This is a genomic window from Rhizomicrobium sp., from assembly GCA_037200045.1.
GTDB lineage: Bacteria > Pseudomonadota > Alphaproteobacteria > Micropepsales > Micropepsaceae > Rhizomicrobium.
This window is the reverse complement of sequence record JBBCHM010000002.1, coordinates 799,017-853,687: the sequence shown is the minus strand read 5'-3', so window position 1 is coordinate 853,687 and position 54,671 is coordinate 799,017. Positions and strand designations below refer to the sequence as shown.

Below are 54,671 nucleotides of genomic sequence, written 5' to 3'. Positions count from 1 at the left end.
CGGGACTCGTGATGGTCGCGATCTCGATCAATCTCGCCCGCATCCTGGCCGATCCGGTGCTGCCGGGCCGCGCGGTCGAGACTCTCATCCTGCCGACCGGCGCGCTGGTGGCGTCGAGCTTTGCGCTGGTGCCCGGCCAGCCGCCGCTCGCGCTCGCCATCGAGATCGGCCTGACCGGCGCGGTGATGTGGCTGGTGCCGGTGCGGCTGCAACTCGGCGTCCGCGGCGCGCGGAGCCGGGGCGTCGACCCGCGCAATCTCATCCCCCGCGTCCTCCTGGCGCAGCTTTCGAGCGTGCCGATCGTCGTGTCGGGTGTGCTGCTTTATCTCGGCAGCGATGCCGCGCTCTATTGGATGGTGCCGGGGATCATCGCCGCCCTGATTGCCACGGTGCTGAACGCCTGGGTATTGCTGGTGGAGATTCTGCGTTGAGGACAAGATGCGTCAGCTGATCGCCGGAAACTGGAAGATGAACGGTCTCGCCGCCGCGCTGGGCGAGATCGAGGCTTTGGCCGCCGCGCTGAAAGCCGCTCCGCCGCATTGCGACGTGCTGATCTGCCCGCCGGCGACCCTGGTGGCGCGCGCCGCGGCGCTGGGTTCGGGCATCGCGATCGGCGGCCAGGATTGCCATGCCGAGGCCTCGGGCGCCTTCACCGGCGATATCAGCGCCGAGATGCTGAAGGACGCAGGCGCATCCGCCGTCATCGTCGGCCATTCGGAGCGCCGCCAGTATCACGGCGAGACCGACGCCGCCGTCGCCGCCAAGGCCCGGGCCGCATGGCGGGCAGGCCTCCTCGCCGTGATCTGCATCGGCGAAACCGAAGCGGAGCGCGACGCCGGCCGCGCCACCGACATCTGCAAGTCCCAGCTCGCCGGCAGCGTGCCGGACGGCGCGACGCCGCAAAACACCGCCGTCGCCTATGAGCCGGTCTGGGCCATCGGCACCGGCAAGACCCCGACCACGCCCGACATCGCCCAGATGCACGCCCATATCCGCGCCTGCCTGGGGAAGCCCTTGCGCATTCTCTATGGCGGCTCGGTGAAGCCCTCGAACGCCCGCGAAATCCTGGCGCTGGACGACGTCGGCGGCGCGCTGGTCGGCGGCGCCAGCCTCAAGGCCGCCGATTTCCTTACAATTGTAGCGGCTTCGCGGGACGGCTCTTAACCCGGTTTTCCCACCGTTCCTTAACCCCGCGCGTGGCATTAGTTACCCGTTTGAAACGGATTTGGCGCGTGGGCCGGCTTTCGTACGACACGACGGAAACCCTGATCTACGACCCGGTCGCCGCGAACCGCACCGCGACGCGCACGGCGCTCTATACGCTCGGCTTCCGCCGGATCGAGACCGTCAGCAGCCTCGAAGGGTTCGCCAACGCGATCCGCCGCCGCCCGCCGGATCTGGCGCTGTGCGAATGCCAGGGCCTGGACAGCCAGCTTTGCCACGTCGTCCAGGAGCTGCGCCAGGGCGCCGGCGCCTTCAATCCGTTCATCGTCGTCATCGTCACCGCCTGGGAGAAGTCGGCGGCTCTCGTCTCGCGCGTCGTCGATTCCGGCGCCGACGATCTGTTGCTGCGCCCGTTCTCGACCGCGCTCCTGGGGCAGCGCATCGCCAGCCATGTCGAACGCCGCAAGCGCTTCGTCGTCACCACCGATTACGTCGGCCCGGACCGGCGCAAGGACACGGCGCGGCCCTCGACGGCGGAGCTGTTCGATCCGCCGAACTCGCTGAGGATGAAGGCGAAGGACCGCCTGACGCCGGAAGAGACGGCGCTGCGCCTCGACGCCGAACTGCGGGCCGCGCGCGAAATGCTGAATTCGCAGAAGCTGCGGCGCGACGCCTTCCAGATATCCATCCTGTGGCGGCTGATGCAGGAGCACATTCCCGGCGCCGCCTCCGACAAGTCCGAGCTGGAGAAGATCGCGACCCTGACCAAGGGCATCGCGCGGCGCTGCCGCGACACCGAACTGGAGGCCGCGGTCGACTGGTGCGACTCCGTGTCGGCCGCCGTCGAGGGCCTGCAGGCCGGCGTCGACCGCAACGCCGCGATGCATCTGCTCGGCCATGCCGCGCTCAGCCTCAACCATGTCTTCCATGCCGAGAAGAGCACGACCGACATCCTGACCGAGATCGACGCCACCGTGGCGATCATCCGCGCCCGCACCCGCACGCAGGCCGCCGCGGCCGCGGCGCGGTAGAGACGATCGGCCTTGCCTTCGATTTCCCGTGCGTTTGCGCCGCTTTTCCGCCACGCTGGGCGCGGGGGAAGTCATGTCCGATCCGAATCTGGCAGCTCCGCCGCGATTCAGCCTGCGCGCGCGCCTGATCGGCGCGGCGGCGCTGATGCTGTCCGGCATCGCCATCGGCGTCTATCTCGAATACGGCATCGTCATGGGCCAGTTGGCCGCGCCCTGTCCGCCGGTATGGCCGCGCGTGCCGCCGGTCCTGGGCGACGCCCGGCAGGGGATCGTCGCGCCGCATGTCGTCGATCATCCGCTCGACTATAGCTGGGGCGAACAGCTCGTCGGCATGCATGGCGACGTGTTGGTCGAGGTTTTCGTCGAGCCGGACGGCGGCGTGGGCGCGGCCCGGCTCATCCATTCCAGCGGCTATTGCCCGCTCGATGCCTCGGCGCTCGCCGGCATCGCCCGTTGGCGCTACAGCCCGGCCGCCCGGCATGGCGTGCCCTTCGGCGCCTGGTGGATCACCAATGTCGCCTTCCGCCTGGGCGCGCCGCGCGCGTCCCCGCCGGCCTCCGCCGGTCAGCAGACGATGAACTCCCCGCTCCACCGCTGAAAGAAAGCGCCGGCGCTATGCTGTTGCGTTGATTGGCAATTCGCCCGGGTGCGTTCGCCGCTTCCCTCCGGCCGCTCTTTCGTCTATTGAGCGCCCCTGTAGTCATTTTGGTGGCCTGTCGCTCCGCTATTCGAGGCCGTCTGGGAGAGGTCCCGTGCAAGCTATTCTGATCGCCATCGAGCTCCTGGTCGCCGTGGCGCTGATCGTCACCGTGCTGCTGCAGCGCTCGGAGGGCGGGGCGCTCGGCATGGGCGGCGGCGGCTCGGGCCTGGGCGGCCTGTTCTCGCCGCGCGGCGCCGCCGACACGCTGACCCGCGCCACGACGCTTCTGGGCGCGCTCTTCTTCATCACCTGCCTGGGCCTGAACGTGCTCGCGCTGCATGGCCGCGACGAGAAGTCGTTCCTCGAAGCGCCGGCCGCGCCGCCGCCCGCTTCCAAGCCGCTGTTCCCCGCCGCCCCGGCCAAGCCCGCGCTGCCGACGCCGCATTAAAACACGGTGCGGAGCCGCGCCAGGCGCCGCCTAATGGAACCAGCTTACCGACGCTTCGCCGCGCGGATTGCCGTGCGCCGGATCGTGATCGACCAGGCTCGCGAAATTGGTCAGCGAGCTGCTCCCGTAAGCCGGCCAGAAGCAACCGATGTCCCATTCCGCCTGCGTCGAGCAGCTGCTGGCATTGGCGCAGGTCTGCCCGGCATTGATCCCGCCGATCGAAGCGCGCACCTCGATGCTGGTGATCTTGGTATGCGGAAGCTGCCCCGAACAGGTACCGCCGATATTGGGGCCGAAGGCGTCGGCCACCGAGTGCAGCTTTTGCCAGCGGCAGAAGCCGTTGCTGTATTCGAGCCAGAACGCGTGACTCCAGCAGGCGAAGCGGAAGGGATTGCCGGCATGGGCCGGCGTCACCACCATGCCCAGCGCCGCTTGCGCGAATTTCTCGAATCCGCGGCCCAGCGCGCCCTGCTTGCCGATCCCGCCCTGGTAGAGGCGCGCCACGACGAAGAGGGCTTTCAACTGTCCTTTGGCGTCCCGTAGCAGGCCGTCCGGCGCCAGGCGGAAGCCGGCGTCGCGTAGATCTTCCGGCAGTCCGTTGGGCACGTTCTCGCTATCCACGATGTAAAGGCCCGTGCGCGGGATTTCGCGCATCCTGGTCCACTGCTCGAGCGTGACGAATTTCGCGCCCGGCAATTTCTCGCGCGGGATGCCGGACTCTCGCGCCGGCACCGGCGCGGTGAGCGTACCGCCCACCTTGTAAACCGGCGGTCTGGCCGGGCCGCCGGGCGCGACGGGCTGAGCCGAACTCGGCGCCAACTCCGTGGCAAGCAGTGTCGAGGCAACCAAGTAAAGGCAGAAATTGGCAATATTTCCCGGCTTCATCGAAATGTCCCTCCCATAATTCGGAGTCAACATATCATGAATACAAGTATAGTTAAAGTAACTTGGAGATTGGACTACAATATCCAAATAAAACAAATGTCGAGTCCGCTAAGGACCGCTCTGCCAATACGCGTCGCCAAAGCCGCGCATCGTGCCGCGCTTGGTATTGAGATAGGCGAGCACATCGGTATCCGGCGCCGCCGCGACGCCCTTGCCGGGGCCCGGCTCGCCCAACTCGGCCAGCGTGAAGTCCATCCGCGCGCCATAGGTGCGGTCGATCTGGTTGCGCAGCGTCTGCTCCGCCGCGTACCACGCCCGTTTCATGTCGCCATCGCGGCAGGTGGCGAGTTCGTCGTCGGCCGTGGCGCCCCAGCGCCGCTCGACGCAGGCATAGGGATCGAACGACATCGCGAACAGCCGCCGTCGCGCCTCCTCATAGCCGAAGCCGATGCGCGAGCCGTCGCTGCGCGCATAGTCCACGCGGCAAGCCTCGCTATCGCGCCGGTAGGTCGCGATCAGGTCGCCGACCAGGTCGTTGCCGGCATAGCTCAGATGCTTGTCGCCGGTCTCGTACATCGTGACGAAGCGCTCGACCGTGTCGCGCAATTCCTTGAACGCGGTCTTCAGCCGCGCATCGCGCGACGGCGTGGAATAGACCTCCCAGTCGCCCGTCGTGCCGTAGATGTTGGGCGGCAGCCGCCCCGGCTCGGCGCGGTTCTGCAGCCCGGCCGCCAGCGCCACCTCCACCGCCTGTTCGCGATAGTGCAGGTCGGAACAGTTGGAGAGCACCATGTCGTGCACCTCGGCGAGCGGATCGAACGCCAGCTTGCCGCCCGCCAGCCTGGCGCGGATATAGTCGTAATAGTCCAGCGTCTCGCCATTCAGCACGAAGGTCCCCGACGCCCAGTCGGCATCGGCCGGCCGCGCCCCGGTGCCGAAGAACTGCTCGGTCGAGAAATCCGCGATCTGCGCATTGCGCGCCATCTCGGCATGGCCGCCGGCCAGCGATCCGTCCGCCTGCCGCGTCGCGCCGACCAGCACTTGCGGCCGCCAGTTCTTGAAACCGGCGCCGGCGCCCGGCACGGCGCGGGTGAAGCGCAGATCGTAGAACACATGGGTGACCGAATGGTCGGGATGGGCGTCCATGTAGAACACCCGGCCCTTGGCATCGACCCGGTAGACGATCGCGACATGGCCGTTCGGATCGTAGAGGATCGTTCCGGGCCGGATCGACGCCGGGTCGAGCGCCGGCGAATAGAAATCCGGCGCCACCGGTCCGTCGACCTCGGGATGGATGCGGTAGCTGGCGGTCGATATCGCGTCCTCGATCTGGGCGATGGCCGTCATGGCGCTCAGCGTGCCGCTCGGCACCGTGCGCCGCGACACCACGCGGTTGCCATTCGGACTGTAGCGCTCGTCCGCCGCGGCCCCGATCGGCGCGATTTCGTCCTCATAGGAAAACGGCAGGCCGCGCTTCCACGCATAGTAGAACCGCAGCAGATAGGGCAGGTCGGAGCAGTCGGACGTGAACACCGTTCCCGGCGGATCGCTGGCGCGGAACGGGTTGGCGGGATCGTGCAGGCACGCATCGACGGTCCGGCAATCGGCGGCGCCCAGCGTGGCGATGAAGTCGCGCCAGCCGCGTTCGTCCGCGTCCGACCAGCGGTCGTAGCGCACGACATAGAGCGACGGATCCGCGGCGGCCGCCGCCATGGCGGGCAACCACGTCAAAGCCGCGATGATCGCCGCAAGCCAACGCATCCGCCTCGCATCCCCCCGGAAAACGCGGAGGTTAGTCCGCGCCCGGCGGGAGCCCAAGCCGGTTTGCATCAAAGTTTATCGCTGTTGCGCCGCATTTCGAATCGCCCCGTTGCGCCGCGCCATCGCCCTTCCGCGATGGGGAGATCGGCGTGCCGCCGCGGCACACCCAACGCCCTGTTTCCATGGCAAAATCCCGTGCGTCGAATCGCCGATATTTTCGCTTGAGGGATTCCGCGCGACCTGCTTATGGTGGACTCCCATGGCGCGGTTGATCTTCATCACCGGCGGCGTGGTCTCTTCCTTGGGAAAAGGTCTTGCGTCCGCCGCACTCGGAGCCGTTCTTCAGGCTCGCGGGTACAAAGTCCGTTTGCGGAAACTCGACCCCTATCTCAACGTCGATCCGGGGACCATGTCGCCATTCCAGCACGGCGAAGTCTACGTCACCGACGACGGGGCGGAGACCGACCTCGACCTCGGCCATTACGAGCGCTTCACCGGCGTGTCGGCGTTGAAGTCGGACAACATCACTTCCGGCCGCATTTACCAGCAGGTGATCGAGAAGGAGCGGCGCGGCGGCTATCTCGGCCGCACCGTGCAGGTGATCCCGCACGTCACCGACATGATCAAGGAATTCGTGCTCGACGGCATCGAGGGCCTCGATTTCCTGCTGGTCGAGATCGGTGGCACGGTCGGCGACATCGAGGGCCTGCCGTTCTTCGAGGCGATCCGCCAGCTCCACAACGACCTGCCCGACCGCCAGACCGCGTTCGTGCACCTCACCCTGGTGCCCTATATCGAGGCGGCGGGCGAACTCAAGACCAAGCCGACCCAGCATTCGGTCAAGGAGCTGCGCGCCATCGGCATCCAGCCGGACATCCTGATGTGCCGCGCCAGCCATCCGATCCCGGACGACGAGCGCCGCAAGATCGGCCAGTTCTGCAACGTACCGACGGAGCGCGTCATCCCCGCGCTCGATCTCGACACGATCTATCGCGTGCCCATGGCCTATCACCAGGCCGGGCTCGACACCCAGCTTCTCAAGGTGTTCGGCATCGACGACGCACCGGAGCCGGATCTCGCGCGCTGGCAGCAGGTCGTCGATCGGGTGAAGAACCCGGAAGGCGAGGTGCGCATCGCCATCGTCGGCAAGTACATGCAGGTCAAGGACAGCTACAAATCGCTCAGCGAGGCGCTGGTCCATGGCGGCATCGCCAACAATGTGAAGGTCCATCTCGACTGGATCGACAGCGAGATCTTCGAGCGCCCCGACGCGCCGGCTTTCCTGGAGAACGTCAACGGCATCCTGGTGCCGGGCGGCTTCGGCGAGCGCGGCACCGAAGGCAAGATCCACGCGGTGAAATTCGCCCGCGAGCGCAAGGTGCCGTTCTTCGGCATCTGCTACGGGCTGCACATGGCGGTGATCGAGGCGGCGCGCGACCTCGCGGGCCTGGAAGGCGCCGGCACCACCGAGATCGGCCATCCCAAGCATCCCGTCATCGGGCTGATGACCGAATGGGTGAAGGGCAATCGGAAAGAGACGCGCAGTGCCGACGGCGACATGGGCGGTACGATGCGTCTGGGCGCCTACACGGCGGTGCTGACGCCGGGCAGCCGCGTGTCGGAAGTCTATGGCGGCGCCACCGAGATCAGCGAGCGTCACCGCCACCGCTACGAAGTGAATACAGAATACGCCAAGCTGTTGGGCGAGAAGGGCTTCAAGGTGAGCGGCTGGTCGCCGGACGGGAGGCTTCCCGAAATCATGGAATTTCCGGATCACCCCTGGTTCATCGGCGTGCAATTCCACCCCGAACTGAAGTCCCGCCCCCTCGAACCGCACCCGCTGTTCACCAGCTTCGTGGCGGCGGCGGTGGCGAAGAGTAGGTTGGTGTGATTCTTTGGCAGAGGTAGTCTTTCCCGCGCAATGGCATAGCTTGGGGATTACCAATGCCCATTATGTTCAATTCGCTTTTGGCCGAAGCATCGCTTGAGCTGAGCAATGTCATTCTAATCCGTCATAAAGACGCTCGGGCAACGAAGGGGCGTTCGCCCTATGAATTGTGGCGGGATGACCGTCCGGCGTTCGAAGACTACCAGTCCCATCAGGGATTCGATGGTCGCTCGAGGTTCACGCGCGCTTCGAAGTGGGCATCATTCGTGGGGCTGCCCGACGGTAAGACGATGTTCGTTGGCGTCTATGATGCAAGCTATCAAGGCGTTCTCGATCATGAGCGGGTCAGTCCCCACACTGGCACTCTCGACCCCGCTGGCGGCTATGACATGTATAATCTTCGTGTGGATGAAAAATTTGCCGAATTCGACGGCAGGCTTTTCATCGATTGGGGAGAGGGTATGCGCGCATGGGTTCAGCGGGCCGACAACCAAAACAAGAAGATCACCGAATTGCGATTAAAGTTCGAGGAAGATCCCTTTCCTGGCTTTCTAAACTTTATGGAACCGCTGTCCAAGATTGCGGCGCTGCCTCAGGGTTGGACTTCCGTCCTGAAATCGTCTTGCGGCATTTATCTTCTGACTTGTCCGAAAACCCGAGAGCAATACGTAGGTTCGGTAACCGGAAAAGAGGGGTTCTGGCAGCGGTGGCAGAACTATTCGCGGACCGGCCATGGAGGGAATGTCGCGCTCAGATCGCGCGATCCCAGCGATTATCAAGTATCGATTCTTGAGGTGGCTGGAAGTTCGGCAACGGAAGTCGAAATCCTGGCGATGGAATCGCGCTGGAAGCAGAAATTGCAGAGTCGTGAAATGGGGCTGAACAGAAACTGATCACGCCGCTTTCAGCGCCTTCGCCACCGCCTTCGGTGCATGGTCGATCACCTTGAGATAGGCCCGCGCGGCGCCATCGGGCATGCGCCGGCCTTGCTCCCAATGGCGTAGCGTATCCACACTGAACCCGAACTCCTTGGCAAACTGCGCCTGCGTCATTCCGAGCTTGGCGCGGATTCGGCGTACGTCGATCTCGTGCGGAATGTGAACGCGATACGAGCGGGGATCGGCCTCGCCCTTCGCGATGGCGAGCGCCTGGCGCGCACCGCGCAATATGCTCTTCGAAATCGAACTGCTCATCGCACGCCCTTTCTGTAGCTCTCGACGATCGACTTGGTGATCGTCTTCAGTTCGTTCCTGTCCGCGTCGCTCAAGTCGCTTCGAACGTTTTTCGCGTACATCGTGAAAATAAACAGCGGCAGTTTTTCGCTGTGAAAGAAATAGATCACGCGCCTGCCACGACCTTCCAGGGCCCAGCGCAGCTTTCGCACGCCGCCCGTTCCGGCGATCAAATCGCCGGCCAAGGGATTGCCGGCCAAATAATCCACCAATGCGGCCCGATCCGCCTCGCTCATCAGTTTCCGCGTGGCGGCGATAAATTCGTCGATCTCGACCACCGACACAAGCGGATCGACCATGCTGTTAGACTAGTCCAATGGACTAGCAAAGTCAATTTCGAATAGGTCGGGCGGTTTCGGGCATTTCGCCACCTTTTGAGGCGCCGGACAATCCTGTTTTGGTTGCGTGTATAAATTATTGGAAGTATACTACTACCGAAAAGTAGGAATAATTGTAATGGAAGATGGTATCTCCGGTGCGAAGCTCGCTGAGCGGCTGTTGACCCGGCCGGAAGGCGCGACCATGCGCGAGCTGATCGCGGCTACTGGTGGGCCGCAGTACAATGTCCTGAAGCGACTGGAATCCCGGGGCGCAACGGTGTCCAAGACGCGCGAGGGACGCGAGACGCGTTATCGCGTCGCCAGGTCGGCGCCGGTTTACGAGATGTTGGTCAGCGATAAGGGGCAGGTCACGCTGCCCAAAGGCATGCGCGAGGAACTGCGCGTTTTTGCGGGACAGAAGCTGGAGGCACGCATGGAAGACGGAAGAGCCATTATCGCCCCCAAACGTGGGAGCATCCAGGACTTGTTCGGAATTCTCGGCAAGCCGCCCCGCGGCACGCACTTAACGAATGAGCAGATAAAAGAGGCCATTCGTCAGAGGGCAGTGGAACGCTACGACCGATCACTCGGACGGCGGAAGTGATCGGTCTGGATACCAACGTCCTCATTCGTGCCTTCATCGTTGACGAAGGGGAACAGACGCGCAAAGCCCGCCAGCTGATCGTGCGGGAATGCTCGGCGGAACAGCCGGGTCAAATCGCGTCCATCGTGCTCGCGGAAGCGATATGGGTTCTTGAGAGTGTATACGGATTTGGTCGCGAAGCGATTTCCGCTGCCGTGGCTCGGCTTTTGAGCGTCGACGACATCGGATTCGAGCACGAGCCCGCCATCAGAACGGCGCTGGCAAGTTTTTCCCGCCATCGCGCCGACTTCGCGGATGCGCTGGTGGTCGAAATCAACCGTCGCGCTGGTTGTTCGGCCACGGCGACGTTCGACCGAAAGGCGGCCCGACTGGATGGCTTCAGACTTCTGCGTTGAAGCAGGTCAAACCGTCAGCGATCGCCGCAGCCGCGCCACAGCGATGAGCAGAACGATCGGCACCGCCGCGAACACGCCGCGCGCGACATAAAACGCCTGGTCCATCCCCGTCTCCGAGATCGGACACCCGCGCTCAATCAAAGGCAGCGGCCACGCATTGGCGGCGACGAGCCCGACGAGAATGCCGTTGACGACCGCGCGGACAAGACCGGCTGTCACAAAACTGTCGCGCACTGCCTCGAAAAGAATTCCCCGTATTCGAGGCGTCCGTATGCTCTCCACCCTGACCCAAGGTTCCCCCCTCGCGCTCGTCATCCTGTCCGCCAGCCTCATCCTCGTTCTGGTCTTCGAGTTCTCCAACGGCTTTCACGACACCGCCAACGCGGTGGCGACCGTCATCTATACCAACACGCTGAAGCCGGCCGTCGCGGTCGTCCTGTCCGGCACCATGAATTTCCTCGGCGTGCTGATCGGCGGCATCGCCGTCGCCTATGCGCTGGTCGAGCTCATCCCGCCGGAGGTCCTGTCGCCGCCCGGCGGCGGCATCGCGGCCGGCATGCTGACGGCGCTGTTCGTGTCGGCGCTCCTCTGGAATATCGGCACCTGGTGGTTCGGCATCCCCAATTCCAGCTCCCATGCCCTGATCGGCGGATTGGTGGGCATCGCGGTCGAAACCTCGCTCGCCCATGGCCGCGGCCTGCAGGACGGCGTCGACTGGGCGCAGGTGTGGAGCGTGCTGCTGTCGCTGCTGGTCTCGCCCGTGCTCGGTTTCGTGCTGGCTCTGCTGCTGTACCGCCTCATCGCCTTCCTCATCCGCGACCACCGTCTCTACGAGCCGCCCGTGGGCGACAAGCCGCCCGTCGCCTGGATGCGCGGCCTTTTGATCCTTACCTGCACCGGGGTTTCGCTGGCGCACGGCACCAATGACGGCCAGAAGAGCATCGGTCTCATCATGCTCACCATCATCGGGCTGATGCCGACGGACTACGCCCTGAACCTCGGCATGACCGCCGCCCAGGCGGCACAGGCCGCGCACGAGATGCCCGCCGCGGTCAGCCTCATCCAGCGCTATGGCGACGACCGCAAGACGGCGGGCGCCGCCGCCGCCCGGCATATCGGCGATACCTTCACGCGCTATCCGACCGCCGAGGCGATCCCGGGGCCGCAGCGCCAAGCCATGCGCAACGCCCTCAACCAGGTCCTGGCCGAGATGCGGACGGCGAGCGAAGCGGGGTCGATCTCGTCCGCCGACAAGGCGCGGGCCAAGGCGATCCATGGCGACCTGATGAAGGCCATCGAATACGCGCCCTGGTGGGTCCGCATCATGAGCGCGGTGTGCCTGGGCATCGGCACCATGGTCGGCTATCGCCGCATCGTGACGACCTTCGGCGAGCGCCTCGGCAAGCAGCATCTGGTGCCGGCGCAGGGCGCCGCGGCGGAGCTGGTCGGCGCCGCGCTGATCGGCTTTGCCGGCGTCACCGGCTATCCGGTGAGCACGACGCATGTCATCACCGGCGGCATCGCCGGCACGATGGTGGGATCGGGCGCCGGCGTGCAATCGGCGACGCTCTGGCAGATCGCGACGGCCTGGGTCCTGACGCTCCCCGCGACCGTGGCGATGTCGGCGGGCGTCTTCTACCTGCTCTCCTAGAGGCCGCGTCGGCGCCAAGCGCGTGCCCGCCGGGCCGGAAATCGGCCGGCGGCAAAGTGTGAATTTCGGCCCCGCCGGCGGCTTTGCCTTAACCACTGGTTTACCGCGTCGCTAAAACCGTAGGGTTTCGGAAAGAACAGTCCCGTAAACTGCCGCCATGTTCCAAGCGGTCCACTTCCTTCGACGCGCCCGACGCGCCCTCGGCGCGCTGGCGTTCGGCATCGCCGTCCTGCTGGCGGGCATGGCGCCGGCCGCCGCCGACGCGTCGGCGGCCTATGGCGGCGCGGATTATCGCCTGGGCAGCGGCGACAAGGTCCATGTCACGGTCTACGACCAGGCGGACCTCAGCGGCGATTTCCAGGTCGACGCCACCGGCGTCATCCGCCTGCCGCTGATCGGCCAGATCAAGGCCGGCGGACTCACCGCGCACGAGGTCGAGGGCGGCATCGCCGCGGCGCTGTCGCAAGGCTATCTCAACGATCCCAAGGTCGCGGTCGAGATCACGACCTACCGCCCGTTCTACATCGTCGGCGAAGTGCTCAAGCCCGGCGAATATCCTTTCGCCAACGGCATGACCGCATCGAGCGCGATCGCGCTGGCTGGCGGCTACACGCCCAAGGCGGTGAAAAGCGTGATCTATGTCCGCCATCAGGGCGACAGCGAGGAGCGCCGCCTCGCCGCGACCGACGCCACGGCGGTCGGCCCGGGCGACGTGGTGCGCATCGATTCCACGACGTTCTGGGACGTCCTCGACATCCTCGCGCCGCTCGCCGGCGTCAGCGCGCTGCGCTACACGGTTCCGTAAGCGCGCCGAAAGCTTGTAAACTGCGGCATCGTCGTCCATAGGATCGCCGCATGGCCCAGCCCAATCCCGTCGTCAAAGTCGGCAATGTCGAGGTCGGAAACGCGCGCAAGCTCGCGCTCATTGCCGGTCCCTGCCAGCTCGAGAGTCGCGAACACGCCTTCGAGATGGCGCATGCGCTGAAGGAGATGGCGGCCAAGGCCGGCCTCGGGCTGATCTACAAGACCAGCTTCGACAAGGCCAACCGCACCAGCACGAGCGGCAAGCGCGGCCTGGGGCTCGAGAAATCGCTCCAGGTCTTCGCCGACCTGCGCTCCGAGCTCGGCCTTCCGGTGCTGACCGACATCCACGAACGCGAGCAATGCGCGATCATGGCGCCGGTGGTGGACGTGCTGCAGATTCCGGCCTTCCTCTCGCGCCAGACCGATCTGATCCTGGCCGCCGCCGCGACCGGCAAGGTGGTCAACGTCAAGAAGGGCCAGTTCCTCGCGCCCTGGGACATGAAGAACGCCATCGCCAAGGTGATGGAAGGGGGCAACAACAACGTGCTGGTGACCGAGCGCGGCGTCAGCTTCGGCTACAACACGCTCGTCGTCGACATGACGTCCTTGCCCAAGATGGCGAAGTTCGGTGCCCCCGTCGTGATCGACGCGACGCATGCCGTGCAGCAGCCGGGCGGGCAGGGCGACAAATCCGGCGGCGAGCGCGAGATGGCGCCCTATATCGCGCGCGCCGCCGTGGCCTGCGGCGTCGCGGCCGTCTTCATCGAGACGCACAACGATCCGGACGACGCGGCGCGCCGCGGCATCTCCGACGCCGCGAACATGCTGTGGCTGAAGGACGTGCCGGACCTGCTCGCCGACCTCGTCGAGATCGACCGCATCGCCAAGCGCCCGCGCGTGAATTAGATCGCGCTTACCGCGATCCACGCGTTCACGATGCCCCAGATCGACAGGATCAGCAGGCCCACCGTCCCCACCACCGTGACCACGAAGCCCGTCTCGCGCTTGTCCGGCGCCGTCATGTAGCCCTGCAGGTAGAGGACGCGGCCGATGACCCACACCAGCCCGAACGCCGCCGGCAGCCAGGGCAAAGGCTGAAAATAGGCGGTCGCCAGCCACAAGAGCGGCAGGAACATCACGAACTGTTCGAGCGTGTTGACCTGCACGCGATAGGCGCATTCGAATTTCGGATGGCCGGTGACGGCGGGCGCGGCGACGTTGTACGCGTTGCGCATCCGCGACACGTTCACGCCGGCATAGGCCAGGAACAGGATCGACAGGATGGTGACGGCCGCGCTGAGCAGCTCGGCGTGAGTGACGTGCATGGCGTTTGGCCCCTGAGGCATGTCTCCCGCGCGGGACGCGCGGGAGATCTGGACGCCGAGCCTACAGGATTCGCGCCGGCCTCGTTACTGGCCCTGGCCGGATGTTCCGCCGCCCATGCCGCCCATGCGGGCGGCCATGAAGGCGTCGACCTTGGCCTTGATGTCGGCCTGCTGGGCCGGCGTCAGCGCCGCCCAGCGCTTGTCGAGATCGGCCTTCGTCTTGGCGCGGTCGTCGTCGGACATGGCCATGAACCGCTCGCGCTGCTGCTGGCGATAGGCGTGCTTCTGGTCGTCGGTCATGCCGGCCGTCGCCTTGGCGCCGTCGGCGAACAGCATCATGCGTTCCTCCGGCGTGAACATGCCGTGCATCATGCCGCCATGGCCGCTCATCATCATGCCGCCGCCGGCCGGCGGGGTGGCCGACGGATCGGCGAGGGCGGCGGTCGAGCCGAGCAGGGCGGCGGCAAAGGCAAGCGTGGTAAATCGGGAAACTGACATGGAGGAACTCCGTTGGGGGGCGGCGCTTCAACGCGCCGGACGGCGCTCTCCGTCGCACGCTTGCTGGCGCGCGGTCCATCCCTTAAACGGACCGGACTTCGGTTTTCCAGGACGGGGCAAACATGACAGCGATCATCGACATCACCGGCCGCGAGATTCTCGACAGCCGCGGCAATCCGACCGTGGAGGTCGATGTCAGGCTGGAAGACGGCTCTTTCGGCCGCGCCGCGGTGCCGTCCGGCGCCTCGACCGGCGCGCATGAAGCGGTGGAACTTCGCGACGGCGGCAAGCGCTATGGCGGCAAGGGCGTCGAAAAAGCGGTTGCCGCGGTGAACGGTGAAATTTTCGACACACTCTGCGGCATGGAGGCCGAGGACCAGGTCCGCCTCGACAAGCTGATGTGTACGCTGGATGGAACGCCGAACAAGGCGCGGCTCGGCGCCAATGCGATACTCGGCGTCTCGCTCGCGGTCGCCAAGGCCGCGGCCGAGGCCGCGAACCTGCCGCTCTACCGCTATGTCGGCGGCGCCAAGGCGCAGGTGCTGCCGGTGCCGATGATGAACATCGTCAATGGCGGCGTCCACGCCGACAATCCGATCGACTTCCAGGAATTCATGATCATGCCGGTCGGCGCGCCGAGCTTCCGCGAGGCGCTGCGCATGGGCGCGGAAGTCTTCCACACGCTGAAGAAGGCGCTGCACGACGCCGGCCACAACACCAATGTCGGCGACGAGGGCGGCTTCGCGCCCAACCTCAAGAGCGCCGACGAAGCGCTCAGCTTCATCATGAAATCCATCGAGAAGGCCGGCTATCGCCCCGGCGAGGACATCTACCTCGCGCTCGATCCCGCCTCGACGGAATTCTTCAAGGACGGAAAGTACGTGCTGGAAGGCGAGGGCAAGACGCTCACGCCCGACCAGATGGTCAAGGTCTATGCCGATCTCAGCGCCCGCTATCCCATCGTCTCCATTGAAGACGGCATGGCGGAAGACGATTGGGACGGCTGGGCCGGCATCACCCAGGCGATCGGCAACAAGGTCCAGCTCGTCGGCGACGATCTCTTCGTCACCAACACCAAACGCCTGGTCGAGGGCATCAAGAAGGGCGTCGCCAACGCGATCCTGATCAAGGTCAACCAGATCGGCTCGCTGACCGAAACGCTCGACGCGGTGGAGACCGCGCAGCGCGCCGCCTATCGCGCCGTGATGTCCCACCGCTCCGGCGAGACCGAGGATTCCACCATCGCCGACCTCGCCGTGGCGACGAATTGCGGGCAGATCAAGACCGGCTCGCTGGCGCGTTCGGACCGCCTGGCGAAATACAATCAGCTCCTGCGCATCGAGGAACTGCTCGGCGACCAGGCCGTCTATGCCGGCCGCAGCGTGCTGAAGACGCCGGTCTGACCGCCGCGTGAAATGCCCCTTGCCGCGTGCTAGGCTGCGCCTGGCGGCGGCCGAGTGGCGACCATGATGTCCTCCCTGCAGGAACTGTTCGCGCCGCTCGGGGAGACGGAGTTCCGCGATTTCCTGCGCACGCGCACGCTGTCCTTGCAGCGCGGCACCGACAAGGCGCGGTTCGACGGTCTGCTTGACTGGCCCGCGCTGCTCGACCTCGTCGCAAGCGGTGCCTTGGCACCCGATAGCCTGCGCGTGACGCTGAAGGAGCGCACGGTGGCGCCGGCCTTCTACGCCAAGGATGGCAAGGTCGACGCCGCCAATCTCGCCAAGCTGCTGGACAGCGGCGCCAGCCTGATCGCATCGCGGCTCGACCTGCAGGTGCCGGCGCTCGGCGTCCTGTGCGCGGACATCGCGCGGCGGATCGCGGAGGAAGTCTACGCCGGCGCCATCGCGACGACCGGCACGGGCGGCGCCTTCGCGCTGCACTACGATCCGCAGGATCTCCTCATCCTCCAGGTGGCAGGCAGCAAGCGCTGGCGGATCCATGGCCCGCCGGTGGACTTTCCGGTCGGCGGCATGCCCGAGCAGTCGCCGCCCGCGGGCGCGCCGCTGTTCGACGAGACCCTCGCGCCCGGCGATCTTCTGTTCCTGCCGGCGGGCTATTGGCACCATTGCGAGAACGGGCCGGGCCGCTCGCTCCATATCGGCATCTTCATCGAGCCGCCCAAGGGATGCCACGCCGTCAAGGCGCTCCTGCCGCGCCTGCTCGCCGAAGAAATTTTTCGCGTCCCGCTGACGCGCTTCGCCAATGATGCCGAGCGCGCCGCGCACGAAGCGGCGATGAAGGCGCGGCTGGTCGAGATGATCGACGCGATGTCGCCGGCCGACCTGCCGCGCGAAACCGGGATGGACGGGCCGCGGACCGAATCTTAACGCCCGCGATTGCGCCTTTAACGAAAAACTCCTTGACCCGGCGAATCGGTCCGTGATTCGGTCATACCCATGCGAATCAAGCGCAGCGTCACACGCGCCTTCACCCTGTCCATCCTGCCGGCGGTCAGCTGCGCCGTGGTCGCCTATTTCGGCTACTACGCGGTCTGGGGCGAGCGCGGCATGCTGGCGCTGTCCGACGTGCAGGCCCGGCTCGGCGTCCAGCAGCAACTTCTCTCCCGGGCGCGGGGCGACCGCCTTCGCCTGGAGCATCGCATCGCCCTGATGCGGCCCGGCGCCGCCGACCCCGACCTGGTCGAGGAACTGGCACGCGGACAGCTCATGTTCGGCGCCCCCAACCAGGTTGCGGTCCCGCGCTCGGCGCACTAAGCGCCTGACAAACCGTCACCGCTTGCAATGCGGGGCCGCGCTTGCCAAAACCCATGGGAAACGCCATGCCCCCGCGAGCAGCATGAATCCGCCCAAAATGGCCGCCGAGACCGCTGTCCCGGACGCCGGTCCGGGTTCGAATTCGGCGTCCCTGAAGCAGTTCTACCGCGACATGCTGCTGATCCGGCGGTTCGAGGAGAAGGCCGGCCAGCTCTACGGCATGGGCCTGATCGGCGGCTTCTGCCACCTCTATATCGGCCAGGAAGCGGTCGTGGTCGGCGTCCAGGCGGCGCAGAAGACGGGCGACCAGGTCATCACCGCCTATCGCGACCACGGCCACATGCTGGCCTGCGGCATGGACCCCAGGCACGTCATGGCCGAGCTGACCGGCCGCTCGACCGGCTATTCCAAAGGCAAGGGCGGCTCGATGCACATGTTCTCCGCCGAGAAGAATTTCTTCGGCGGCCACGGCATCGTCGGCGCCCAGGTCCCGCTCGGCACCGGCCTCGCCTTCGCCAACAAGTACCGCAACAACGGCCAGGTCACCGTGACCTATTTCGGCGACGGCGCCGCCAACCAGGGCCAGGTCTACGAATCCTTCAACATGGCCGAGCTGTGGAAGCTGCCCGTCGTCTATGTGATCGAGAACAACCAGTACGCCATGGGCACCAGCGTCGAGCGCTCCAGCGCCGAGACGCATTTCTTCAAGCGCGGCGCCTCGTTCAACATCGAAGGCCGCCAGGTCGACGGCATGGACGTCACGGCGGTGAACGCCGCCGCGGCCGATGCGATCGACTGGTGCCGCTCGGGCAAGGGCCCAATCATCCTGGAGATGAAGACCTACCGCTATCGCGGCCATTCGATGTCCGATCCCGCCAAATACCGTACCCGCGAGGAAGTCACCGAGGTGCGCGAGAAGCGCGATCCGATCGACCATCTCGGCCAGAGGCTGATCGCCGACAAGCTCGCCACCGAGGACGATCTGAAGGCGATCGACAAGGACATCCGCGGGATCGTGAACACCGCCGCCGAATACGCCACCGAAAGCCCCGAGCCCGATCCGTCCGAGCTCTACACGGACGTGCTGGCATGAGCGTTCAAATCCTGATGCCCGCCCTTTCTCCGACCATGGAAGAGGGCAAACTCGCCAAATGGCTCGTCAAGGCGGGCGACACGGTCAAGTCCGGCGACATCCTGGCCGAGATCGAGACCGACAAGGCGACGATGGAGTTCGAGGCCGTCGATGAAGGCAAGATCGGCGAACTCCTCGTCCCCGAAGGCACCGAAGGCGTGAAGGTCAATGCGCCCATCGCCACGCTGCTCGGCGACAACGAGGAAAAATCCGCACCCGCCGCCACCGCGGCGCCCGCCGCGCCGTCCGCGTCCAAGCGCGAGGCCGAAAAGGTGGTGAACGCCACGCCCGCCGCGCCCAAGGTCGAGGCGCCCGCCGCGCTCTCCGATCCCGAAATTCCCGAAGGCACCGAGATGGTGACCATGACGGTGCGCGAGGCCCTGCGCGACGCCATGGCCGAAGAGATGCGCCGCGACGACAGCGTCTTCCTGATGGGCGAGGAGGTCGCGCAATATCAGGGCGCCTACAAGGTCAGCCAGGGCCTCCTGGAGGAATTCGGCGCCCGCCGCGTCATCGACACCCCGATCACCGAGCACGGCTTCACCGGCCTCGGCGTCGGCGCCGCCTTCGCGGGGCTGCGTCCCATCGTCGAGTTCATGACCTGGAATTTCGCCATGCAGGCGATCGACCAGATCGTCAATTCCTCGGCCAAGACGCACTACATGTCCGGCGGCCAGATGCACGCCCCTATTGTATTCCGAGGCCCGAACGGTCCCGCCGCCCGCGTCGGCGCCCAGCACAGCCAGGATTATTCCTCCTGGTACGCCCACGTCCCCGGCATCAAGGTCGTCGCGCCTTACTTCGCCGCCGACGCCAAGGGCCTGCTCAAGGCCGCGATCCGCGATCCCAATCCGGTGATCTTCCTGGAGAACGAGATCGTCTATGGCCGCTCCTTCCCGGTGCCCAAGCTCGACGATTTCGTGCTGCCGATCGGCAAGGCCCGCGTGATCAAGCAGGGCAAGGACGTGACGCTGGTGGCACATTCGATCTGCGTCGGCCTGATCCTGGAGGCCGCCGAGAAGCTCGCCGCCGAGGGCATCGATGCGGAACTGATCGACCTGCGCACCCTGCGCCCACTCGACACCGCGACGGTGATCGAATCCGTCAAGAAGACCAACCGCGTCGTGACGGTGGAGCAGGGCTGGCCGATCTGCTCCATCGGCTCGGAGATCGCGAGCGCGGTGGCGCTGGAAGCGTTCGACTGGCTGGACGCGCCGCCGACCAAGATCACGGGCAAGGACGTGCCGATGCCCTACGCCGCCAATCTCGAAAAGCTCGCTTTGCCGCATGTCGAGGACGTGATCGCGGCCGCGAAAGCGGTTTGCTATCGATGAATGCCGCGCTTGCCTTCCCTCCGTCATGGGCGGGCTTGCCCCGCTTATCCATCGCGCCCGCGTCGGCGGGCGCCGAGATTTATTTTCACGCGGAGCCGCGGAGCGCGCGGAGAAGCACAATGAACTCCGCGTGCTCCGCGGCTCCGCGTGAATCCTCGTCACGTGCGGGCAGGTTCTGATGGCGACCGCCCAGAAGAAGAGTTGGCACAAGGGCGGCTGCCATTGCGGCGGCATCGCCTTCGAGGTGCGCACGCCGTCGGAGGTTGAACTCGTCGACTGCAATTGCTCGATGTGTTCGAAGACCGGCTATCTGCACCTGATCGTCGCGAAGAAGGATTTCAGGCTCACGCGCGGCGAAAGCCTTCTGACGACCTACACCTTCAACACCGGCGCGGCGCGGCACCTGTTCTGTTCGGTCTGCGGCATCAAGTCGTTCTACGTCCCGCGCAGCCATCCCAACGACTACAGCGTGAACTTCCGCTGCCTCGATGCCGAAGAATTCACCTCCATCATGACCACCGAGTTCGACGGCTCGCATTGGGAACTGAACGCCGGCGAACTCGCGCGGCTGGAGAGCAACTAGTGGCGACCCAAATCCTCATGCCCGCCCTTTCTCCCACGATGGAAGAAGGAAAGTTGGCCAAATGGCTCGTCAAGGAAGGCGACACCGTCAAGTCCGGCGACATCCTGGCCGAGATCGAGACCGACAAGGCGACGATGGAATTCGAAGCCGTCGATGAAGGCCGCATCGGCAAGCTGCTCGTGCCCGAGGGCACCGAAGGCGTGAAGGTCAACGCGCCTATCGCAACCTTGCTCGGCGATGGCGAGAAGGCCGATGCCAAGGTCGATATCGCGAGCGCGATGCAGTCGATCAAGGCCGCCGTCACCGAAGCGGCGCCGAAAGCCGAAGCGAAGCCACCCGCGCCGAAAGTCTCCCTCGCCCCTGTCGGGAGAGAGGGCCGGGGTGAGGGGGGCTCCGCACCCGCACAGAAGCCCGTCGCGCCTGTACCGGCGGCGCAACCGGTGCCGAAGCCGGACGAGGGTGCCCGCCTGTTCGCCTCGCCGCTCGCCCGCAAGATCGCCGGGCAAAAGGGCGTGGACCTCGCCGCGATCCATGGTTCGGGTCCGCGCGGCCGCATCGTGAAATCCGACGTCGAAGCGGCGCAGCCCGGCGCCAAGCCGGCCGCGGCCCCCGCCGCGAAAGCTCCCGCCGCCGCACCGCCGGCCGCCGCGCAGCCGATCTCCGGCATCGCACCGCTCCCCGATGCGCGCGCCTATTTCAAGCCGGACGACTACGTCGAAATCCCCCACGACGCGATGCGCAAGACCATCGCGCGCCGCCTCGCTTCGGCGAAGACTCTCATCCCGCACTACTATCTGACCATCGACACCCGCATCGACAATCTGATGGCGATGCGCGCGCGCCTCAACGAGACGTCTCCAAAAGAGAACGGCTTCAAGCTTTCGGTGAACGACTTCATCGTGAAGGCCTGCGCGCTGGCCCTGATGCGCGTGCCGGAAGTCAACGCCAGTTGGACCGACACCGCGATCCTGCGCCACAAGCACGCCGATGTCGGCGTCGCGGTGGCGCTCGATTTCGGCCTCATCACGCCCATCGTCTTCCGCGCCGAGGAAAAGGGCCTCGCCGTCATCTCCAACGAGGTGAAATCGCTGGCCGAGCGCGCCCGGACCAAAAAGCTCAAGCCGTCCGAGTTCGAAGGCGGCGGCTTCGCGATCTCCAATCTCGGAATGTTCGGGATCAAGGACTTCACCGCCGTCATCAACCCGCCGCATGCCGCGATTCTGGCGGTCGGCGCCGGCGAGAAGCGCGCGGTCGTCGCCGGCGACAAGATCGAGATCGCCACCGTCATGAGCGTCACGATGTCCTGCGACCACCGGGTGATCGACGGCGCCACCGGCGCGCGCTTCCTGGCGGCTTTCAAGCAATTCATCGAAGAACCGGCCTCGATGCTGCTATAATCCGGCCATGACTGGGGACGTCGAAGCCATCCTCGAGACCGGTGCCGCGGCGGCCATCGAAGCCGCGGCGTCCGCCTTGGCCGCGCGCGGCGCCAAGACCCGGCAATGCGTCAATTGCGAGAGTCCCCTGATCGGGCCGTATTGCGCGGTCTGCGGCCAGGCCGCCGTTACCGGCCGCCGTTCGGTGATGGGTCTGCTCTACGCCTTCGTCAAGGACGTGGTGAACTTCGACAACCGCATCCTGCGCACCGCGCGCGCGCTCCTGTTCCAGCCGGGCGAATTGCCCGCCGCCTTCCGCCGCGGCCAGACCCAGCCCTATGTGCCCGCGATCCGGCTCTATCTCTTCGTCACGCTGGTGTTCTTCGTCCTGCTCAGCGTCGCCCATATCGGCCTGCTGCAGCTCGAGGTCGTCGCCAAGCCGGCCAAGGTCGAATGGGTCAACGGCAAGCCCTTCATCGTCAATCCGGCCTATCAGGTCAGCATCGGCGAGGATGCCGACGTCAAGAAGGTCGAGACGCCGCTGCTCCCCATCACCAAGGAGCGGGCGCTGCGCCCGGGCGGCGTCTACGAGTATTCGGGCTCGGCGCATTTCTTCGAGCCGATCGGCCGCTACCACTCCACTCTGTCGGCGGCCGTGCGCAAGCAACTGCAGGACGCGCCTTTCATCGATGTCGACGATAAGGACAGGAAGGAGGTCAGCTGGTTCCAGACAAGGGTGCACGGCATTCTCGAGCGCATCGCCGCCGATCCCGCGGCGCTGAACGGTCCGCTCACCGACTGGATCCCGCGCGCGCTCTTCCTGCTCCTGCCGCTTTATGCCCTGTTGCTGGCGCTGTTCTACATCCGCCGGCGCAAGGACTACTTCCTCGTCGATCACCTGGTGTTCTCGTTCAGCATCCACACTTTCGTATTCGTCGCCGTCATGGTCGCCATAGGACTGACGCAGATCCTGTCGGGCGATATCGTGGCGTGGCTGTTTTTCGCCGTGGTTTCCCTCTACATCTTTCTCGCCATGAAGCGGTTCTATGCCCAGGGCTGGTTCAAGACGGCGCTCAAATTCCTCGCCATATCCGCCGTCTATTGCGTGTTCTTCCTTCTGCCCGCGCTTCTTGGCGTGCTGGCGCTGAGCGCTTTCGGAGATTCCCTTGGCTGAGACCTTCGACGTCATCGTGATGGGCAGCGGGCCGGGTGGCTATGTCTGCGCCATCCGCGCCGCGCAACTGGGCCTCAAGGTCGCCATCGTCGAGCGCGACAAGCTCGGCGGCATCTGCCTCAACTGGGGCTGCATCCCGACCAAGGCGCTGCTGCGCTCGTCTGAGATCTGGCACCTGATGCACCGCCTGAACGAGTTCGGCTTCTCGGCCGACAATCTGAAGTTCGACATCGCCAAGATCGTGGAGCGCTCGCGCAAGGTGGCGCAGCAATTGTCCAACGGCGTCGCCTTCCTGATGAAGAAGAACAAGATCACCGTGATCGCCGGCGAGGCCAAGCTCGCGGGCAAGAACAAGCTGACCGTGACGAAGGACGGCAAGACCGCCGACTACGAAGCGAAGAACATCGTGCTCGCCACCGGCGCGCGCGCCCGCACCTTCCCGGGCATGGAGCCCGACGGAAAACTCATCTGGACTTATCGTGAGGCGATGGTGCCGCCGAGCTTCCCCAAATCGCTGCTGATCGTGGGCTCCGGCGCCATCGGCATCGAATTCGCCAGCTTCTACCGCACCCTCGGCGCCGAGGTGACGGTCGTCGAAGTGCTCGACCGCGTGCTGCCGGTGGAGGACGAGGAAATCTCGGCGTTCGCCGCCAAGGCCTTCACCAAACAGGGCATGAAGCTGAAGCTCGGCACCACGGTCGAGAAGCTGGAGAAGGGCGCGGACAGCGTCACCGCCACGCTGAAGGCGAAAGACGGCAAGACCGAGACGATCGCCGCCGAGCGCGTCATCCTCGCCGTCGGCATCGTCGGCAATGTCGAGAATATCGGCCTGGAAGCGGCCGGCGTGAAGGTCGAGAAAACCCATGTGGTGATCGATCAATGGGGCGCGACCGGCGTTGCGGGCCTGTGGGCGATCGGCGATCTGGTCGGGCCGCCCTGGCTGGCGCACAAGGCGATGCACGAAGGCGTCATCGTCGCCGAGCGCATCGCCGGCGTGACGGGCGTCCATCCGCTCAACACCGCCAACGTGCCCGGCTGCACCTATTGCTGGCCGCAGGTCGCCAGCGTCGGCCTGACGGAGGCGAAGGCCAAGGCGACGGGCCGCAAGATCAAGGTCGGCCGCTTTCCCTTCATCGGCAACGGCAAGGCCATCGCGCTGGGCGACTCCGAGGGCTTCATCAAGACGGTGTTCGACGCCGACACCGGCGAGATGCTCGGCGCGCACATGATCGGCGCGGAAGTGACCGAGCTGATCAACAGCTACACGGTGGCCAAGACCGGCGAACTGACCGACGCCGAGTTGGAAGACACGATCTTCCCGCACCCGACGCTGTCCGAGATGCTGCACGAAGCGGTGCTGGATGCCGACAAGATGGCGCTGCACATCTAACCTCTCCCGCTTGCGGGAGAGGTCGGCGAGCGAAGCGAGCCGGGTGAGGGAACGGGGCGCGTGCGGCCCCTCACCCGAACGTCGCTGCGCGCCGTTCGACCTCTCCCGCAAGCGGGAGAGGTAGTCACTCCATCAACTTCCCCACATCCGCCGCCACATCCTCCGCCTTGCTCACATCCATCGACACCAGCCGCGCGCGGCCGGTCTTGTCGAAGAAGAACACCGCGTTGGAATGCATCACCTGATAGGGCGGCCCCGGCGTCACGCTGAACGCCACGCGATAGCGCCGCGCCAGCGTCGTCAGTTCGTCCGGCGTCCCGCGCAGGCCGTCGACCTGCGGCGCGAACGAGCGGACATATCCCTTCAGCGTCGAAAGCGTGTCGCGGTTCGGATCGACGGTGACGAACAGCACGCGCACATCGCCGGCGCGGGCCCCGAGCTTGGCAAGCATTTCCGAAAGGTTCGCCAGCGTTGTCGGGCAGATGTCCGGGCATTGCGTATAGCCGAAATAGAGGATCGCGACCTTGCCGCGATAATCGGCGGCGTGGACCTCGCGCCCGTCATTGGCGCGCGTCAGCGCGAAGTCGAGCGCGGGCAGGGCGCCCGTCACGTCGGTGCCGTGCCAGGCCGCGTCCTGCCGTCCGCAGGCGGCCAGAAGCGCCAGCATGAACGCGGCGGCAAGGTGGGCGATCTTCATGTCCGCGAGATAGCACGGCGCGGCCGGGAAGGAACCGCCGCTGTGACCAAACGCCTCGCAAGCCGGCCCGCGCCGGACTTATAAGACGGCCCGATGTCCGCGCCGGCCCTTCCTCGCACCCATTCCGACTGGCCCCTCTACGGCGCCGTGCTGGTCGTGGGCGCCGCGCTCGACGTGCTGTGCCGTTTCTTCCCCGCGCAGTTGCCGCTCTGGCTGCCATGGGAGTTCTCCTGGCCGGTCTATCTCGCGACGGTTCTGACCCTGGTCTGGTTCTGGCGCGGCTGGAGCCGCGTCGCGCCGGCCGAGCGTCCCGCGCTCTGGCGCGCCGCCAGCTTCGTCGCCGGCGTCCTGTCCTTCTACATCGTGCTGCAGACCCATATCGACTACTGGGCGCAGCACATGTTCTTCGTGCACCGCGCGGCGCATTTCGTGCTGCATCACGCCGGCGCCTTCCTGATCGCGCTGGGCGCCGCCGGCCCCGTGTTGCGCGCCGGCATGCCGCGAGCGCTGCTTGCGATCCTCGACTCCGCGCCCGTGCGCAGTACGACGAACATCCTCCAGCATCCCGCCGTCGCGCCTTTCCTGTTCGTCGGGCTTCTCTATTTCTGGCTCCTGCCGGCGATCCACACCCGCGTGATGCTGGACGCGAATCTCTACGCGCTCATGAACTGGACGATGGCGATCAACGGCGTGATGTTCTGGTCGCTGGTGCTCGATCCCCGCCCCAAGCCGCCGGCGCGGCTCAGCCACCTCATGCGCGGCGCGATGATCCTGATCATCGAACTGCCGCAGATGGTGCTGGGCGCGATCCTGTCGCTGTCGACCAGCGACTACTATCCTGTCTACGAGATCTGCGGCCGCATCCTGCCGATGACGGCGCTGAACGACCAGCACTATGGCGGCCTCATCATCTGGCTGCCCGGTACGCTGACCAGCTTCGCGGCGATGATCGTCGTCTTGGTCACCATGCGTTTGAACGAAGAGGAGGCCGAACGTGCGCAACATGTTGCTTAGAGTTGCCGCTGCCGCGATGGTTCTGGCCGCGCCGGCCGCCGCCGCCGATCTGACGGTCAGCCACGCAACGCTGCGGGTGATTTCGCTTTCCGTTCCCGCCGCCGGCTATTTCGATCTCGCCAACGCGTCCGCCACGCCCGTGACGCTCACCGGCGCGCAATCCACCGCCTGCGGCATGCTGATGCTGCACAAGAGCTCCACCCAAGGCGGCATGGCCAGCATGGACGACGTCGCCACGCTCGTGGTGCCGGCGCATGGCAAGATCAGTTTCGCGCCCGGCGGCTATCACCTGATGTGCATGGATCCGGCAGCGTCCCTGACGAAGGCCCGCGCCGCGGCCGTCACGCTCGAATTCCAGAATGCTCCCGCGCTCGCCGCGAGCTTCGCAGTCACCGACGCGCGGGGCCGTCCGCATTGAACCTGGCTTGACGGTAAGGCAGGAGTGCCTTACTTTTGATTATGGCAACTGCGACTCTCAAAGTAACCGCGAAAGGGCAAGTGACTCTGCGCAAAGAGGTGCTCCGCGATCTCGGCGTCGCGCCGGGCGACGACATTCTTTTGGAAAAGCTGCCGGACGGCAGCTACCTCATGCGGCCGAGGCCGAAAGGCAAGATTTCAGATGTTTTCGGCATGCTTAAGAGACCGGGCCAGAGGCCGGTAACGATCGAGGAAATGAACGAGGCCATTGCCGAAGGCTGGGCCGGCAAGCGTTGAAGGTATCGGTCGACACGAACGTTCTCGCACGCGCCATCACCGAGGACGAACCGCGACAAAGCAAGGTAGCCCAAGATCTCCTCCGCAGCGCCGAATTGGTTGCGATCGGAACATACGCGCTCTGCGAGTTGGTTTGGGTGCTGACCAAAGTTTACCGATTCCGTCAGTCGGAAATCGCCAATGCGATCGAGAAACTGACGAATGGCGACAATGTGGCGGTTGATCGAAGAGCGGTCAGGCTTGGGCTTCACGCCCTGTCCAATGGCGGAGACTTTGCCGATGGCGCTATCGCTCTTGAAGGCAGAACGCTTGGCGGCGAGACGTTTGTTTCGTTCGACAAGCGGGCCGTAGCAATGCTCAAAGCGGCGGGTGAGGACGCCGAACTCCTTTAATACCCGATCGCCTGTCCGTCCTTGCGCATCTCGCTGCCGCCCCAATAGACGTGGTTCTTCGCGTCGAACAGGATCGCCTGATAGCCGCCGAACGCGCCCGTGCCGGGCTTGATCGTATAGCCGCGCGCCGCCAGCTCCGCCTTCACCGCTGGATCGAAGCCGCTCTCCAGCTCCACGACATTGCCGCTCGGCTTCTCGCCCGTCACTTCGCTGCCGCCGGTGTGGTACCAGCGCGCCGCGTCGCCCGCCTCCTGCACGTTCATGCCGAAATCGATGATGTCGGTCAGCACCTGGACATGGCCTTGCGGCTGCATGTCGCCGCCCATCAGGCCGAACGCCAGGAACGGCGCGCCGTCCTTCGTCACGAAGCCGGGGATGATGGTCTGGAACGGCCGCTTGCCCGGCGCATAGACGTTCGCCGCCTTGGGATCGAGCGAGAACAGCTCGCCGCGGTCGTGGAACACGAAGCCCATATGGTCGGCCACCAGCCCCGATCCCATGCCGCGATAGTTCGACTGGATGAGCGAGACCATCATCCCGTCCTTGTCGGCGGTGGTGAAATAGGTCGTGTCGCCCTGTTCCAGGCGCGGATCGCCTGGCCCGACATTCGTGCTCGCGCGCGCGATGTCGATCAGTTTGCGCCGCGCATCGGCATAGCGGTCCGACAGCAATTCCTTCATCGGCACATGGGCGAAGGCCGGATCGGCGTACCATTTGGCCAGGTCTTCGTAAGTCAGCCGCTTGGCTTCCAGCATCGCGGTCACCGCGTCGGCCGATCCCGCGCCCATCGTCTTCAGGTCGAAGCCCTTCAATATCTGCAGCATCTGCAAGACCGCCGCGCCCTGGCTGTTGGGCGGCAGCTCGTAGACGTCATAGCCGCGATAGTTCACGCCCAGCGGCTCGACCCATTCGCCGTGGTGCGAGGCGAAATCCTCGTAGCGCAAATCGCCGCCGATGCGCTTGAAATAGGCATCGATCCGGTGCGCGATCTCGCCCTTGTAATAGGCGTCGCGCCCGCCCTTGGCGATCAGCTCCAGCGTGTGGGCGAGGTCGGGGTTGCGGAATATCTGTCCCTCGACCGGCGCCTTGCCGTCGATCAGATAGGTCGCCCGCGCATTGTCGAACTCCTCCAGCATCGGGCCGGCCTTCGCGAAGGCCTTCATGTTGCCGCGCCAATAGAGCGACACGAGCTGCGTCACCGGAAACCCGTTCTTGGCATAGGCGATGGCCGGCGCCAGATCCTCGGCCAGGCTCAGCTTGCCGAACCGCGCATGCAGCGCGCCCCAGCCGTCGACCGCGCCCGGCACGGTGACCGCCAGCGAGCCGTATTTGGGGATATGCGCGTCATAGGGCACGCCCAGCCTGGCATCGACCGCCTTGACCTTGGCGATCATCGCACCCAGATCGCGCTCCTTGGCCGCCCGGCCCGAGCCGTTATAGCCGTAGAGCTTCTTGGTCTTGGGGTCCCACACGATGGCGAACAGATCGCCGCCGATCCCGTTCGACACCGGCTCCATCAGCCCCAGCGTCGCATTGGCGGCGATGGCGGCGTCCACCGCGGTGCCGCCCTTCTTCAGGATGTCGATCGCCACCAGGCTCGCCGCCGGAATCGCCGTCGCCGCCATGCCGTGCTGGCCGAGCACCGGCGAGCGCGTCGCCCATTGCGCCCCCGAATAGCGGTCGCCGCGTCCGATCTCGCCGTACGCGGTATTCGCAACCATTCCAACTGCCATGACCGCCAACGCTCCCGCTATCCCTGTCGCGAATCTCATGGATGCGCGCGTTCCGCGGGGGAGGCATGGCGCGAACCGCCATGTTTCTCGAAACCGCGCCGGTGATAGCGTCCGCTATCGAACAGGGTCGCATCCATGCCTGCCACTCCGCATTTCGCCGCCGACTATACGATGCGAACCGCGCCGTTACAGACTTTTCGGGGTTCGCAAACCGAAAGTTCGTCGGGCACAAAATCACAATGTCATGGCCCGCGAATGCGGGCCACCCAGTTGACGCCTGCTCCGGCGGTGCATGCGTCAACTGGGTCCGCCGCATTCGCGGCGGATGACAGCGAGGAAAAAATCTCCCACCGGCCGAACGTGATCCTCCTTACGCCGTACAACCGACAATGTTTTGCGGTTTGACCCTTCGGCCCCGACCCAATAAGCCGTTGCCATGCTCGACAGCTTCCTTCGCCGCCACCTCGATGGCCCGCTTGCGCCGGTCGCGGCCTGGTTGCAGGCGCGCAAGATTCGCGGCTGGACGCTGACGGTGTCGGCCTTCCTCTGCAGCGCCGTCGCGATGCTCGACATCGGCCACCGGACCTATCTGGCGGGCCTGGTCCTCCTCGTCCTGGCCGGCGCGTTCGAACTGCTCGACGGCCCGGTCGCGCGCCGCGAGGGTGCCACGCCGTTCGGCGCCTATCTCGATCTCGTCCTCTCCGTCATCGCCGCCGCCGGCATCGCCTTCGCCTTCGCTTTGGCCGAGCCCGACCGCGCGCTGGCCGCGATGTTCCTGATGCTGGGCCTGGTGGCGCGGACCGCCACCCTGGCCGGCACATTCGCGGTAACGCCCTGGGCGCCGTCGCTCATCGGCAAGACCGAACTCTTCCTCGCCTTCGCGCTCGCCTGTCTCCTGCCGGACCGGTTCAGCATCATCGCCTATCTGGTTGGAACGCTGTGCTTTGTCGCGGCGGGGAGCCGGGTGGCAACCATCGCGGCGGGTCAGCCATGAAGATCGTCATCATCGGCGCCGGCGTCGCCGGACTGGGCATCGGCTGGCGGCTGCTGCAGGCCGGCGCGGAGGTGACCATCCTCGAACGCACCCAGCCCGCGCTCGGCGCGACCTGGGCCTCGGCCGGCATGATCGCGATCGCCGGCGAGCGTGCCGACGGCGACGATCCCGAAGCCGATTTCGCACGCCAGGCCAGTGGCTTGTGGCCAGGCTTTGCCACCGAAGTGGAGACCGCTTCCGGCCTCGAGATCGACTATCGCCGCAACGGCGCTTTGCTGGTCGCGCGCGACCAATCCGAAGCCGCCGCGCTCGCGGCGCGTCCCGGTGTCGGCTACCTGACGGCCGACGAAACGCGCGCGAAAGAGCCGATGTTGTCGCCCGACATCGCCGGCTCCGTCTGGGCGCCGGGCGAGGCCCAGGTCGATAGCCGGCTGCTCGGCCAGGCGCTGGCGCGGGCCTTCCTGCGTGCCGGCGGGACGCTCAGCGTCAACGAACCGGCCGTCCGCTTCGATGTCCGCGAGGACGAAGTCCACGCGCTCCACACCCCGTTCCACCGCTACGAGGCCGACGCCTTCGTCCTCGCCGCCGGCGTGTGGTCGGCCGGGCTCGGCGGCCTGCCGCCGGAGGCGCTGCCGCCGGTCAGGCCGGTCAAGGGCGAGATGGTCGCCGTCGCCCCGCCGCCGGGCGCGCGCCTGCCGACCCATGTCGTGCGGGGCCGCGAGGTCTATCTCGTCCCGCGCCGGGACCGCCTCCTGATCGGCGCCACCACCGCCGATGCCGGCTTCGACACCAGCGTGACCGACGAGGCCACCCTCTGGTTGTCCAGCCGCGCCATCGCCCTGATGCCCGCGCTCGCAAAGTGGCAGGTGATCGAGCGTTGGGCCGGCCTTCGGCCCGGCTCGCCGGACGGTCTGCCGATCCTCGGCCCATCGGCGCTGCGCCGGCTGTTCGTCGCAACCGGGCAGTACCGCAACGGCATCCTCTTTGCACCGGCCATCGCCCAGAACATGTCTCGTCTTGTTCTGGAACACGCGGCCGGCATTTCCGCCTTCGATCCGCGGCGCTTCCCGAAAGGACCGGGACAGGCGTGAGGTCCCGGTGAATTTTCAGATGGCGTGGTGGATTTTCGGCGCGGGCTTCGTCCTCCTGGCGCTGGGCGGCGAGGGCGTGATCCGCGGCGGCGTGATGCTGAAGCGGGCGCTGGGCATCTCGCCGGTCATCATCGGATTGTTCGTCCTGTCTCTCGGCACCTCCTCGCCGACGCTGGCCATCGCCATGCAGGGCGCGGCGTCCCGGTTCCCCGATCTCGTCCTCGGCGCCGTCATCGGCGCGACGCTGATCAACCTGCTGCTGATCCTGGGCCTGGGCGCCCTCATCCAGCCGATGCCGAGCGCGCCGAAAGTCGTCCTGCGCGACGGCGGCGCGCTTCTGATCGCCAGCGGCCTGCTTGTTCTCTTGGCGCTGCACGGCACGATCGGCCGGCGCGAGGGCGTCCTGCTGCTCGGCGGGTTCATCCTCTATGCCGTCGTCGCGGCGGTGAGCGACTGGCGCCGTTCGCCGGACCACTCGGTCGCCTGCGCCGAGGCCGAGAAGCACATGACCGGCGAGCATCCCTCGATCGGCGGCGGCCTGTTCGTCCTGATCGTGGCCGTGATCTGCCTTCTGCTCGGCGCGCATTTCCTGGTGGGCGGCACCTTGTCACTGGCGGCGCGGTGGAACCTGCCGCTGTCGACCATGGCGCTCACGCTGGTGGCCTTCGCCGCGTCGGTGCCTGTCCTGCTCGTCACCGCTTCGGCGGCGGCGCGGGGCCATACCCAGGTCGCCATCGGACATCTGATCACCGCCAGCGTGTTCAATCTCTTGGGCGTGCTCGGCATCGCCGCGCTCGTCCATCCGCTGCCTGTGTCGCCGGTCTTCGCGACGAGCGATGTTTTCGTGGTGCTGGGCGCCGCCGTGCTTCTCCTGCCGCTGCTGTCGGCAAACTGGCGCCTCTCCCGCCCCAAGGCGGCGCTGCTGCTGCTGGCCTATGTCGGTTACGTCGGCTACCTCGCCTGGCGCCAGGGCCTCGTGCCGCACGCGCTGCTGGGGATGGCGTAAGGCGTCATCAAAAATAAGGTGTCATGGCCCGCGAATGCGGGCCACCCAGGTGACGACGGCCTATACTCTCCGATCACGGGCTCTCAAAAAATCGAGAGTGGTTCAAGCTTCAACTGGATGGCCCGCAGTCGCGGGCCATGACAACCGAGTGAAGAGGATTGCGTTGTTCACCCTCCATCCCCGCCTCGCCGCCGACACCGCCTTCGTCGCCGATTGGCCGCTCTCTCGCGTCCTTCTCATGAACGATGCCCGCTATCGCTGGCTGATCCTGGTGCCGCGCCGCCCCGATGCCGTCGAGCTGTTCGATCTTGCGCCCGCCGACCGCGCCACGCTGACCGAGGAAATCTCCGCCGCCGCGCAAACCCTCAAGCGCCTGACCGGCGCCGCCAAGATCAACATCGGCGCGCTCGGCAATCTGGTGCCGCAATTGCACGTCCACATCGTCGCGCGCGGCCCCGGCGATCCGGCCTGGCCCGGCCCGGTCTGGGGCCACAGCGCCGCCGTGCCCTACGACGACGCCACCGCTTTCATCGCGCAATTCGTGAACGCGCGTTAACCGGACTGGCACGCTCGTTGCTCCTGCTAGCGCAGGAGAACCCGTTGCCATGCTGGCAGAAGCCGCAAATGCCGCGACCGACCGCACCCAGATCCTGGGAGCGCTGCAACGCGCCTCGGCCGCGACGGGCGCCGATTTCAACTATCTGCTCGACACCGCGATGCGCGAGTCGAGCCTGAAACCCTCAGCAAAGGCAAGCACTTCGTCGGCCACCGGCCTGTTCCAGTTCGTCGACCAGACCTGGCTCGGCATGGTCAAGAATTACGGCGCGAAATACGGCCTCGGCTCCTACGCCAACACGATCAGCCAGGGCACCGACGGCCGCTACCGCGTGGCCAATTCCGCCGACCGCTCGGCAATCCTTGCCCTGCGCAAGGACCCCGGGATCGCCTCGCTGATGGAAGGCGAGATGGCGCAGGCCACCCGCGCCACGCTGCAGCAGTCGCTCGGCCGCGACGTCTGCGGCGGCGAGCTCTATGCCGCGCATTTCCTCGGACCCGACGCCGCCTGCCGCCTCATCAAGATGAGCGACAGCCATCCCAGCGCCAGCGCCGCGCACGCCTTCCCGGCGGCGGCGGATGCGAACCGTCACGTCTTCTACCATTCCAACGGCACGCCCAAGACGGTGCGCGAGGTCTACAACTGGGCCGTCAAGCAGCCCGGCGCCAGCGCCGCGCTCGCGTCATCCGCGCCGTCGGCCGCGCCGGCGACCCTGGTCGACAGTGCCGGCCCCGCCGCGCCGGACCAGAGCGCATTGCTCGCGAGCATTTCCTCCTGGCGTCCGTCGCACGGCTTCTTCGCGAACGAAACCAGCGACAGCGACACCGGCGGCCCGCCCCCGGCGCCCTTCCTGATGACGCCCGGCGTGATGGACGTGCTGGCCTCGGTGAACTGAAAAAAGTTGTCATGGCCCGCGCATGCGGGCCACCCAGTTGAGTTCTGCACGGCGCCGGCAGGTTCGCGGAATCCTCTTGCCATAATTTCTCAACTCGTGTTCTCGATCACCTGGGTGGCCCGCATTCGCGGGCCATGACACCGGAATAAGTAAAAGAGTCAGCGCCGGTAGCAGGGGGCTCGATGCGCGCCGCCATTGTCTCGGTCTTTGCCGTCATCGTCTGCATCTTCTTCATCCAGACCGCGAACGGCCTGCAGACCAGCCTGCTCAGCGTGCGCGCGGGGATCGAGGCGTTTCCCGCCTGGATGATCGGCATCGTCATGGCGAGCTATTACGTCGGCTATTCCATCGCGCCGCTCACCAGCCACGCCGTCATCGGACGGGCAGGGCATGTCAACACCATGTGGGTCGGCGCCATCGGCGCGGCGGTCGCGATCGCGGCGCATGCCTTCCTCGTGACGCCGGTCGCCTGGGCGGTGCTGCGCCTCGCCTCCGGCTTCGCGTTGTCGAGCCTCTATGTCGGCGCCGAGAGCTGGATCCACGCCCGCGTCGCCAACGAGCAGCGCGGCCGCGTCTTCAGCATCTACATGGTCGTGCAGATGGTCGGATTGACGGCGGCGCAGCTCCTGCTCAGCCTGGGCGATCCGAGCAGCGCCTGGCCGTTCCTGCTCGCCGCCGTCCTCTTCCTCGCCGGCGCCATTCCTGTCGTCGTCGCGCGTCACACCGCGCCCAGGGGCGCGCCGCCCGAGCCGCTGCATATCGGAAATCTTTTCCGCCTTTCGCCGCTCGGCGCGACGGTCACCGTCATCGCCGGCGTGAGCTGGTCCATCGTCTTCACCTTCGGTCCGGTCTATGCGCAGAAAAGCGGCTTCGACCTCAAGCAGGTCAGCCTGTTCATGGCGGCCGCGATGATCGGCGGCGCGCTCGTGCAATTTCCGATGGGCTGGCTGTCGGACGCGATGGGCCGGCGCCCCACCATCGCGCTGATGTCGGCCGGCGGCATCGCCGTCGCGCTGTTCGGCCTGTGGGCCGACGGCGCGAGCGATCTGGCGCGCTACGCCGCCTCGCTGCTCACCGGCGGCATCATCTTTCCGATGTATGCGATCTCCGCCGCGCACACCAACGACGCGGTCGCGCCGCAGAATCGCGTTGCCGCGGCGGCAGGACTGATCCTTCTGTTCGGCATGGGTTCGATCTTCGGACCGCTATTGAGCGGCGGCGCCGTAACGGCACTCGGCACCGGCGGCTATTACGCCGTGCTCGCCATCGCCTCGGCGTTCAGCTTGGCGGCCGCCGCGATCGCTCGCTAGACTTGGCGTCAAACAAGAAGCGAGGAATCATGTCCCACAAACCCGCCGTCCTTCCCGTGCCGGCCGCCACGATCCTTCTGCTGCGCGACGGCGCGGCCGGCCTCGAAGTGTTCATGGTCAAGCGCCATCACCAGATCGATTTTTCCGCCGGCGCGCTCGTCTTTCCCGGCGGCAAGCTCGAAACGGGCGATGGCGACGCGGCGCTCGACGCGCATGTCGATTGCGCGAGCGACTGGACGGCGCCGATGCGCGCGCTCGGCGTGGGCGCGATCCGCGAAGCCTTCGAGGAATCCGGCATCCTGCTCGCCCGCGACGCGCGCACCGGCGATCTGGTCTCCGCCCAGCGGCTGGACGCGCTGCGGCCCTATCGCCATCTGCTCGAGAAGCGCGAAGCGGTGCTGGCAAAGGTGCTGGAGAAGGAAAAGATGCGCCTCGCGCTCGATCTTCTGGTTCCCTTCGCGCATTGGATCACGCCGACCAACATGCCCAAGCGCTTCGACACGCATTTCTTCCTCGCCTCCTCGCCGGTCGGGCATATCGGCAGCCACGACGGCCGCGAGTCCGTGGACTCGATCTGGATCACGCCCGGCGAGGCGGTCAGCGACCGCAAGAAGTGGAACGTGATCTTCCCGACCAAGCTCAACCTGATGAAGCTGGACAAGGCGAAGACGGTCGCCGCCGCCATCGCCGCGGCGCGGGCGGACACGGTGCTTGCCGTGACGCCCTGGGTGGAGAACGGCCCCGAAGGCCAGATCCTCAAAATCCGCGACGACGCGGGTTACACGCAGACCTCGGCGAACATGAGAGACGCGATGTAGGATTTGTCCTCTCCCGCTTGTGGGAGAGGTTGTTTAAGCAATCGCCTCGCTCACGCGCGCGTCGAGCTCGTCTGCCAGCGCCAGCGCCGTCTTGTCGGTCGCCGTCTTGATCTTGTCGCGGAAGATCACGCGGATCGCCGCGACATGGGCGTCGATCAGGCCGAGCGGCAGGTCGGTCGCCGGCTTGGTCGAATCGATCAGCCGCGTCAGCGAGCCGGCGACGCGCGCGATCATCGGAAACTCGAACGTCTCGGCCTGGCCCTTGAGGTCGTGCGCCGCGCGGAACAGGCCCGCGCGCGCCGCGGCGCCGGGGGCGCTGGCATAGCGGTCGCGGCTTTCGCCGAGCTTGACCACGTCGCTCGACAGCCAGTCGTTGAACTCGACGCGCAGGGTCTCCATCGCGGCCTCGGCGCGCTTGACCGCCGCCATGTCGATGCCGCCGATGGCGCTGCCGACCTTGGCCTTCAGGATGTTCGGCGGCATGAAGATTTCGATGGGGAGCTCGCGTGCCATGATCCTAAAACCCTTCGCTAGTCGGCATCGGCGGTTTCGTAAGCCGAGGCCCGGCGTTCCGGCCCGCGATATTCCTCCTTGCCGCGCCGGCGGCGGCAGGGACCGAAATAGGCCTTGGTGCGGACATAAGGCCTCGGATGCTCGATCACCGCGACCAGGCGCGACATCACGGCCTTCACAGAAACCGGCTTGGCCAGGAATTCGTTGGCGCCGGCGTCGCGCGCCTGGCGCACATGGTCGAGCTGGGTATAGCCGGTCAGCATGATGATCGGCACGAAGGGGTTGGGCGTCTGGCTGGAGGTGCGCACCATCTTGACGACCTCGATGCCCGTCATCTCCGGCATCGTCCAGTCCATGAAGACCACGTCGGGATTGCATTCGCGCAGCAATTTCCAGGCGCTCTCGCCGTCCGTCGCCTCGAAAACCTGCAGGACGCCGAAGGCCTGCAGGATCGTGACCACGAGCTTGCGCATATGCTGGCTGTCGTCGACAACCAGGACCTTCAATCTGTCGAATCGATAGCCGCTCATTCCCGCACACCGGTTCTCGGGCGCACGCCCCTTGGGGCGCAAACTAGGACAGCCGCATTAACGTCTTGTGAAACAGGGCGCGGTTAATCGACGAACTGTTCGGCAAGGATTCGTTCATCCAGGCTGTGGCCGGCGTCGAACAGCATGGTCACGCCGACCGAGCGGTCCTCCGCCACGTCCACGACGCTCACGTCCCGGGCTTCCAGGTCGTCCGCCACGGCGCTGACCGGCCGTTTGGGGGCTTCGAGGATCTCGAAGCGGACACGGGCCCGGTGCGGCAAAAGGGCGCCACGCCAGCGCCGCGGGCGGAAGGCGCTGATCGGGGTCAGCGTCAGGAGGTCGGCGTCGATCGGCAGGATCGGCCCATGCGCCGAAAGATTATAAGCGGTGCTGCCCGCCGGGGTGGACACCAGGATGCCGTCGCAGATCAATTCCTCGATCCGCACCTTGTCGTCGACCAGGATGCGCAGCTTGGCGGCCTGCCGCGTCTGGCGCAGCAGCGACACCTCGTTGAAGGCGAGCGCCTCGATCGTTCCGCTTGGCGCCGTCGCGCGCATGCGCAAGGGGTGGAGCAGGGCGGACTCCGCCGCCGCCAGCCGCGTCTCCAACTCGTCCTCGCGGTACTCGTTCATCAGGAACCCGACCGAGCCGAGGTTCATCCCATAGATCGGCTTCTTGGCGGGCATGAAATTGTGCAGCGTCTGCAGCATGAACCCGTCGCCGCCCAGCGCGACCACGATGTCCGCCTTCTCCGCGCCCACATCGGTGTAGCGCCCGCGCAGGATTTCCAGCGCCGCCTGCGCGTCCGGCGCCGTGGCGGCGACGAAGTGGAGGGAAGGGGCCATGTCTTCAGCCGCCGGTGGTCGACATGTGACGGGCAAGCGCCGGTTCCGTATGGCGCCGGTCGATGACGAAGTCGTGGCCCCTGGGCTTGCGCCCGATCGCTTCGTCGATCGCCGCGTCGAGCAGCGCGTCGTCCGGCGATGCCCGCAACGCCTTGCGCAAATCGGCATTGTCGTCCTGGCCCAGGCACATATAGAGCCGCCCGGTGCAGGTCAGCCGCACGCGATTGCAGCTCTCGCAGAAATTATGCGTCAGCGGGGTGATGAAGCCGAGCCGCCCGCCGGTCTCGATCACCCGCGCATAGCGCGCCGGCCCGCCGGTGCGGTAGTCGGTCTCGGCGAATGTCAGGTTCTTGGCGAGCCTTGCCCGCACCAGCGACAGCGGCAGGTACTGGCCGACGCGGTCGCCGTCGATCTCGCCCAGCGGCATGGTTTCGATGAGCGTCAGGTCGAAGCCGCGGCCATGCGCCCAGCGCACCATGTCCTCGATCTCGTCCTCGTTGACGCCCTTCAGCGCGACGGTGTTGATCTTGACCTTGAGGCCCGCCGCGTCCGCCGCGTCGATGCCCTCCAGCACCGGCCCCAGATGCCCCCAGCGCGTGACGGCGCGGAACTTGTCCGGATCGCGCGTGTCGAGCGAGACATTGACCCGCCTCACGCCCGCCGCCTTCAGCTCGCGGGCATACCGCGCAAGCTGGCTGCCATTGGTCGTCAGCGTGATCTCTTTGAGGTTCGACTTGCCGATCTCGCGCCCCAGCCGCTCGAACAGGCGCATGACGTCGCGCCGGACCAGCGGCTCGCCGCCGGTGATCCGCAGCCGCTGCACGCCCTTGCGCACGAAGGCGAGCGCCAGCCGCTCGATCTCCTCCAGGCTCAGCACCTCGGCCTTGGGCAGGAACGTCATGTGCTCCGACATGCAATAGACGCAGCGGAAATCGCAGCGGTCCGTCACCGAGATGCGCAGGTAGGAAATGGTGCGGCCGAACGGATCGATCATCGAGCTAGTGTAGCACGCGGCCGGTGGCGCGAAAGTCAGGGGTTCTTCACAAAAACGGTCGGCAGATCGCGCCGCCCGTCGAGGATGCGCATCACGCGGATTCCGTCGCCTTCGGGCAGTATCCTGTAGAAGATCATCCATGGCCTTACGGAGAAGGAAAGAACGCCGGGTTCCAAATAAGGCTTCGGCCTTCCCATTCTCGGCATTGCGGCCAGATTTGCGACGGTCCGAAGGATACGGCTGACGACGAATCTCGCGCGGCCCGCGCCATCGCGGTCTGCGATATAGCGGTCGAGTCCGCGAAGGTCAGCGTCCGCGTCCTCTGAAAGAATGAACCTCGGCGACGCCACTTCGGATGTCAGCCCTTGCGGGCTCGTCTGTCGGATTCGAGATGCGCAAGGACTTCTTCGAGCGTGTAGTAGTGGCCCCGCGCGTACTCCGCGTCGGCCTTTCGAAAGCTCGCATTGAGCGCGTCCTTGTTGCGCTCGATCCAGGCATCCAGCTCCGCCTCTTCCTGTTCGGTCGGCGGGCGCGGGATGTCGTCGTCGTCCTCGGCGGGAAGGTCGGAGTCCGGCTTGGCTGATTTGATCGTCATCGCGCGCCACAATACCACGCCGGCCGCCGGCGGGAAACGGCCGATGTAACTTCTAGTTGAGCCGCAAGCTGCTCAGTTCCGTGAGCGCGCCCGGCTTGGACACCGTCGAAAACACCCGGTCGACCTCGCCCATGTCGGCATGGGTCAGCACCGCGCGCATATTGCGCGCCTGGCGCGACAGGTTGAACACCGTGTTGAAGACGCAGCGGTCGATGCCGACGCCGCGGCAGGCCAGCGCCACCGCGCGCGGCCCGCCGTCGTAGAATTTGAGCCGCAGCTCGGCCAGCGGCAGGTTGACCATCTTGGCCAGCGCCAGATCGAATAGGTCCGACTGGCCTTGGTGCAGCACGCGCAGCAGGAACCCGGCCTTCAACTGGCCCGACGCGGCGAGCTTGTCGATCAGCTTCTGGGCGCTTTCGGCGGGCGGCGTGCGCGGCGCCGCCGGCTCGGACGTGACCACGGTCTCGGCCTGCGCCATCGCCGTCGTCAGCCGCTCGGGCGCGATCTTGTAGTTCGCGACGATGTAGTTCTTCAGCGCGTCGGCGACCCATTCGCACATCCGCGTCGCCAGCACCGGCGGCAGATCGGGACGATGGGTCAGCGGTTCCTGCAGGCTCTCCAGCCGGCGCGACTTCTCGACCAGCGTCTCGAAGGCGAGCGACGAGATCTTCGCCGTCGCGTTGCGCACCAGCGCCACGAGCACCGTCTCGGCCTCGCTCTTGGCGAGCAGTTCGGTCACCGGCTCGCCGATATGGGCGCGGTTGGCGACCGCCTCGTAATGCGCCTCGCTCGCCGCGGCGAGCAGGCGCAGGACATCGGTGTCGGTCAAAAGCGGGCTGCGCAGCAGCAGCGGGCGCGCGACCTCGATCTTGTCGTCGGCCAGAAGCAGGATGAGATCGTGCGGCGCCGTCGTGTCGTCGGCCAGCCGCTCGGCCAGCGCGATGCGGATCGCCATCTCGACGTCGCGGGTCAGCCGGCGCAGGATCTCGTGCATAAGAGCGCGCTCGCGCTCGTTCAGGCCGGTGCCCTGGATGCGATAGAGCGAGGCCACCGCGAGGTAGATCTCCTCCCGGCTGGTTCCCTGCGGATTGACGGCGAGCTGGGCCAGGCGGCCCATGTCGCTCATGTCGTGCGCGGTAAGCCCCACATCCTGCCCCGAAATGCCTTCTGCACCCGGCAATTCTGCCGTCCGACAGCAGTAGCAAAGGAGCGTTAACGGCGTGTTAAGCTAGTCGGCATCGACTCGCGCAAGCTGTGCCGAAATCAGACATGACCGACGAACCCTATATCCTGGCGATCGACCAGGGGACGACCTCGACGCGCGCCATCCTGTTCGACAGCGCCGCCCGCCCGCTTGCCAGCCATGCCATCGAGCTTCAGCAGCATTATCCCGCCAACGGCTGGGTCGAGCACGACGCGGAGGAGATCTGGCGGGCGGCGCTCGCCTGTTCGCGCGCCGCGCTCAAGGGCGTGCCGGCCGCCTCCGTCGCCGCCATCGGCATCACCAACCAGCGCGAGACCACGGTCATGTGGGACCGCCGGACGGCCAAGCCGCTGCACAACGCCATCGTCTGGCAGGACCGCCGCACCGCCGAGCGCTGCCGCGCGCTGAAGGCAAGGAAGCTCGAACCGCGCATCGCCGCCAAGACCGGCCTTCTGCTCGATCCCTATTTCTCGGCGACCAAGATGGAATGGCTGCTCGACCGCATTCCCGGCTCGCGCCGCCGCGCCGAGGACGGCGAGATCGCGCTCGGCACCATCGACTCCTGGCTGATCTACAAGCTGACCGGTGGCAACGTCCACGCGACCGACGTGACCAACGCCTCGCGCACCATGCTGCTCGATCTGAAGACGCTCGAATGGGACGCCGAGCTGATGAAGCTGTTCGGTGTGCCGCGCAATGCGCTGGCGGAGGTGCGCGACAGCGCCGGCGATTTTGGGCGCGCCGAAGAATCCTTGCTCGGCGCGTCGATCCCGATCCTCGGCGTCGCCGGCGATCAGCAGGCCGCCGCTTTCGGCCAGGCCTGCTTCTCGCCCGGCGACGTGAAATCGACCTATGGCACGGGCTGCTTCGCGCTGGTCAACACCGGCCCGAAAGTCCCCGCCTCGAAGAACCGCCTGCTGGCGACCAGCGCCTATCGCATCGGCCGCAAGACCGCCTACGCCATCGAGGGCAGCATCTTCGTCGCCGGCGCGGTGGTGCAGTGGCTGCGCGACGCGCTCGGCTTGATCCGCAGCGCCGAGGAGATCGAGGCCTTGGCCCGCACCGCCAAGGACGCTGATGGCCTCTATTTCGTTCCCGCCTTCACCGGCCTCGGCGCGCCCTATTGGGACCCCGAGGCGCGCGGCGCCGTTGTCGGCCTGACACGGGACACCGGCGCCGCCGAGATCGCGCGCGCCGCGCTCGACGCGGTGTGCTTCCAGACCCGCGACCTGCTCGAAGCGATGGCGCGCGACTTGAAAAGCCGCGGCCTTCGGCCGCCGAGGGCACTGAAGGTCGATGGCGGCATGGTGCGCAACGACTGGTTCTGCCAGCGCCTCGCCGACCTGACCGGCCTGCCGGTCGACCGCCCGCAAGTGACCGAGACCACCGCGCTCGGCGCCGCCTATCTCGCCGGCCTTGCCGCTGGCCTGTTCAAGGACACCAAGGACATCGCCGCCCGCTGGGCACTGGATCGCAGGTTCACGCCCGCCATGAAACCTTCCCTCCGCAACGCGCTTTACGAAGGATGGCAGACCGCCGTGGAGCGCGTGCGATGAGCGAACCCGATGCGCAAATGCTGGCGCTGGCCACCGGCATCGCGCGCTTCATCGCGGGTGGCGGCGGCCTCGATGGCATCTTCGCCCGCGACGTGACGATCATCGAGAACTTCCCGCCCCACGTCTTCCGCGATGTCGCGACCTGGCGCGACGCCATGATCCATCACGTTCACGCCTTGAGCGATCTCGCCTTCACCTTCGCGCCGGCGGTGGATTTCAGCATCCATGGCGAGCGCGCCTATTTCTGCGTGCCGGTGACCTGGACCGGCAAGCTCCACGGCAAACCGTTCCGCGAGCTGGGCGGCAAATCCCTTGTCCTTCAGAAAGAAGACGGCGCCTGGCGCGTCGCCGCCTACGCCTGGGCGGTGGTGGAGATGCGGTTTGTCTGACAAACACGCCGCGACGGCACTTTAAACAACGTTGTCATCCGCCGCGAATGCGGCGGACCCAGGTGAAATCCTGCTCCGCCGCTGGAAATCTCAGCTGGGTGCCCCGCATTCGCGGGGCATGACACCGTGTTTTATTGCAACTTCCGCCGTTTGACTGCCGCGCCCCCGAGGTCCAAAATTGCGCTTCGTCATTCGCCGGAGAGCCCCATGAGCAGCGCCGCCCGCAAGATGCCCACCACCGACGATGTCGCCTCCGTCCGGGACAAGGTCTCCGCCGAGGAATGGGCGATCCGCGAGGATCTTGCCGCCACCTACCGCCTGGTCGCGATGCATGGCTGGGACGATATGATCTTCACCCACATCTCCGCCCGCGTGCCCGGTCCCGAGCACCACTTCCTCATCAACCCCTATGGCCTGCTGTTCGAGGAGATCACCGCCTCCAGCCTCGTGAAGATCGGCGTCGACGGCAACAAGGTGATGGACTCGCCGTTCCCGGTGAACGCGGCCGGCTTCACCATCCATTCCGCCCTGCACATGCACCGCGAGGACGCGGGCTGCGTCATCCACCTGCACACCACCGATGGCGTGGCGGTGTCGGCGCAGAAGGACGGCCTGTTGCCGCTCGACCAACACGCCATGATGGTCACCGGCGATCTGGCCTATCACGACTATGAGGGCATCGCGCTCGATCTCGACGAGCGCGACCGCCTCGTCGCCGACATCGGCGAGAAGAACGCGATGCTGCTGCGCAATCACGGCACGCTGGCGCTGGGCAAGAACTGCGCCGACGCCTTCCTGCGCATGTATTACCTGGAGCGCGCCTGTTCGATGCAAGTGCGCGCGCTCGGCGGCGGCGCGACGCCGAACTGGCCGAACCAGGGCGTGCCGGAGAAGACGGCGGGGCAGGGCGCGATGGCGTTCAACGGCCTGGTCGGCGCGCTTGCCTGGCCGGCGCTGCGCCGCAAATGCGATCGCACGGACCCGAGCTATAAGAATTGAGTGTCGCGCGGCCTGCGCGCCGTAATCCCAACTTGTCATGGCCCGCGAATGCGGGCCACCCAGTTGGGTTGAGCACAATCTGAGTCCCCCTGGGCTCGCGTCACCTGGGTGGCCCGCATTCGCGGGCCATGACAGCGGAATGGAAAATCGAGAAACCTAGGACACATCCATGAAATTCGGCGTCGGTCAGTCGGTCAAGCGCACGGAAGACATCCGCTTTGTCACCGGTCAAGGTCAGTACACGGACGACCTGCGGTTCACCGACGAGACCCATGCCTGCTTCCATCGCAGCCCGCACGGCCACGCCAAGATCCTTTCGGTCGATGTCTCCGCCGCCAAGGAGGCGCCCGGCGTGGTCGATGTGCTGACCCATGCCGATCTGGCGACCTACGGCGTCAATCCGATGCCGCTGATGGCGCCGGTCAAGAACCGCGACGGCTCCTCGACCCGCACCTCGCCCAAGGCGGTGCTCGCCGGCGACCGCGTCACCTTCATCGGCGAGGCCGTCGCCATGGTGATCGCCGAGACCTATGCCCAGGCCAAGGATGCCGCCGAACTCATCGCCGTCGAATACGAGGCGCTCGACGCCGCCGGCACGCTGACCGCGGCGCCCACCGGCCCGCAGATATGGGAAAGCGCGCCCGGCAATGAAAGCTTCGACTGGGCCGATGGCGACGAGGCCGGCACCGCCGCCGCCTTCGCATCCGCCGCCCACACCGTCTCGCTCAAGGTCGTGCAGAACCGCGTCAGCGCCATGCCGATGGAAACCCGCAACGCGATCGGCCTCTACGACGCGGCGGCCGACGCCTATACGCTCTACGTCACCTCGCAGGGCGCGGCGAACATCCGCGGCGCGCTGGCGACCCGCATCCTCGGCGTGCCGGTCGACAAGCTGCGCGTCATCACCAAGGACGTCGGCGGCGGCTTCGGCATGAAGGGCTTTCTCTATCCCGAACAGCCCGCCGTCCTGATCGGCGCCCGCAAGACCGGCCGCCCGGTGCGCTGGAGCGCCGAGCGCACCGAAAGCTTCCTCGCCGACGACCACGGCCGCGACATGATCACCACCGGCGAACTCGCGCTCGACAAGGACGGCAAGATCCTCGCGCTCCGCTTCACCGGCACCGCGAACATGGGCGGCTATCTCTCCGTCTACGCGCCGTTCATCCCCACGCTCGCCGGCAGCCGCATCTTCGGCGGCGTCTACCGCGTGCCCAGGGCCTGGACGAACGTGAAGGGCTATTTCTCGAACTCCGCGCCGGTCGACGCCTATCGCGGCGCCGGCCGCCCCGAGGCCGCCTACCTTATGGAGCGGCTGATGGACGCCGCCGCAGCCCAGACCGGCATCGACGCGGTGGAGATCCGCAAGCGCAATCTTCCGTCCCCGGACGAACTGCCCTACGCCAATCCCTGGGGCATCAAATACGATTCCGGCGACTATCCGCGCCTCCTCGCCGAGGGCCTCAAGCGCGCCGACCAGCAGGGCTTTCCCGCTCGCAAGGCGGAATCGGCGAAGCGCGGCAGGCTGCGCGGATTCGGCTTCGCCTATTACGTCGAGATCACCGGCGCCGCCGGCCAGGAGCCGGCTGCGATCAAGTTCACAGAGAATGGCGGCGTCGAGCTCTATTGCGGCACGCAATCGAACGGGCAGGGCCACGAGACCTCCTTCGCCCAGCTCGTCGCCGAGAAGCTCGGCGTGCCGTTCGAATCCATCACCGTCAAGCAGGGCGACACGACCTGGGTGAACGGCGGTGGCACCGGCGGCTCGCGTTCGCTCAACATGTCGGGCGGCGCGCTTCTGGTCTCGTCGGACGAGGTGATCAAGAAAGGCAAGGTCGCGGCGGGGCAGGTGCTCCAGGCCGGCGGCAAGGAGGTCGGCTTTGCGGTGGTCGAGGGCGTCGGCACCTTCGCGGTGGCGGGCACCGGCCAGAGCATCAGCGTCGGCGAGCTCGCCGTCACGCTCAAGCGCGAGAAACTTCCCGGCTTTGAGAACGGCCTCGACAGCGACGGCCTCTTCCAGGGTCAGGCGCCGACCTTCCCGAACGGCTGCCATGTCTGCGAGGTCGAGATCGATCCCGACACCGGCCACACCCAGGTCGCGAGCTACCATGTGCTCGACGATTTCGGCCGCATCATCAATCCGATGCTGGTGGCGGGCCAGGTCCATGGCGGCGTCGTCCAGGGCCTCGGCCAGGCGCTGCTGGAGAACATCGTCTATGACGAGAGTTCGGGCCAGCTCCTGACCGCGAGCTTCACCGACTACGCCATGCCGCGCGCCTCCGACATGCCGGACATCGACTTCAAATACGAAGAGATCCCCTGCGTCACCAACCCCTTGGGCGCCAAGGGTTGCGGCGAGGCCGGCACGGTGGGCGCGCTGCCCGCGGTGATGAGCGCCATCGCCGACGCGCTCGGCGTGGTCCACATCGACATGCCCGCGACCCCCGAGCGGGTATGGCGCGTGCTGCAGCAGAAGAAGAAGGCGGCGTAGCTACCAGCCCTTCGGCGCCGGCGCGCCCGCGCCATAGGCCGCGATCGCCTTGGTCAGCGTGTCGCGTTCCTCGCAGCCGTCCGGGCACAGGCTCGCCAGCGTGTCGAGTTCCTTCTGCGCCGACGCCGGATCGTGCATCTGCAGATACAGCTCGCCGAGATATTCGTGCGCGCCCTTGTGGTCCGGCTTCAAGGCCAGCGCCCGCTTGTAGTAGCCGAGCGAGGCGGGAAAATCGCCCGTCATGCGCTTGGTGTAGCCCAGATAGTTCAGCGTATCGGCGTCGTCCGGGTTGTCGGCCAGCGCGATCAGCAGATGCGGAATCGCCTGCGCGTACATCTCGTGCTTGATGAGCTTCACCGCGATCGCGTAGTCGCTCGTGGCCGGCTCGGTCGCGCCGCCGCTCCCACCGCTGCCCATCGAGAACGAGGGTGTCGCAAGGGCAAGAACGGCCGCCGCCGCCGCGAAGCCGAGCCAGGTCTTGCGCATGATTTCCTCCCGCGAATGCGCGCCAGTCTAGCGCGCCGCGCCGGCGCCGCGAAGCGCGCAAGATTGACTTAGGGTGTAAACGCGAGAGAAGCTCGCGCCATGGATCACGCGACTGCGGCCAACGCGGCCTCCGATACCCGCCCGATACGGCGCAAGCCCGAAAGCCTCGCCAAGCTGAAGCGCGCCGCGCGCAAGCTGTTCGTCGAGCGCGGCTATCACGCCACCCGGCCGCAGGACATCGCGCGCGAGGCGGGGCTGGGCCATGGCACCTTCTACCTGCACTATCCCGACAAGAAGGCCTGCTTCCTCGCCTTCGTGGACGACGCGCGCGAGGAGCTGCACGACTACATGAAGCAGCGCGAGCCCAAATCGCCGACGCTGGAGAACACGATCGCCGCGAACCTGAAGGCGGTCTACGAATATTCCGCCGAGCATCCCGGCGTGCTCGCGGCCGCGATGACCGACGAGCTGGTGATCGACGCCGAAGGCGCGCAGGCGACGCCGCTCCTGGTGCGCTGGGGCCTGGACTGGGGCGACCTCGTGCGCGAGGCGCAGCGCACCGGCCATGCCTGCACCACCTACAATCCCGAGATCGTCGGCCAGGCGATTCTCGGCGCGATCCACCAGACCGCCAGCGAAGGCGCCCGCAGCCAGCGCCCCCGCGCCGAAGTGCTGGACAACCTGACGCGCTTCCTGGTGAAGGCGCTGAAGCCTTAGGCCTCGGACTCCGCCGAAGTTGAGGAGACGGCAGGATGAGGGGGGCCCAAAGCCAAGCCCGGCTCGCTGGCCAGCGCGGCGCCGATGCCCAGGCCGATCGCGGCCCCGAACGCGACCGCGAATACGATTCTCCGTTTCATGCTGTACTCCTTGGGGTTGGGCGGATGCCGGGTACGGCCCTCCGCGCCTCGCAAGGCTCGCCCCCGCCGGTCGCGAAAGTGTCCCCAGGGCGTTGCAAGACCTTCAACCGATTGACGTTTTGTTGCGGTCTTCGATGTCCGGAAGGTGTACGCCGCGTAACCCCTGGCGTTGACAGGGCGGCGGACCTGACAAACTATCAGCGCAAGGATCGCGCTCGACGGTCCGTCTACGGAGGAATTCCATGGTCCAGCTCAGCTACACGCGCGACGAGATCATGGCCGACCACGCCTATGCCCGGCCGCAGGTCGAAGCCGGCTATCGCCTGCATGGCGGCTTCGACGCCGAGGGCGCCTATATCTCGCCGCGCACGCTGAACCGCTGGCCGGCCGTGAAGGCATGGGGCGCGCAGCTCGCCGTCCGCGGCTTTCCGGTGATCGACGCCTCGCTGCGCCTGCTCAAGCGCGGACCCTATCCGACGGTCGAGCAGCAGAAATTCCTCCTCGGCCACGGCTTCGGCGAGACGCTGTGGAATTCGCTGACCATCACCGGCATCATCGAGGCGCGCGGCGGCATGCTGGCCCAGGCCGTGGCGCCAAACTTCCAGGCGATCGTCGCCGAGCCGATCGGCGAGACCGCGCTCGGCCATCTCAACAAGGGCCTGCTCGCGGCGCACGGCTATGACGAGGGCGGCACCAAGTCGCTCGGCGTCGGCGGCCATGACGACATGTGGTTCGCGGTGCGCGACGCGCTGTTCGGCAAGAACGCCTATCCCATCCCGCAAGTGCCCGCGAGCATCAGCCGTCCGGAAACCGGACGACGCATGCCGCGGATCGCGAAGGAATACGAGGACTGGATCCTGCTGCTGATGAACGTGCTGATGATCGAGGTGAAGGCGGAGAGTTTCTTCGCCTTCTGCCAGGGCATCATGCGCGATCCGGCCAATTTCACCGACCGTCGCCCGGCCGCCGACCACGCCGCCGACCTCGTCGAGCGCATCCGCGCCGATGAGGCGATCCACGTCGCCTATCTCGCCACGGTGATCTCCGAGCTGCGCAGCCTGACGATCAGGACGGTCGATAGCGGGACGATGTCCGGCGCGTCGCTGATCGACCCGGTGTGGGAGCAGATGATCGAATGGCACGTCGTGACGGCCTCGGACCACGGCCGCGGCCAGTCGCGCGACTACATCCTGGATCGCCTGAAGACCAAGCCCAACGGCCAGTCGCTGGCGGCGCGTTTCGACGCGCTGGAATTCAAACAGGCGGCGGAGTAGGGCTCAATCCTGCGTCCACAGCGACACCTGCACGCCGCGTTCGACCAGTGCGTTCTGTCCGGCTGGCGAATAGAACGCGCCCACCTGCAGCGACCAGTGCCGTGACAGCTTCTGCACCAGCGAGACCTCGATCTTGTGGCTGCGGTAATAGGTATAGGGCGGCCGCGCATCGCCGGCGCTCACGATGTTGAAGCTCTGCGCCATCACCATCCAGTTCGGGGTGATCCACAGTCCGGCGGTGAGATCGACCGGCGTCTCGTTGGGCCGGGGCGAGGCGATCCAGCGCTGCCCGGCTTGCAGATCGATGAACCCGTCACGCCCCAACAACTTGAAGCTCGTGCCATAGAGCAGGCGAAGCTCGATCTGCCGGCCCGAAGCGCGGTCGGCCGCCGAGACCGAAAGATCGAACGCGCCCGCCGTCTTGTACGAGCCCTGTAGCGACAGCTTGCCGTGGCGGCCGTCGAGCAACAGCCGCGCCCCGCCCTCGAACGAGGAGTTGCGGACCCGCGCCGCCGCCAGCGCCGTTGGCCGTACATGCGCCAGCACATAGTCGGGCGTCGCGAACAGCGTCAGATAGTCGGTCAGGCCGTATTCGATGCAGTTCTGCACCAGCAGCTTGTTGAAGCCCGTCACAATGTCGGCGCGGCCGTGGCGGTCGAAGGCCAGCCCCGCGCTGCTCTGCGTCATCGCGGTGAACACCTGCCAGTGTCCCCGCTTCAGCGTCCAGGCGCCGGCCTGCGCCGCCGCGACCGACAGCGGGATCGCCAGCACCGCCGCCGCGACGCCCCGCGCCAGCCTCATCGCGCTTGCCGGCTCAGTCCGTGCGCCGTCTTCTCCCAGTAGAACGGCCGGCGGATCAATTGGCCGAGGCCGCGCCAGGCGGCGAAGGAGATCATCGCCCAATAGAGCGTCATGCCGAGCCCATAGGGCGACAGGTCCTGCCAGCCGCGCCGGATCGGGCTCGCCATGGCGAGGACGGTGAGCAGCAGATTGCCGCCGGCCAGCGCGGCCAGCGACAGCCCCGCGCCGTCGCCTTGCCCGAACGCCAGCGACAGCAGGAACACCAGCCACAGCAGCGGCGAGGCGAGCGAGGCCGCGACCGAGCCGCCGATGAACAGGTGGAATGCCGCGAAACCGCCGAGCCCGGCCCGCCGCACCAGCGCGAAGGGCCGCCTGGTATGCACCAGCCAAGTCTGCATATAGCCCTTCATCCAGCGCGAGCGCTGGCGAAACCAGACGCCGAGAAGCGTGGGCGCCTCCTCGAAGGTCGTCGAATCGATCATCGACACCCGCATGCCGAGCTGCGCGATGCGGATGCCGAGATCGGCGTCCTCGGTCACGTTGAACGGGTCCCAGCCGCCCAGCGCGCGCAGCACCGAGGTGCGGAAATGGTTGGAGGTGCCGCCCAGCGGCATCGGCACGCCCAGCCGGTCGAGCGCCGGCAGCATCACCTCGTACCAGACCGCGTAATCCAGCGCGAAAAGACGCGTCAGCACATTGTCCTTGGCGTTGTAGAAATTGAGCCGCGCCTGCAGGCAGGCGATGTCCGCCGTCCGCGCGCGGAACGCGGCGACCGCCTTGCGCAACTGGTCGCGCTCGGGCCGGTCCTCGGCGTCGTAGATGACGGTGAACTCGCCGCGCGCGAAGTTCAGGGCATAGTTGCAGGCGCGCGGCTTGGTGCGCGGATGGCCGTGCGGCACGCGCACGATCTCGAACGGACCGCGGCCTTCGAGCATCGCGGCGGCCCGCGCCGTCTCGCCGTCATCCGCCTCGACGATGATCTTGATGTCGAGCCTGTCGCGCGGATAATCGATCAGCAGCAGCGCGCGGGCCAGGCGCGGCAGCACATTGGCCTCGCGGAACAGCGGCACCAGGATCGTGTAGACCGGCAGCGCGTCGCCCGTCGCCGCCGCTTCGCCGCGCGGCCGCGCCGCGATCGTGGCGAGGCCGGCGCGGAACACCGTGCCGGCGACGAAGGCGAGGGACAGGGCCGTGACGAGCGCCGTCCATGCCGCCCGCGGCGCCGACGCCGCGAAGACGGCGCCGGCGGCGAAGACGAAAAGCAGCACGGCGATCTGCGCCCGCGTGATCACGACATGGGCCGACAGTTCCGGCATCGCGCGCGCCAGCCCGTTGGCGGCCTCGTCGGCCAGTTGCTCGGCGATTGCGTCCGTCACATCGCCGGCGGCGCATGTCTGTGCGCCTGCGCCGAGCGCAGGTCGCGGCAACGCCCGGACGTCTTCCCGTGTCATGGAAGTGCCTGTCGCGCAGACGTGGAACGCCGACGGCCACGCGGCCGCGATGGGGGAACACACGCCAAACCCGACACGCGTCGGCGAATCATTTGTCGGGAGGCATTGGTTGAGCAACTATGTTGTTTTCAACCGGTGGTTAACCAACTGCGGCGCCCCGGCGCTATACCTGCGAATGAGTTGCGATTACAGTCGCGCCGTCTTATGGAAAGCGTCATGTCGAAACCTGTCCTGATCCTGGGTGCAACCCTGGCGCTTCTGGCCACACCGGCGTTCGCCGACGAGCCGATCGCGGTGTCGCTGCAGAACCATCGCTTCACGCCGGCGACCATCCATGTGAAGGCCGGCGTGCCGACCGTCATCGCGCTCACCAACAATGACGACGCGGCCGAGGAATTCGACTCGAGCTCGCTCAAGGTCGAGAAGGTCGTGGCCGGGCACAGTTCGGGCAATGTGCGGCTGCGGCCGCTGGCGCCGGGGCGCTATCCCTTCATGGGCGAATATCATTCCGAGACGGCGCAGGGCGTCGTGATCGCGGAGTAGGCGATGCTGTCCAGTCTCATCATCGTGTTCCGCGAGGTCATCGAGGCCGGCCTGATCGTCGGCATCGTGCTGGCCGCGACGCAGGGCGTGGCGCGGCGCGGGCTGTGGGTTTGCGCCGGAATCGGCGGCGGCATTCTCGGCGCCTGCCTGGTCGCGGCGTTCGCCGGCGAGCTCGCGGCGCTGTTCGAGGGCAGCGGACAGGAAGTGTTCAACGCCTCGGTGCTGCTCATCGCCGTCGCGATGCTCACCTGGCACAATGTCTGGATGGCGGGGCACGGTAGGCAGATGGCGCGCGAGATGCGCGTCATGGGCGCCGAAGTGTCGGCCGGCAAGCGCACGCTGACGGCGATGGCGATCGTGGTCGGCGTGGCGGTGCTGCGCGAAGGCTCGGAGGTCGTGCTGTTCCTCTACGGCATCGCGGCGCAGGGCGGCACCTCGATGAGCTCGATGTTGCTGGGCGGCACGCTCGGCCTTGGCGCCGGCGCGGCGGTGTCGGGGCTGATGTATTTCGGGCTGCTCACCATCCCGGCGCATCGGCTCTTCGCGGTGACGGGCTGGCTGATCACGCTTCTGGCCGCCGGCATGGCGTCGCAGGCCGCGCTGTTCCTGCAGAACGCCGGCTATCTGCAATTCTGGATGATGCCGCTATGGGACACGTCCTGGCTGCTGTCCGACGACAGCATCGCCGGCCGCCTGCTGCACACGCTGATCGGCTACACCGACCAGCCCGACGGATTGCAGCTCGCGGCCTATGCTTTGACCATCGCCGCGATCGTCACGCTGATGCGCGTGGTCAACCCTCCGCGTCCGTTGCCGGCCGCTGTCGCGAGCCCGGCCGAATAGGTCCTGTGCCAAATCGCAACGGCGCCGTCGCCTTCGAACAAGTTCCGTTCGAGCCCGCGCACGCGCGACGAGTTCCGTCGATGGAACCGCTACTGCTTGAACAATAAGTCAAAACCGAACGATCTGCTTGCCGCTTTGGTAAGACGCCGCTGCCATTGTGGCGCCGTCATCGGTGAGACGGCCCATGCAAAACGGTGAAGCGAACGCGGTCGACGGGGTTGCGGCGGAAGCGGCGGCCGTCGAGGCCGCGCCGCCGAGCGATGCGCCGCCGCGCCAAAGGCTGGTGCGCCGCGGCGAGCTGGCGCAACTGCTCGACGCCAAGCTCGTCGAGGACACCGAGCTCAAGGATGCGCCGCGGGCGCCCGACGCCTGGCTCGAGCGGCGCCTGCGCGTGTTCGAGCGCCAGATGACCGCCATGGAATCCCGCCAGGAGCAGGTCGAGAAGAACGCCCGCGCCGCCGCCGCCGCGGCCGAGGAGACCATCAAGGCGTTGCAGGCGACCGTCGCCGAATTGAAGGGGCGCGCCGACGCGGCGGAGGCGAAGGTCAAAACCGTCGCCGCCGAATTGCGCGCCAGCCTCAACGAAGCGGTGCTGCGCGTCGAAACCGTCGAGAGCGTGGCGCGCGCCGCGCTGGCCGAAAATCACGGCGCCGAAGCGGAAGTGCCGGCCGCCGTCGAGGCCGCGCCGGTCGAGACGCCGCCGGAAGAGCCGGCGCCGTCGCAAGACGAAGCCAAGCCCGCCGACGAGCCCGGCGCACCGGGCGAAGCGCCGAAATCCTATTTGACCGAGGTCCGCAAATCCGTCGCCGCCGCGACTGCCGCCGCCGAGGCCGAGGCTGCCGCGAAGGCCGAAAAGAAGTCGGCACGGGTCCGCTTCGGCCTGACCCGCTATTTCCTCGGCAGCGTCATCGTGCTGACCATCTTCGCGGCCGGCGCCGGCGTCGCCTTCAGCAAGGGCCTGAGCGACGGACGGCGCGATGCCATCGTGCACCGCGCGGCGGCGCCCGCGCGCGTCGCGCTCGCCGTTGCGCCCGCAACGCCGCTCGACCGGTTGACCGCCCGCGCCGAAGCCGGCGACGCGGTGGCGGAATTGACGGTGGGCTTGCGCTATCTGGGCGGGAAGGATCCGGCCCAGGCCTTCCACTGGATCACGCTGGCGGCGATCCACGGCCAGCCGGTGGCGCAATATCGCCTGGCGCTGCTGTATGCGAACGGCACCGGCACGGCGCGCGACGAGGCGCATGCGCTGTACTGGTACGAGGCGTCGGCGCTGCAGGGCAACCGCAAGGCGATGCACGATCTCGCCATCGCCTATGCCCAGGGCCGCGGCACGGCGAAGAACTCGGCGGAGGCCGCGCGCTGGTTCTCGCGCGCTGCCGGCTTCGGCTACATCGATTCCGAGTTCGACCTCGCGGTCTTGTACGAGCGCGGCGAGGGCGTGCCGCAAAGCCTGCTCGACGCCTACAAATGGTACGCGGTCGCCGGCCGGCAGGGCGACGCGGAGTCCAAGACGCGGCTGGAAGCGCTGCAGACCCAGTTGAGCGCCGACGACCTGGCCGCCGCCCGTCACGCCGCCGAGGCCTTCAAGGCCGCGCCCTACGACCGCGACGCCAACGTGCTCGACCTTTAAGCCGCCCGCGCGATCGGCGAGGGCAGGGGCCCCGGCTGGCAGGCGATGTCCTGCTGGCTGCCGAAGCGGCAGGCATAAGCCTTGGTGAATTCGGCGCCCAGCAGGAAAACCTGCGCGGAGTAATACACCCAGACCAGCATGACGATCAGGCCGCCCCAGGCGCCATAGGGCGCCTCGAGGCCGGTGCTGCCGAAATAATAGCCCAGCAGGAATTGCCCGAGCTGGAACAGCAGCGCGGTGCCGACGGCGCCGACGCCGACATCGCGCCATTCGAGGTCCTTGTTCGGCACGACCTTGTAGATCGCCGCGAACAGCAAAGAGGTCAGCACCGTCGAAATGCCGAGATTGAGCAGCGACAGCGCGAGCCGGCTATAGGCCGTGTGCGCGTCGATATAGTTGCCCAGAAGCGTGATCCCGGCGGTGAACACCATCGAGACCAGCAGTAGAAAGCCGAGCCCGACGACGAGCGCCAGGCTGACGGCCCGCCCGCGCAGCAGGCGCATCAGGACCGGCCCCTTGCGCGGCGCCCGCCAGATGACGTTCAGCGCGTCCTCCATCTCGCCGAACACGCCCGAGGCGGTGAGGATCAGGGTCACGACGCCGATGATGCTGCCGATGAGGCCGTTCGACGTGCCGGGCGCGTTGCGGATGGCGAGCAGCAGCACCTTCTGGCTCTGGAGGTCGATCAATTGGGCGAAGTGCTGGACGATGGCGGTACGGGCGGCGTCCCGGCCGAAGCCCAGGCTCGCGACCGTCACGGCGATGTACAGCGTGGGCGCGATGGCGGTCGCGCCATAGAAGGCGATGGCCGCGCCGCGCGTCATCGCGCCGTCTTCGATGAAGGCTTCGACACCGTCGCGCATCAGGCGCCAAAAAGTCAGAAGTCCGGTTCCCCGCATACGGGAACAACGCGCGCGAGGCCCCGGATGTTGCAGCGGGCAGCGTAAACGCCGCGAAAGCGTTCTCGATGGGGAGGCTTTCGCAATGACAATGGTTCCGGCAACGGCTTCGCGCTGGAAGGCGGCGGGTCGGGAAGGCCGCGCCGCGTTGGCGCGCGCGGGGCGCTGGGCACGGCGCACGCTCTGGCAGGGCCCCTGGACG

At 66.7% G+C, this 54,671-nt stretch carries 63 protein-coding genes (2 of these 63 cut by a window edge); 42 read left to right on the top strand and 21 right to left on the bottom strand.

All coding sequences use genetic code 11. The annotated features are described in order from the left end of the window. The 5 genes from WDM86_19210 to secG all read left to right on the top strand — a co-directional run. On the top strand, positions 1-431 hold the 3' portion of the coding sequence (locus tag WDM86_19210) for a hypothetical protein (GenBank protein MEI9992154.1). 55 nt of this gene lie to the left of the window's left edge; 431 of the gene's 486 nt are visible here — the last part of the coding sequence; the start codon falls outside the window, past its left edge; it ends in the stop codon at positions 429-431. Between the two features lie 7 nt (positions 432-438). Next, a complete protein-coding gene (gene tpiA / locus WDM86_19205; GenBank protein MEI9992153.1) occupies positions 439-1,164 on the top strand; it encodes a triose-phosphate isomerase in 726 nt (241 codons plus the stop codon). Between the two features lie 68 nt (positions 1,165-1,232). Continuing rightward, positions 1,233-2,195, top strand: coding sequence for a hypothetical protein (locus tag WDM86_19200; GenBank protein ID MEI9992152.1), 963 nt, complete (start codon positions 1,233-1,235; stop codon positions 2,193-2,195). A 73-nt stretch (positions 2,196-2,268) separates the two neighbouring features. After that, positions 2,269-2,793 (top strand): energy transducer TonB, encoded by a 525-nt coding sequence (locus WDM86_19195; protein ID MEI9992151.1) that lies wholly within the window; start codon positions 2,269-2,271, stop codon positions 2,791-2,793. A gap of 154 nt (positions 2,794-2,947) precedes the next feature. Continuing rightward, the gene (gene secG, locus WDM86_19190; GenBank protein ID MEI9992150.1) at positions 2,948-3,283 is read left to right on the top strand and encodes a preprotein translocase subunit SecG; all 336 of its coding nucleotides are present in this window, start codon (positions 2,948-2,950) and stop codon (positions 3,281-3,283) included. A gap of 30 nt (positions 3,284-3,313) precedes the next feature. Here secG and WDM86_19185 read toward each other — a convergent pair whose 3' ends face one another. Together WDM86_19185 and WDM86_19180 are read right to left on the bottom strand one after the other, a co-directional pair. Beyond that, positions 3,314-4,039 carry a hypothetical protein gene (locus tag WDM86_19185; protein MEI9992149.1) on the bottom strand — a complete coding sequence of 242 codons (726 nt, stop codon included), beginning with the start codon at positions 4,037-4,039 and terminating at the stop codon, positions 3,314-3,316. Positions 4,040-4,276: 237 nt separating this feature from the next. Then, a complete protein-coding gene (locus WDM86_19180) occupies positions 4,277-5,929 on the bottom strand; it encodes a hypothetical protein (protein MEI9992148.1) in 1,653 nt (550 codons plus the stop codon). 259 nt (positions 5,930-6,188) lie between these two features. Here WDM86_19180 and WDM86_19175 point away from each other — a divergent pair, with 259 nt between their 5' ends. Further along, entirely contained in the window at positions 6,189-7,820 is a 1,632-nt protein-coding gene (locus WDM86_19175) for a CTP synthase (GenBank protein MEI9992147.1), read from the top strand. A gap of 53 nt (positions 7,821-7,873) precedes the next feature. Continuing rightward, a complete protein-coding gene (locus WDM86_19170) occupies positions 7,874-8,710 on the top strand; it encodes a GIY-YIG nuclease family protein (protein ID MEI9992146.1) in 837 nt (278 codons plus the stop codon). Here WDM86_19170 and WDM86_19165 read toward each other — a convergent pair whose 3' ends face one another. Both WDM86_19165 and WDM86_19160 read right to left on the bottom strand, forming a co-directional pair. Then, positions 8,711-8,983: a helix-turn-helix domain-containing protein gene (locus WDM86_19165; GenBank protein MEI9992145.1), complete on the bottom strand. Its 273-nt coding sequence runs from the start codon at positions 8,981-8,983 to the stop codon at positions 8,711-8,713. 23 nt (positions 8,984-9,006) lie between these two features. Next, positions 9,007-9,348, bottom strand: coding sequence for a hypothetical protein (locus tag WDM86_19160; protein ID MEI9992144.1), 342 nt, complete (start codon positions 9,346-9,348; stop codon positions 9,007-9,009). A gap of 157 nt (positions 9,349-9,505) precedes the next feature. Here WDM86_19160 and WDM86_19155 point away from each other — a divergent pair, with 157 nt between their 5' ends. Together WDM86_19155 and WDM86_19150 are read left to right on the top strand one after the other, a co-directional pair. Continuing rightward, positions 9,506-9,973, top strand: a complete 468-nt coding sequence (locus tag WDM86_19155) for an AbrB/MazE/SpoVT family DNA-binding domain-containing protein (protein ID MEI9992143.1) — start codon at positions 9,506-9,508, stop codon at positions 9,971-9,973. After that, complete coding sequence (locus tag WDM86_19150; protein MEI9992142.1) at positions 9,970-10,368, top strand: type II toxin-antitoxin system VapC family toxin; 399 nt, start codon at positions 9,970-9,972, stop codon at positions 10,366-10,368. Before WDM86_19155 ends, WDM86_19150 begins: the two co-directional genes overlap by 4 nt. A 6-nt stretch (positions 10,369-10,374) precedes the next feature. Here WDM86_19150 and WDM86_19145 read toward each other — a convergent pair whose 3' ends face one another. Then, complete coding sequence (locus tag WDM86_19145; protein MEI9992141.1) at positions 10,375-10,602, bottom strand: hypothetical protein; 228 nt, start codon at positions 10,600-10,602, stop codon at positions 10,375-10,377. 37 nt (positions 10,603-10,639) lie between these two features. Here WDM86_19145 and WDM86_19140 point away from each other — a divergent pair, with 37 nt between their 5' ends. The 3 genes from WDM86_19140 (at position 10,640) to kdsA (ending at position 13,729) form a co-directional block, all read left to right on the top strand. Next, complete coding sequence (locus WDM86_19140; GenBank protein MEI9992140.1) at positions 10,640-12,019, top strand: inorganic phosphate transporter; 1,380 nt, start codon at positions 10,640-10,642, stop codon at positions 12,017-12,019. A 157-nt stretch (positions 12,020-12,176) separates the two neighbouring features. Beyond that, positions 12,177-12,824, top strand: coding sequence for a polysaccharide biosynthesis/export family protein (locus WDM86_19135; GenBank protein ID MEI9992139.1), 648 nt, complete (start codon positions 12,177-12,179; stop codon positions 12,822-12,824). A gap of 50 nt (positions 12,825-12,874) precedes the next feature. After that, positions 12,875-13,729, top strand: a complete 855-nt coding sequence (kdsA, locus tag WDM86_19130) for a 3-deoxy-8-phosphooctulonate synthase (GenBank protein ID MEI9992138.1) — start codon at positions 12,875-12,877, stop codon at positions 13,727-13,729. Here the strand turns inward: kdsA and WDM86_19125 are convergent. Next, positions 13,726-14,148, bottom strand: a complete 423-nt coding sequence (locus WDM86_19125; protein ID MEI9992137.1) for an MAPEG family protein — start codon at positions 14,146-14,148, stop codon at positions 13,726-13,728. The genes kdsA and WDM86_19125 overlap by 4 nt on opposite strands. Before the next feature lie 84 nt (positions 14,149-14,232). Then, the gene (locus WDM86_19120; GenBank protein MEI9992136.1) at positions 14,233-14,646 is read right to left on the bottom strand and encodes a hypothetical protein; all 414 of its coding nucleotides are present in this window, start codon (positions 14,644-14,646) and stop codon (positions 14,233-14,235) included. 122 nt (positions 14,647-14,768) lie between these two features. Between WDM86_19120 and eno the strand changes: the two genes are divergently transcribed. The 9 genes from eno to lpdA all read left to right on the top strand — a co-directional run bounded on the left by eno (position 14,769) and on the right by lpdA (position 24,352). Then, a complete protein-coding gene (gene eno, locus WDM86_19115; protein MEI9992135.1) occupies positions 14,769-16,049 on the top strand; it encodes a phosphopyruvate hydratase in 1,281 nt (426 codons plus the stop codon). Positions 16,050-16,112: 63 nt separating this feature from the next. Continuing rightward, positions 16,113-16,976: a cupin domain-containing protein gene (locus WDM86_19110; protein MEI9992134.1), complete on the top strand. Its 864-nt coding sequence runs from the start codon at positions 16,113-16,115 to the stop codon at positions 16,974-16,976. A gap of 69 nt (positions 16,977-17,045) precedes the next feature. Next, entirely contained in the window at positions 17,046-17,363 is a 318-nt protein-coding gene (locus WDM86_19105; GenBank protein MEI9992133.1) for a septum formation initiator family protein, read from the top strand. An 82-nt stretch (positions 17,364-17,445) separates the two neighbouring features. Beyond that, positions 17,446-18,456 carry a pyruvate dehydrogenase (acetyl-transferring) E1 component subunit alpha gene (gene pdhA, locus WDM86_19100; protein MEI9992132.1) on the top strand — a complete coding sequence of 337 codons (1,011 nt, stop codon included), beginning with the start codon at positions 17,446-17,448 and terminating at the stop codon, positions 18,454-18,456. Beyond that, a complete protein-coding gene (locus tag WDM86_19095) occupies positions 18,453-19,829 on the top strand; it encodes a pyruvate dehydrogenase complex E1 component subunit beta (GenBank protein ID MEI9992131.1) in 1,377 nt (458 codons plus the stop codon). Before pdhA ends, WDM86_19095 begins: the two co-directional genes overlap by 4 nt. A gap of 178 nt (positions 19,830-20,007) precedes the next feature. Beyond that, positions 20,008-20,412 carry a GFA family protein gene (locus tag WDM86_19090; GenBank protein ID MEI9992130.1) on the top strand — a complete coding sequence of 135 codons (405 nt, stop codon included), beginning with the start codon at positions 20,008-20,010 and terminating at the stop codon, positions 20,410-20,412. 17 nt (positions 20,413-20,429) lie between these two features. Next, positions 20,430-21,809, top strand: a complete 1,380-nt coding sequence (locus tag WDM86_19085) for a pyruvate dehydrogenase complex dihydrolipoamide acetyltransferase (protein ID MEI9992129.1) — start codon at positions 20,430-20,432, stop codon at positions 21,807-21,809. 7 nt (positions 21,810-21,816) lie between these two features. Beyond that, a complete protein-coding gene (locus tag WDM86_19080; GenBank protein ID MEI9992128.1) occupies positions 21,817-22,962 on the top strand; it encodes a DUF3667 domain-containing protein in 1,146 nt (381 codons plus the stop codon). After that, positions 22,955-24,352 (top strand): dihydrolipoyl dehydrogenase, encoded by a 1,398-nt coding sequence (lpdA, locus tag WDM86_19075; protein MEI9992127.1) that lies wholly within the window; start codon positions 22,955-22,957, stop codon positions 24,350-24,352. Before WDM86_19080 ends, lpdA begins: the two co-directional genes overlap by 8 nt. A gap of 124 nt (positions 24,353-24,476) precedes the next feature. On the opposite strand, the gene WDM86_19070 is transcribed toward lpdA, so the two are convergent. Then, a complete protein-coding gene (locus WDM86_19070; GenBank protein MEI9992126.1) occupies positions 24,477-25,049 on the bottom strand; it encodes an SCO family protein in 573 nt (190 codons plus the stop codon). A gap of 93 nt (positions 25,050-25,142) precedes the next feature. Between WDM86_19070 and WDM86_19065 the strand changes: the two genes are divergently transcribed. From WDM86_19065 to WDM86_19050, 4 genes are all read left to right on the top strand, one after another. After that, on the top strand, positions 25,143-26,063 hold the full coding sequence (locus WDM86_19065) for a cytochrome c oxidase assembly protein (GenBank protein MEI9992125.1): 921 nt from the start codon (positions 25,143-25,145) through the stop codon (positions 26,061-26,063). Beyond that, positions 26,053-26,481 carry a copper chaperone PCu(A)C gene (locus tag WDM86_19060; protein ID MEI9992124.1) on the top strand — a complete coding sequence of 143 codons (429 nt, stop codon included), beginning with the start codon at positions 26,053-26,055 and terminating at the stop codon, positions 26,479-26,481. Before WDM86_19065 ends, WDM86_19060 begins: the two co-directional genes overlap by 11 nt. Before the next feature lie 80 nt (positions 26,482-26,561). Beyond that, positions 26,562-26,777, top strand: coding sequence for an AbrB/MazE/SpoVT family DNA-binding domain-containing protein (locus WDM86_19055; protein MEI9992123.1), 216 nt, complete (start codon positions 26,562-26,564; stop codon positions 26,775-26,777). Further along, positions 26,774-27,169, top strand: a complete 396-nt coding sequence (locus WDM86_19050; protein MEI9992122.1) for a type II toxin-antitoxin system VapC family toxin — start codon at positions 26,774-26,776, stop codon at positions 27,167-27,169. The genes WDM86_19055 and WDM86_19050 overlap by 4 nt, the downstream gene beginning before the upstream one ends. Here the strand turns inward: WDM86_19050 and ggt are convergent. Continuing rightward, on the bottom strand, positions 27,166-28,902 hold the full coding sequence (gene ggt / locus WDM86_19045) for a gamma-glutamyltransferase (protein ID MEI9992121.1): 1,737 nt from the start codon (positions 28,900-28,902) through the stop codon (positions 27,166-27,168). The genes WDM86_19050 and ggt overlap by 4 nt on opposite strands. 436 nt (positions 28,903-29,338) lie before the next feature. On the opposite strand from ggt, the gene WDM86_19040 reads away from it, so the two are divergent. The 7 genes from WDM86_19040 (at position 29,339) to WDM86_19010 (ending at position 35,572) form a co-directional block, all read left to right on the top strand. Beyond that, positions 29,339-29,896 (top strand): CDP-alcohol phosphatidyltransferase family protein, encoded by a 558-nt coding sequence (locus WDM86_19040; protein ID MEI9992120.1) that lies wholly within the window; start codon positions 29,339-29,341, stop codon positions 29,894-29,896. Beyond that, positions 29,893-30,987, top strand: coding sequence for a glycine oxidase ThiO (gene thiO / locus WDM86_19035; protein MEI9992119.1), 1,095 nt, complete (start codon positions 29,893-29,895; stop codon positions 30,985-30,987). Before WDM86_19040 ends, thiO begins: the two co-directional genes overlap by 4 nt. 19 nt (positions 30,988-31,006) lie before the next feature. Then, entirely contained in the window at positions 31,007-31,993 is a 987-nt protein-coding gene (locus tag WDM86_19030) for a sodium:calcium antiporter (GenBank protein ID MEI9992118.1), read from the top strand. Positions 31,994-32,141: 148 nt separating this feature from the next. Beyond that, the gene (locus WDM86_19025; GenBank protein ID MEI9992117.1) at positions 32,142-32,549 is read left to right on the top strand and encodes an HIT domain-containing protein; all 408 of its coding nucleotides are present in this window, start codon (positions 32,142-32,144) and stop codon (positions 32,547-32,549) included. A 49-nt stretch (positions 32,550-32,598) separates the two neighbouring features. After that, a complete protein-coding gene (locus WDM86_19020; protein ID MEI9992116.1) occupies positions 32,599-33,444 on the top strand; it encodes a hypothetical protein in 846 nt (281 codons plus the stop codon). 182 nt (positions 33,445-33,626) lie between these two features. After that, entirely contained in the window at positions 33,627-34,754 is a 1,128-nt protein-coding gene (locus tag WDM86_19015; protein MEI9992115.1) for an MFS transporter, read from the top strand. Positions 34,755-34,783: 29 nt separating this feature from the next. Continuing rightward, a complete protein-coding gene (locus WDM86_19010) occupies positions 34,784-35,572 on the top strand; it encodes a hypothetical protein (protein ID MEI9992114.1) in 789 nt (262 codons plus the stop codon). Between the two features lie 33 nt (positions 35,573-35,605). Here the strand turns inward: WDM86_19010 and WDM86_19005 are convergent, their stop codons facing one another. The 7 genes from WDM86_19005 to WDM86_18975 form a co-directional block, all read right to left on the bottom strand. Continuing rightward, positions 35,606-36,085 carry an Hpt domain-containing protein gene (locus WDM86_19005; GenBank protein MEI9992113.1) on the bottom strand — a complete coding sequence of 160 codons (480 nt, stop codon included), beginning with the start codon at positions 36,083-36,085 and terminating at the stop codon, positions 35,606-35,608. 17 nt (positions 36,086-36,102) lie between these two features. Beyond that, complete coding sequence (locus WDM86_19000) at positions 36,103-36,615, bottom strand: response regulator (protein MEI9992112.1); 513 nt, start codon at positions 36,613-36,615, stop codon at positions 36,103-36,105. A gap of 83 nt (positions 36,616-36,698) precedes the next feature. Continuing rightward, entirely contained in the window at positions 36,699-37,460 is a 762-nt protein-coding gene (locus WDM86_18995; GenBank protein ID MEI9992111.1) for an NAD kinase, read from the bottom strand. Positions 37,461-37,464: 4 nt separating this feature from the next. After that, complete coding sequence (moaA, locus tag WDM86_18990) at positions 37,465-38,454, bottom strand: GTP 3',8-cyclase MoaA (protein ID MEI9992110.1); 990 nt, start codon at positions 38,452-38,454, stop codon at positions 37,465-37,467. Between the two features lie 35 nt (positions 38,455-38,489). Beyond that, a complete protein-coding gene (locus tag WDM86_18985; GenBank protein ID MEI9992109.1) occupies positions 38,490-38,804 on the bottom strand; it encodes a type II toxin-antitoxin system RelE/ParE family toxin in 315 nt (104 codons plus the stop codon). 8 nt (positions 38,805-38,812) lie between these two features. After that, entirely contained in the window at positions 38,813-39,049 is a 237-nt protein-coding gene (locus tag WDM86_18980; protein ID MEI9992108.1) for a hypothetical protein, read from the bottom strand. Positions 39,050-39,101: 52 nt separating this feature from the next. After that, on the bottom strand, positions 39,102-40,175 hold the full coding sequence (locus tag WDM86_18975; protein MEI9992107.1) for a DUF2336 domain-containing protein: 1,074 nt from the start codon (positions 40,173-40,175) through the stop codon (positions 39,102-39,104). Between the two features lie 143 nt (positions 40,176-40,318). Here WDM86_18975 and glpK point away from each other — a divergent pair, with 143 nt between their 5' ends. The 4 genes from glpK (at position 40,319) to WDM86_18955 (ending at position 45,685) form a co-directional block, all read left to right on the top strand. Beyond that, positions 40,319-41,809 (top strand): glycerol kinase GlpK, encoded by a 1,491-nt coding sequence (gene glpK, locus WDM86_18970; GenBank protein MEI9992106.1) that lies wholly within the window; start codon positions 40,319-40,321, stop codon positions 41,807-41,809. Then, on the top strand, positions 41,806-42,198 hold the full coding sequence (locus WDM86_18965) for a hypothetical protein (GenBank protein MEI9992105.1): 393 nt from the start codon (positions 41,806-41,808) through the stop codon (positions 42,196-42,198). The genes glpK and WDM86_18965 overlap by 4 nt, the downstream gene beginning before the upstream one ends. 207 nt (positions 42,199-42,405) lie before the next feature. Next, complete coding sequence (locus WDM86_18960; protein MEI9992104.1) at positions 42,406-43,197, top strand: class II aldolase/adducin family protein; 792 nt, start codon at positions 42,406-42,408, stop codon at positions 43,195-43,197. Positions 43,198-43,366: 169 nt separating this feature from the next. Then, positions 43,367-45,685, top strand: a complete 2,319-nt coding sequence (locus WDM86_18955; GenBank protein ID MEI9992103.1) for a xanthine dehydrogenase family protein molybdopterin-binding subunit — start codon at positions 43,367-43,369, stop codon at positions 45,683-45,685. On the opposite strand, the gene WDM86_18950 is transcribed toward WDM86_18955, so the two are convergent. Beyond that, positions 45,686-46,171 carry a tetratricopeptide repeat protein gene (locus tag WDM86_18950; GenBank protein ID MEI9992102.1) on the bottom strand — a complete coding sequence of 162 codons (486 nt, stop codon included), beginning with the start codon at positions 46,169-46,171 and terminating at the stop codon, positions 45,686-45,688. 99 nt (positions 46,172-46,270) lie between these two features. Here WDM86_18950 and WDM86_18945 point away from each other — a divergent pair, with 99 nt between their 5' ends. After that, positions 46,271-46,888: a TetR/AcrR family transcriptional regulator gene (locus WDM86_18945; protein ID MEI9992101.1), complete on the top strand. Its 618-nt coding sequence runs from the start codon at positions 46,271-46,273 to the stop codon at positions 46,886-46,888. On the opposite strand, the gene WDM86_18940 is transcribed toward WDM86_18945, so the two are convergent. Continuing rightward, complete coding sequence (locus tag WDM86_18940) at positions 46,885-47,028, bottom strand: hypothetical protein (protein MEI9992100.1); 144 nt, start codon at positions 47,026-47,028, stop codon at positions 46,885-46,887. The genes WDM86_18945 and WDM86_18940 overlap by 4 nt on opposite strands. A gap of 242 nt (positions 47,029-47,270) precedes the next feature. Between WDM86_18940 and WDM86_18935 the strand changes: the two genes are divergently transcribed. Continuing rightward, a complete protein-coding gene (locus tag WDM86_18935; GenBank protein MEI9992099.1) occupies positions 47,271-48,302 on the top strand; it encodes a hypothetical protein in 1,032 nt (343 codons plus the stop codon). A 3-nt stretch (positions 48,303-48,305) separates the two neighbouring features. On the opposite strand, the gene WDM86_18930 is transcribed toward WDM86_18935, so the two are convergent. Both WDM86_18930 and WDM86_18925 read right to left on the bottom strand, forming a co-directional pair. After that, positions 48,306-49,103 (bottom strand): hypothetical protein, encoded by a 798-nt coding sequence (locus tag WDM86_18930; GenBank protein ID MEI9992098.1) that lies wholly within the window; start codon positions 49,101-49,103, stop codon positions 48,306-48,308. Next, positions 49,100-50,479 (bottom strand): glycosyltransferase, encoded by a 1,380-nt coding sequence (locus tag WDM86_18925; protein ID MEI9992097.1) that lies wholly within the window; start codon positions 50,477-50,479, stop codon positions 49,100-49,102. Before WDM86_18925 ends, WDM86_18930 begins: the two co-directional genes overlap by 4 nt. 291 nt (positions 50,480-50,770) lie before the next feature. Here WDM86_18925 and WDM86_18920 point away from each other — a divergent pair, with 291 nt between their 5' ends. The 3 genes from WDM86_18920 (at position 50,771) to WDM86_18910 (ending at position 53,570) form a co-directional block, all read left to right on the top strand. Continuing rightward, positions 50,771-51,097: a cupredoxin domain-containing protein gene (locus tag WDM86_18920; GenBank protein MEI9992096.1), complete on the top strand. Its 327-nt coding sequence runs from the start codon at positions 50,771-50,773 to the stop codon at positions 51,095-51,097. A gap of 3 nt (positions 51,098-51,100) precedes the next feature. Then, positions 51,101-51,940, top strand: coding sequence for an FTR1 family protein (locus WDM86_18915; protein ID MEI9992095.1), 840 nt, complete (start codon positions 51,101-51,103; stop codon positions 51,938-51,940). Between the two features lie 184 nt (positions 51,941-52,124). Continuing rightward, positions 52,125-53,570 (top strand): tetratricopeptide repeat protein, encoded by a 1,446-nt coding sequence (locus WDM86_18910; protein ID MEI9992094.1) that lies wholly within the window; start codon positions 52,125-52,127, stop codon positions 53,568-53,570. Here the strand turns inward: WDM86_18910 and WDM86_18905 are convergent. Next, positions 53,567-54,433 (bottom strand): YihY/virulence factor BrkB family protein, encoded by an 867-nt coding sequence (locus tag WDM86_18905; GenBank protein MEI9992093.1) that lies wholly within the window; start codon positions 54,431-54,433, stop codon positions 53,567-53,569. The genes WDM86_18910 and WDM86_18905 overlap by 4 nt on opposite strands. A gap of 121 nt (positions 54,434-54,554) precedes the next feature. On the opposite strand from WDM86_18905, the gene WDM86_18900 reads away from it, so the two are divergent. Continuing rightward, on the top strand, positions 54,555-54,671 hold the start of the coding sequence (locus tag WDM86_18900; GenBank protein ID MEI9992092.1) for an AsmA family protein. It continues 1,890 nt past the right edge of the window; the window shows 117 of its 2,007 coding nt (coding positions 1-117); the start codon lies at positions 54,555-54,557; the stop codon falls past the right edge of the window.

Excerpts from the sequence above, each read along its gene's own strand:
- eno (MEI9992135.1), top strand. The coding sequence starts at position 14,769 with ATGACAGCGATCATCGACATCACCGGCCGCGAGATTCTCGACAGCCGC.
- thiO (MEI9992119.1), top strand. The coding sequence starts at position 29,893 with ATGAAGATCGTCATCATCGGCGCCGGCGTCGCCGGACTGGGCATCGGC.
- WDM86_19015 (MEI9992115.1), top strand. The coding sequence starts at position 33,627 with ATGCGCGCCGCCATTGTCTCGGTCTTTGCCGTCATCGTCTGCATCTTC.
- WDM86_19065 (MEI9992125.1), top strand. The coding sequence starts at position 25,143 with ATGTCCGCGCCGGCCCTTCCTCGCACCCATTCCGACTGGCCCCTCTAC.
- WDM86_19030 (MEI9992118.1), top strand. The coding sequence starts at position 31,007 with ATGGCGTGGTGGATTTTCGGCGCGGGCTTCGTCCTCCTGGCGCTGGGC.
- WDM86_18980 (MEI9992108.1), bottom strand. The coding sequence starts at position 39,049 with ATGACGATCAAATCAGCCAAGCCGGACTCCGACCTTCCCGCCGAGGAC.
- WDM86_18930 (MEI9992098.1), bottom strand. The coding sequence starts at position 49,103 with ATGAGGCTGGCGCGGGGCGTCGCGGCGGCGGTGCTGGCGATCCCGCTG.
- WDM86_19140 (MEI9992140.1), top strand. The coding sequence starts at position 10,640 with ATGCTCTCCACCCTGACCCAAGGTTCCCCCCTCGCGCTCGTCATCCTG.
- WDM86_18940 (MEI9992100.1), bottom strand. The coding sequence starts at position 47,028 with ATGAAACGGAGAATCGTATTCGCGGTCGCGTTCGGGGCCGCGATCGGC.
- WDM86_19105 (MEI9992133.1), top strand. The coding sequence starts at position 17,046 with ATGCGAATCAAGCGCAGCGTCACACGCGCCTTCACCCTGTCCATCCTG.
- WDM86_19060 (MEI9992124.1), top strand. The coding sequence starts at position 26,053 with ATGTTGCTTAGAGTTGCCGCTGCCGCGATGGTTCTGGCCGCGCCGGCC.
- WDM86_19020 (MEI9992116.1), top strand. The coding sequence starts at position 32,599 with ATGCTGGCAGAAGCCGCAAATGCCGCGACCGACCGCACCCAGATCCTG.
- WDM86_18905 (MEI9992093.1), bottom strand. The coding sequence starts at position 54,433 with ATGCGCGACGGTGTCGAAGCCTTCATCGAAGACGGCGCGATGACGCGC.
- WDM86_18995 (MEI9992111.1), bottom strand. The coding sequence starts at position 37,460 with ATGGCCCCTTCCCTCCACTTCGTCGCCGCCACGGCGCCGGACGCGCAG.
- WDM86_19110 (MEI9992134.1), top strand. The coding sequence starts at position 16,113 with ATGATGTCCTCCCTGCAGGAACTGTTCGCGCCGCTCGGGGAGACGGAG.
- pdhA (MEI9992132.1), top strand. The coding sequence starts at position 17,446 with ATGAATCCGCCCAAAATGGCCGCCGAGACCGCTGTCCCGGACGCCGGT.
- WDM86_18955 (MEI9992103.1), top strand. The coding sequence starts at position 43,367 with ATGAAATTCGGCGTCGGTCAGTCGGTCAAGCGCACGGAAGACATCCGC.
- moaA (MEI9992110.1), bottom strand. The coding sequence starts at position 38,454 with ATGATCGATCCGTTCGGCCGCACCATTTCCTACCTGCGCATCTCGGTG.
- WDM86_19175 (MEI9992147.1), top strand. The coding sequence starts at position 6,189 with ATGGCGCGGTTGATCTTCATCACCGGCGGCGTGGTCTCTTCCTTGGGA.
- WDM86_18965 (MEI9992105.1), top strand. The coding sequence starts at position 41,806 with ATGAGCGAACCCGATGCGCAAATGCTGGCGCTGGCCACCGGCATCGCG.
- WDM86_19085 (MEI9992129.1), top strand. The coding sequence starts at position 20,430 with ATGCCCGCCCTTTCTCCCACGATGGAAGAAGGAAAGTTGGCCAAATGG.
- WDM86_19155 (MEI9992143.1), top strand. The coding sequence starts at position 9,506 with ATGGAAGATGGTATCTCCGGTGCGAAGCTCGCTGAGCGGCTGTTGACC.
- WDM86_19005 (MEI9992113.1), bottom strand. The coding sequence starts at position 36,085 with ATGGCACGCGAGCTCCCCATCGAAATCTTCATGCCGCCGAACATCCTG.
- WDM86_19160 (MEI9992144.1), bottom strand. The coding sequence starts at position 9,348 with ATGGTCGATCCGCTTGTGTCGGTGGTCGAGATCGACGAATTTATCGCC.
- WDM86_18920 (MEI9992096.1), top strand. The coding sequence starts at position 50,771 with ATGTCGAAACCTGTCCTGATCCTGGGTGCAACCCTGGCGCTTCTGGCC.
- WDM86_19070 (MEI9992126.1), bottom strand. The coding sequence starts at position 25,049 with ATGAAGATCGCCCACCTTGCCGCCGCGTTCATGCTGGCGCTTCTGGCC.
- WDM86_18950 (MEI9992102.1), bottom strand. The coding sequence starts at position 46,171 with ATGCGCAAGACCTGGCTCGGCTTCGCGGCGGCGGCGGCCGTTCTTGCC.
- WDM86_19000 (MEI9992112.1), bottom strand. The coding sequence starts at position 36,615 with ATGAGCGGCTATCGATTCGACAGATTGAAGGTCCTGGTTGTCGACGAC.
- ggt (MEI9992121.1), bottom strand. The coding sequence starts at position 28,902 with ATGGCAGTTGGAATGGTTGCGAATACCGCGTACGGCGAGATCGGACGC.
- WDM86_19040 (MEI9992120.1), top strand. The coding sequence starts at position 29,339 with ATGCTCGACAGCTTCCTTCGCCGCCACCTCGATGGCCCGCTTGCGCCG.
- kdsA (MEI9992138.1), top strand. The coding sequence starts at position 12,875 with ATGGCCCAGCCCAATCCCGTCGTCAAAGTCGGCAATGTCGAGGTCGGA.
- tpiA (MEI9992153.1), top strand. The coding sequence starts at position 439 with ATGCGTCAGCTGATCGCCGGAAACTGGAAGATGAACGGTCTCGCCGCC.
- WDM86_18910 (MEI9992094.1), top strand. The coding sequence starts at position 52,125 with ATGCAAAACGGTGAAGCGAACGCGGTCGACGGGGTTGCGGCGGAAGCG.
- WDM86_18945 (MEI9992101.1), top strand. The coding sequence starts at position 46,271 with ATGGATCACGCGACTGCGGCCAACGCGGCCTCCGATACCCGCCCGATA.
- WDM86_18960 (MEI9992104.1), top strand. The coding sequence starts at position 42,406 with ATGAGCAGCGCCGCCCGCAAGATGCCCACCACCGACGATGTCGCCTCC.
- WDM86_19120 (MEI9992136.1), bottom strand. The coding sequence starts at position 14,646 with ATGTCAGTTTCCCGATTTACCACGCTTGCCTTTGCCGCCGCCCTGCTC.
- WDM86_19125 (MEI9992137.1), bottom strand. The coding sequence starts at position 14,148 with ATGCACGTCACTCACGCCGAGCTGCTCAGCGCGGCCGTCACCATCCTG.
- WDM86_19095 (MEI9992131.1), top strand. The coding sequence starts at position 18,453 with ATGAGCGTTCAAATCCTGATGCCCGCCCTTTCTCCGACCATGGAAGAG.
- WDM86_18915 (MEI9992095.1), top strand. The coding sequence starts at position 51,101 with ATGCTGTCCAGTCTCATCATCGTGTTCCGCGAGGTCATCGAGGCCGGC.
- WDM86_19135 (MEI9992139.1), top strand. The coding sequence starts at position 12,177 with ATGTTCCAAGCGGTCCACTTCCTTCGACGCGCCCGACGCGCCCTCGGC.
- WDM86_19090 (MEI9992130.1), top strand. The coding sequence starts at position 20,008 with ATGGCGACCGCCCAGAAGAAGAGTTGGCACAAGGGCGGCTGCCATTGC.
- WDM86_18935 (MEI9992099.1), top strand. The coding sequence starts at position 47,271 with ATGGTCCAGCTCAGCTACACGCGCGACGAGATCATGGCCGACCACGCC.
- glpK (MEI9992106.1), top strand. The coding sequence starts at position 40,319 with ATGACCGACGAACCCTATATCCTGGCGATCGACCAGGGGACGACCTCG.
- WDM86_19080 (MEI9992128.1), top strand. The coding sequence starts at position 21,817 with ATGACTGGGGACGTCGAAGCCATCCTCGAGACCGGTGCCGCGGCGGCC.
- WDM86_19195 (MEI9992151.1), top strand. The coding sequence starts at position 2,269 with ATGTCCGATCCGAATCTGGCAGCTCCGCCGCGATTCAGCCTGCGCGCG.
- WDM86_19010 (MEI9992114.1), top strand. The coding sequence starts at position 34,784 with ATGTCCCACAAACCCGCCGTCCTTCCCGTGCCGGCCGCCACGATCCTT.
- WDM86_19170 (MEI9992146.1), top strand. The coding sequence starts at position 7,874 with ATGCCCATTATGTTCAATTCGCTTTTGGCCGAAGCATCGCTTGAGCTG.
- WDM86_19180 (MEI9992148.1), bottom strand. The coding sequence starts at position 5,929 with ATGCGTTGGCTTGCGGCGATCATCGCGGCTTTGACGTGGTTGCCCGCC.
- WDM86_18975 (MEI9992107.1), bottom strand. The coding sequence starts at position 40,175 with ATGAGCGACATGGGCCGCCTGGCCCAGCTCGCCGTCAATCCGCAGGGA.